This window comes from Arthrobacter sp. ISL-72 (genome assembly GCF_018613755.1).
Lineage (GTDB): Bacteria > Actinomycetota > Actinomycetes > Actinomycetales > Micrococcaceae > Arthrobacter.
The window spans coordinates 1-55963 of record NZ_JAGGPP010000016.1; the positions used below are offsets into that span (position 1 = coordinate 1).

57 protein-coding genes and 2 pseudogenes are annotated in these 55963 nt (G+C 66.3%); 36 read left to right on the forward strand and 23 right to left on the reverse strand.

Annotated features, from left to right (window positions below; translation table 11 throughout):
- The first annotated feature begins 4 nt into the window (after positions 1-4).
- From J7I92_RS14920 to J7I92_RS14940, 5 genes are all read left to right on the forward strand, one after another.
- Positions 5-1471: a rhamnulokinase family protein gene (locus J7I92_RS14920; RefSeq protein WP_214841863.1), complete on the forward strand. Its 1467-nt coding sequence runs from the start codon at positions 5-7 to the stop codon at positions 1469-1471.
- Positions 1472-1617: 146 nt separating this feature from the next.
- Complete coding sequence (locus tag J7I92_RS14925) at positions 1618-2625, forward strand: acetylxylan esterase (protein WP_214841708.1); 1008 nt, start codon at positions 1618-1620, stop codon at positions 2623-2625.
- 327 nt (positions 2626-2952) lie between these two features.
- Positions 2953-4107: a 3-deoxy-7-phosphoheptulonate synthase gene (locus J7I92_RS14930; protein ID WP_214841710.1), complete on the forward strand. Its 1155-nt coding sequence runs from the start codon at positions 2953-2955 to the stop codon at positions 4105-4107.
- Positions 4108-4275: 168 nt separating this feature from the next.
- Complete coding sequence (locus J7I92_RS14935) at positions 4276-4488, forward strand: helix-turn-helix domain-containing protein (RefSeq protein WP_214841713.1); 213 nt, start codon at positions 4276-4278, stop codon at positions 4486-4488.
- A 190-nt stretch (positions 4489-4678) separates the two neighbouring features.
- On the forward strand, positions 4679-4777 hold the full coding sequence (locus tag J7I92_RS14940) for a 30S ribosomal protein bS22 (RefSeq protein WP_003792170.1): 99 nt from the start codon (positions 4679-4681) through the stop codon (positions 4775-4777).
- A 93-nt stretch (positions 4778-4870) separates the two neighbouring features.
- On the opposite strand, the gene J7I92_RS14945 is transcribed toward J7I92_RS14940, so the two are convergent.
- Positions 4871-5689 carry an HAD family phosphatase gene (locus tag J7I92_RS14945; protein WP_214841715.1) on the reverse strand — a complete coding sequence of 273 codons (819 nt, stop codon included), beginning with the start codon at positions 5687-5689 and terminating at the stop codon, positions 4871-4873.
- 71 nt (positions 5690-5760) lie between these two features.
- Here J7I92_RS14945 and J7I92_RS14950 point away from each other — a divergent pair, with 71 nt between their 5' ends.
- Together J7I92_RS14950 and J7I92_RS14955 are read left to right on the forward strand one after the other, a co-directional pair.
- Positions 5761-6015, forward strand: coding sequence for a glutaredoxin family protein (locus J7I92_RS14950; protein ID WP_214841717.1), 255 nt, complete (start codon positions 5761-5763; stop codon positions 6013-6015).
- Between the two features lie 78 nt (positions 6016-6093).
- Positions 6094-6789 carry a redox-sensing transcriptional repressor Rex gene (locus J7I92_RS14955; protein WP_214841719.1) on the forward strand — a complete coding sequence of 232 codons (696 nt, stop codon included), beginning with the start codon at positions 6094-6096 and terminating at the stop codon, positions 6787-6789.
- Between the two features lie 30 nt (positions 6790-6819).
- On the opposite strand, the gene J7I92_RS14960 is transcribed toward J7I92_RS14955, so the two are convergent.
- The 3 genes from J7I92_RS14960 to J7I92_RS14970 form a co-directional block, all read right to left on the reverse strand.
- Complete coding sequence (locus J7I92_RS14960) at positions 6820-7488, reverse strand: hypothetical protein (protein WP_214841721.1); 669 nt, start codon at positions 7486-7488, stop codon at positions 6820-6822.
- 292 nt (positions 7489-7780) lie between these two features.
- Positions 7781-8641, reverse strand: coding sequence for a hypothetical protein (locus J7I92_RS14965; RefSeq protein WP_214841722.1), 861 nt, complete (start codon positions 8639-8641; stop codon positions 7781-7783).
- 248 nt (positions 8642-8889) lie between these two features.
- Positions 8890-9438: a YceI family protein gene (locus tag J7I92_RS14970; protein ID WP_214841724.1), complete on the reverse strand. Its 549-nt coding sequence runs from the start codon at positions 9436-9438 to the stop codon at positions 8890-8892.
- Between the two features lie 221 nt (positions 9439-9659).
- On the opposite strand from J7I92_RS14970, the gene J7I92_RS14975 reads away from it, so the two are divergent.
- Genes J7I92_RS14975 through ccsB form a run of 5 tightly spaced genes read left to right on the forward strand, consistent with a single transcriptional unit; the run spans position 9660 to position 14697 of the window.
- Positions 9660-10325: a histidine phosphatase family protein gene (locus J7I92_RS14975; RefSeq protein WP_214841726.1), complete on the forward strand. Its 666-nt coding sequence runs from the start codon at positions 9660-9662 to the stop codon at positions 10323-10325.
- A gap of 17 nt (positions 10326-10342) precedes the next feature.
- A complete protein-coding gene (locus J7I92_RS14980; protein WP_214841865.1) occupies positions 10343-10975 on the forward strand; it encodes a TlpA disulfide reductase family protein in 633 nt (210 codons plus the stop codon).
- A gap of 16 nt (positions 10976-10991) precedes the next feature.
- Entirely contained in the window at positions 10992-11747 is a 756-nt protein-coding gene (locus tag J7I92_RS14985) for a cytochrome c biogenesis CcdA family protein (RefSeq protein ID WP_214841728.1), read from the forward strand.
- Positions 11747-13579, forward strand: a complete 1833-nt coding sequence (locus tag J7I92_RS14990) for a cytochrome c biogenesis protein ResB (protein ID WP_251039976.1) — start codon at positions 11747-11749, stop codon at positions 13577-13579. The genes J7I92_RS14985 and J7I92_RS14990 overlap by 1 nt, the downstream gene beginning before the upstream one ends.
- Entirely contained in the window at positions 13579-14697 is a 1119-nt protein-coding gene (ccsB, locus tag J7I92_RS14995; protein ID WP_214841730.1) for a c-type cytochrome biogenesis protein CcsB, read from the forward strand. Before J7I92_RS14990 ends, ccsB begins: the two co-directional genes overlap by 1 nt.
- 61 nt (positions 14698-14758) lie before the next feature.
- Here ccsB and ykgO read toward each other — a convergent pair whose 3' ends face one another.
- The 6 genes and pseudogenes from ykgO to J7I92_RS15025 form a co-directional block, all read right to left on the reverse strand.
- Entirely contained in the window at positions 14759-14881 is a 123-nt protein-coding gene (gene ykgO, locus J7I92_RS15000) for a type B 50S ribosomal protein L36 (protein WP_011693081.1), read from the reverse strand.
- Between the two features lie 91 nt (positions 14882-14972).
- Positions 14973-16091, reverse strand: coding sequence for a GTP-binding protein (locus J7I92_RS15005; RefSeq protein WP_214841732.1), 1119 nt, complete (start codon positions 16089-16091; stop codon positions 14973-14975).
- Between the two features lie 44 nt (positions 16092-16135).
- The gene (locus J7I92_RS15010) at positions 16136-17512 is read right to left on the reverse strand and encodes an FAD-dependent oxidoreductase (RefSeq protein ID WP_214841734.1); all 1377 of its coding nucleotides are present in this window, start codon (positions 17510-17512) and stop codon (positions 16136-16138) included.
- 190 nt (positions 17513-17702) lie between these two features.
- Positions 17703-18680, reverse strand: a pseudogene (gene trxB, locus J7I92_RS15015) (thioredoxin-disulfide reductase).
- 21 nt (positions 18681-18701) lie between these two features.
- Positions 18702-19124, reverse strand: coding sequence for an arsenate reductase ArsC (locus tag J7I92_RS15020; RefSeq protein ID WP_214841736.1), 423 nt, complete (start codon positions 19122-19124; stop codon positions 18702-18704).
- A gap of 27 nt (positions 19125-19151) precedes the next feature.
- Complete coding sequence (locus tag J7I92_RS15025) at positions 19152-19319, reverse strand: hypothetical protein (RefSeq protein ID WP_214841737.1); 168 nt, start codon at positions 19317-19319, stop codon at positions 19152-19154.
- Positions 19320-19428: 109 nt separating this feature from the next.
- Here J7I92_RS15025 and J7I92_RS15030 point away from each other — a divergent pair, with 109 nt between their 5' ends.
- On the forward strand, positions 19429-19779 hold the full coding sequence (locus J7I92_RS15030) for a metalloregulator ArsR/SmtB family transcription factor (protein WP_214841738.1): 351 nt from the start codon (positions 19429-19431) through the stop codon (positions 19777-19779).
- Between the two features lie 67 nt (positions 19780-19846).
- Here the strand turns inward: J7I92_RS15030 and J7I92_RS15035 are convergent, their stop codons facing one another.
- On the reverse strand, positions 19847-20311 hold the full coding sequence (locus J7I92_RS15035; RefSeq protein WP_214841739.1) for a PLD nuclease N-terminal domain-containing protein: 465 nt from the start codon (positions 20309-20311) through the stop codon (positions 19847-19849).
- 60 nt (positions 20312-20371) lie between these two features.
- Between J7I92_RS15035 and J7I92_RS15040 the strand changes: the two are divergent.
- A pseudogene (locus J7I92_RS15040) lies at positions 20372-20650 on the forward strand (DUF4229 domain-containing protein); the annotation flags it as partial.
- Between the two features lie 101 nt (positions 20651-20751).
- Here J7I92_RS15040 and J7I92_RS15045 read toward each other — a convergent pair.
- The 6 genes from J7I92_RS15045 to J7I92_RS15070 form a co-directional block, all read right to left on the reverse strand.
- Complete coding sequence (locus J7I92_RS15045) at positions 20752-21633, reverse strand: 1,4-dihydroxy-2-naphthoate polyprenyltransferase (RefSeq protein ID WP_214841740.1); 882 nt, start codon at positions 21631-21633, stop codon at positions 20752-20754.
- A gap of 69 nt (positions 21634-21702) precedes the next feature.
- The gene (locus J7I92_RS15050; RefSeq protein WP_251039989.1) at positions 21703-22809 is read right to left on the reverse strand and encodes an AMP-binding protein; all 1107 of its coding nucleotides are present in this window, start codon (positions 22807-22809) and stop codon (positions 21703-21705) included.
- Between the two features lie 129 nt (positions 22810-22938).
- Positions 22939-23892, reverse strand: a complete 954-nt coding sequence (locus J7I92_RS15055; RefSeq protein ID WP_214841742.1) for a 1,4-dihydroxy-2-naphthoyl-CoA synthase — start codon at positions 23890-23892, stop codon at positions 22939-22941.
- A 22-nt stretch (positions 23893-23914) separates the two neighbouring features.
- Positions 23915-24355, reverse strand: coding sequence for a VOC family protein (locus tag J7I92_RS15060; protein ID WP_214841744.1), 441 nt, complete (start codon positions 24353-24355; stop codon positions 23915-23917).
- An 80-nt stretch (positions 24356-24435) separates the two neighbouring features.
- Entirely contained in the window at positions 24436-25053 is a 618-nt protein-coding gene (locus J7I92_RS15065; RefSeq protein WP_214841746.1) for a gamma carbonic anhydrase family protein, read from the reverse strand.
- Between the two features lie 32 nt (positions 25054-25085).
- Positions 25086-25847, reverse strand: coding sequence for a CPBP family intramembrane glutamic endopeptidase (locus J7I92_RS15070; RefSeq protein ID WP_214841748.1), 762 nt, complete (start codon positions 25845-25847; stop codon positions 25086-25088).
- Positions 25848-25964: 117 nt separating this feature from the next.
- Here J7I92_RS15070 and J7I92_RS15075 point away from each other — a divergent pair, with 117 nt between their 5' ends.
- The 11 genes from J7I92_RS15075 (at position 25965) to J7I92_RS15125 (ending at position 38613) form a co-directional block, all read left to right on the forward strand.
- Complete coding sequence (locus J7I92_RS15075) at positions 25965-26945, forward strand: metal ABC transporter substrate-binding protein (protein ID WP_214841750.1); 981 nt, start codon at positions 25965-25967, stop codon at positions 26943-26945.
- Positions 26942-27766: a metal ABC transporter ATP-binding protein gene (locus tag J7I92_RS15080; RefSeq protein WP_251039977.1), complete on the forward strand. Its 825-nt coding sequence runs from the start codon at positions 26942-26944 to the stop codon at positions 27764-27766. Before J7I92_RS15075 ends, J7I92_RS15080 begins: the two co-directional genes overlap by 4 nt.
- A gap of 2 nt (positions 27767-27768) precedes the next feature.
- A complete protein-coding gene (locus tag J7I92_RS15085; protein WP_214841752.1) occupies positions 27769-28644 on the forward strand; it encodes a metal ABC transporter permease in 876 nt (291 codons plus the stop codon).
- Between the two features lie 120 nt (positions 28645-28764).
- Entirely contained in the window at positions 28765-30501 is a 1737-nt protein-coding gene (locus tag J7I92_RS15090; RefSeq protein ID WP_214841754.1) for an ABC-F family ATP-binding cassette domain-containing protein, read from the forward strand.
- 210 nt (positions 30502-30711) lie between these two features.
- A complete protein-coding gene (locus J7I92_RS15095; protein WP_214841756.1) occupies positions 30712-31059 on the forward strand; it encodes a molybdopterin oxidoreductase in 348 nt (115 codons plus the stop codon).
- On the forward strand, positions 31059-33647 hold the full coding sequence (gene nirB / locus J7I92_RS15100; RefSeq protein ID WP_285290115.1) for a nitrite reductase large subunit NirB: 2589 nt from the start codon (positions 31059-31061) through the stop codon (positions 33645-33647). The genes J7I92_RS15095 and nirB overlap by 1 nt, the downstream gene beginning before the upstream one ends.
- Positions 33644-34006: a Rieske (2Fe-2S) protein gene (locus tag J7I92_RS15105; RefSeq protein ID WP_251039978.1), complete on the forward strand. Its 363-nt coding sequence runs from the start codon at positions 33644-33646 to the stop codon at positions 34004-34006. Before nirB ends, J7I92_RS15105 begins: the two co-directional genes overlap by 4 nt.
- A gap of 194 nt (positions 34007-34200) precedes the next feature.
- Positions 34201-35661 (forward strand): amino acid permease, encoded by a 1461-nt coding sequence (locus tag J7I92_RS15110; protein WP_214841758.1) that lies wholly within the window; start codon positions 34201-34203, stop codon positions 35659-35661.
- Between the two features lie 223 nt (positions 35662-35884).
- Complete coding sequence (locus tag J7I92_RS15115) at positions 35885-37534, forward strand: LuxR C-terminal-related transcriptional regulator (RefSeq protein ID WP_214841760.1); 1650 nt, start codon at positions 35885-35887, stop codon at positions 37532-37534.
- A gap of 85 nt (positions 37535-37619) precedes the next feature.
- Positions 37620-38168 (forward strand): hypothetical protein, encoded by a 549-nt coding sequence (locus J7I92_RS15120; protein ID WP_214841762.1) that lies wholly within the window; start codon positions 37620-37622, stop codon positions 38166-38168.
- A gap of 76 nt (positions 38169-38244) precedes the next feature.
- Positions 38245-38613: a hypothetical protein gene (locus J7I92_RS15125; protein ID WP_214841764.1), complete on the forward strand. Its 369-nt coding sequence runs from the start codon at positions 38245-38247 to the stop codon at positions 38611-38613.
- Between the two features lie 66 nt (positions 38614-38679).
- On the opposite strand, the gene J7I92_RS15130 is transcribed toward J7I92_RS15125, so the two are convergent.
- Complete coding sequence (locus J7I92_RS15130; protein WP_214841766.1) at positions 38680-39402, reverse strand: dienelactone hydrolase family protein; 723 nt, start codon at positions 39400-39402, stop codon at positions 38680-38682.
- 126 nt (positions 39403-39528) lie between these two features.
- Positions 39529-39705, reverse strand: a complete 177-nt coding sequence (locus J7I92_RS15135; RefSeq protein WP_214841768.1) for a CsbD family protein — start codon at positions 39703-39705, stop codon at positions 39529-39531.
- Between the two features lie 192 nt (positions 39706-39897).
- On the opposite strand from J7I92_RS15135, the gene J7I92_RS15140 reads away from it, so the two are divergent.
- The 6 genes from J7I92_RS15140 to J7I92_RS15165 all read left to right on the forward strand — a co-directional run bounded on the left by J7I92_RS15140 (position 39898) and on the right by J7I92_RS15165 (position 44999).
- Positions 39898-40371: an SRPBCC family protein gene (locus J7I92_RS15140; RefSeq protein ID WP_214841770.1), complete on the forward strand. Its 474-nt coding sequence runs from the start codon at positions 39898-39900 to the stop codon at positions 40369-40371.
- A complete protein-coding gene (locus J7I92_RS15145) occupies positions 40371-41078 on the forward strand; it encodes a pentapeptide repeat-containing protein (protein ID WP_214841772.1) in 708 nt (235 codons plus the stop codon). The genes J7I92_RS15140 and J7I92_RS15145 overlap by 1 nt, the downstream gene beginning before the upstream one ends.
- A 262-nt stretch (positions 41079-41340) precedes the next feature.
- Positions 41341-42567, forward strand: a complete 1227-nt coding sequence (locus tag J7I92_RS15150; RefSeq protein ID WP_214841773.1) for a thiolase family protein — start codon at positions 41341-41343, stop codon at positions 42565-42567.
- Positions 42567-43379, forward strand: a complete 813-nt coding sequence (locus tag J7I92_RS15155) for an enoyl-CoA hydratase/isomerase family protein (RefSeq protein ID WP_214841774.1) — start codon at positions 42567-42569, stop codon at positions 43377-43379. Before J7I92_RS15150 ends, J7I92_RS15155 begins: the two co-directional genes overlap by 1 nt.
- A 2-nt stretch (positions 43380-43381) precedes the next feature.
- Positions 43382-44308 carry a 3-hydroxyacyl-CoA dehydrogenase family protein gene (locus tag J7I92_RS15160; protein ID WP_285290116.1) on the forward strand — a complete coding sequence of 309 codons (927 nt, stop codon included), beginning with the start codon at positions 43382-43384 and terminating at the stop codon, positions 44306-44308.
- Positions 44309-44390: 82 nt separating this feature from the next.
- A complete protein-coding gene (locus tag J7I92_RS15165; RefSeq protein ID WP_214841775.1) occupies positions 44391-44999 on the forward strand; it encodes a GNAT family N-acetyltransferase in 609 nt (202 codons plus the stop codon).
- Here J7I92_RS15165 and J7I92_RS15170 read toward each other — a convergent pair.
- Positions 44996-45796, reverse strand: coding sequence for an SGNH/GDSL hydrolase family protein (locus tag J7I92_RS15170; RefSeq protein WP_214841776.1), 801 nt, complete (start codon positions 45794-45796; stop codon positions 44996-44998). The genes J7I92_RS15165 and J7I92_RS15170 overlap by 4 nt on opposite strands.
- A gap of 196 nt (positions 45797-45992) precedes the next feature.
- Between J7I92_RS15170 and J7I92_RS15175 the strand changes: the two genes are divergently transcribed.
- Positions 45993-46706 (forward strand): tyrosine-protein phosphatase, encoded by a 714-nt coding sequence (locus J7I92_RS15175; RefSeq protein ID WP_214841777.1) that lies wholly within the window; start codon positions 45993-45995, stop codon positions 46704-46706.
- A gap of 21 nt (positions 46707-46727) precedes the next feature.
- Positions 46728-49310 carry a trypsin-like serine protease gene (locus J7I92_RS15180; protein WP_214841779.1) on the forward strand — a complete coding sequence of 861 codons (2583 nt, stop codon included), beginning with the start codon at positions 46728-46730 and terminating at the stop codon, positions 49308-49310.
- A gap of 177 nt (positions 49311-49487) precedes the next feature.
- Here J7I92_RS15180 and J7I92_RS15185 read toward each other — a convergent pair whose 3' ends face one another.
- The gene (locus J7I92_RS15185) at positions 49488-50771 is read right to left on the reverse strand and encodes an RNA polymerase sigma factor (protein WP_396020396.1); all 1284 of its coding nucleotides are present in this window, start codon (positions 50769-50771) and stop codon (positions 49488-49490) included.
- A 233-nt stretch (positions 50772-51004) separates the two neighbouring features.
- On the opposite strand from J7I92_RS15185, the gene J7I92_RS15195 reads away from it, so the two are divergent.
- Positions 51005-51598 (forward strand): ferritin, encoded by a 594-nt coding sequence (locus J7I92_RS15195; protein WP_214841781.1) that lies wholly within the window; start codon positions 51005-51007, stop codon positions 51596-51598.
- Between the two features lie 166 nt (positions 51599-51764).
- Here the strand turns inward: J7I92_RS15195 and J7I92_RS15200 are convergent, their stop codons facing one another.
- Positions 51765-52472: a DUF4397 domain-containing protein gene (locus J7I92_RS15200; protein ID WP_214841783.1), complete on the reverse strand. Its 708-nt coding sequence runs from the start codon at positions 52470-52472 to the stop codon at positions 51765-51767.
- A 108-nt stretch (positions 52473-52580) separates the two neighbouring features.
- Positions 52581-52997, reverse strand: a complete 417-nt coding sequence (locus J7I92_RS15205) for a PaaI family thioesterase (RefSeq protein ID WP_214841878.1) — start codon at positions 52995-52997, stop codon at positions 52581-52583.
- Between the two features lie 234 nt (positions 52998-53231).
- Between J7I92_RS15205 and paaZ the strand changes: the two genes are divergently transcribed.
- A complete protein-coding gene (gene paaZ, locus J7I92_RS15210; RefSeq protein ID WP_214841785.1) occupies positions 53232-55343 on the forward strand; it encodes a phenylacetic acid degradation bifunctional protein PaaZ in 2112 nt (703 codons plus the stop codon).
- A 171-nt stretch (positions 55344-55514) separates the two neighbouring features.
- Positions 55515-55928, forward strand: coding sequence for a VOC family protein (locus J7I92_RS15215; protein WP_214841787.1), 414 nt, complete (start codon positions 55515-55517; stop codon positions 55926-55928).
- Positions 55929-55963 lie beyond the last annotated feature (35 nt).

Sequence of the window (55963 nt, forward strand, 5' to 3'; positions counted from 1 at the left end):
TCCGATGACAGCCAACAACACAGCAGCAAACACCGCACCGGCCATGGCCGGTGCGGTGTTCGCCGCAGTAGATATCGGCGCCTCCTCCGGCAGGCTCATCCTCGGCCGCGTCACGGCCGGCAGCGTCAAGCTCGAAACGATCCACCGGTTTCCGAACGGGGTGGTGGAGTCCGACGGCGGCCTGCGCTGGGATTTCGACGCGCTGTTCGCCGAGGTGCTCACCGGCCTCGCGGCCGCGGCCCGCGTCGCGGGGGAACGCGGCGAAACCATCAGAAGCATAGGGATCGACACCTGGGCCGTCGACTACGGCCTGGTCAACGCGGCCGGGGAGCTCACCGCCCAGCCTTTCAGCTACCGCGATGACCGGAGCCGCGCCGCCGTCGTCCGCGTCCACAGGAAGCTGGACCCGGCACGGCTCTATGCGACCACCGGGCTGCAGTTCCTGCAGTTCAACACGATTTACCAGTTGGCGAGCGAACGTGACCTCGACGGGCTGCAGGCGCTGCTCATCCCGGACCTGATCGCCTTCCTGCTCACGGGGCAGCGGCGCACTGAAGCCACCAACGCCTCCACCACCGGCCTCTTCGACGCCGTCGCGGGGGAGTGGGCCGCCGGGTTCCTGGCTGCCCTGGATTTGCCTACAAAGCTGTTCCCGCCGCTGATCCAGCCGGGCAGCACGGTCGGTACCGTGCTGCCCGGCATCGCCGCCCGCACCGGACTGGCCGAAACAGTCAGGGTGGTGGCCGTCGGCTCGCACGACACCGCGTCCGCCGTCGCCGCCGTCCCCGCCAGCAGCGGTAACTTCGCCTACATCTCCTCCGGCACATGGTCGCTGGTGGGAGTCGAACTCAATCAACCGGTGCTCACCGAGGCGAGCCGCCAGGCGAACTTTACCAATGAACGCGGGGTGGATGGCACCATCCGGTACCTCCGCAACGTCGGCGGGCTGTGGCTGCTCAGCGAGTGCCAGCGCACCTGGGCGGACCAGGGGTACCGGCCTTCGCTGGGCGGACTGCTCGAAGCCGCCGCGGCGCTCCCGGCGGGCGGACCCCAGATCAATGCCGACGATCCCTACTTCATTGCCCCGGACAACATGCCCGAGCGGATCCGCGCCGCGGTGGGGAGCACGGGAGCCATCCTGGCCGACGATCCCGCGGCGATCACCCGCTGCATCCTGGACAGCCTGGCGGCCGGCTACGCCCGGACCATCGCCGACGCCGAGCGGCTCGCGAATGTGCAGGTGGAGGTGGTGCACATCGTGGGCGGCGGCTCGCAAAACCGGCTCCTGTGCCAGCTCACGGCCGATGCCACCGGGAAGCGCGTCATTGCCGGGCCGGTGGAGGCCACGGCACTGGGCAACGTCCTGGTCCAGGCCCGGGCCGCGGGCGTCGTCAGCGGCGGGCTCGGCGAGCTGAGGGCCCTCGTGCGCGGCTCGCAGCCCTTGGAGAGCTACCAGGCCGCGCTGGTCTGAGTGGCGGACTGTGTCCAGGAACGTCATCTCCGGCCGCACTTCGACACAGTCCTCAACCTGGCGTCGCGGCGGCTGGAAGCCGCTGTGCCTGCCTGACAGGATCAGCACACCCGCACATCAGCCCGCCGTCAGAGAACTGGAATCCCATGCCTCTTTTCGACCTTCCGCTTGAGCAGCTCCGAAACTACACGTCCGGCGTCACCGCGCCGTCCGATCTTGATGCATTCTGGGACAGCACCATCGGTGAAGCCCGGAAGTACCCGCTGGGCGCCGTGTTCGAGCCCGTGGACAACTACCTCACCGTGATTGAGACCTTCGATGTCACATTCGCCGGCTTCGGCGGGTCCCCGGTAAAAGGCTGGCTGCACCTTCCGGCAAACCGCCCGGCGGATGAGCCGCTTCCCGTGGTCGTGCAGTACGCGGGCTATTCCGGCGGGCGCGCCCTGGCCAACCAGGACGCGAAGTGGGCGCAGGCCGGCTACGCGCATTTCATCATGGATACCCGCGGGCAGGGATACGGCGGCATCGTGGGGCACACCGCCGATCCGCATCCGTCCGCGGGCGATGTGGCGCATGCAGGGCTGATGACCCGGGGCGTCGGAAGCCGCGAGGACTACTATTACCGCCGGGTCTATGTGGACGCCTTCCGCGCCGTGGAGGCCGCGCAGGCGCATCCCGCCGTCGACGCCTCCCGGGTTGTGGTGGCGGGCATCAGCCAGGGCGGCGGCATCACGGTCGCCGTGGCGGGACTTGCTGCCGGAAGGCTCGACGGCGTGATCGCCGCGCTGCCGGATGTCCCCTTCCTCCAGGACTTCCCCCGCGCCATCGACATCACGCCGCGCGGGCCGTACCCCGAAATCGCCGCCTTCCTGGCCCGGCACCGCGACCGTTACGAGCCCATCCTCGCCGTGCTGAACTACTTCGACGGGGTCAACCTCGGCAGCGCGGCCACCGTTCCGGCGCTGTTCTCAGCTGCGCAGATGGACGATATCTGCCCGCCGTCGACGGTGTTCGCGAGCTTCAACGCCTACGGGACCAGGGCCGGCGGCGGAGTGTCCAAGGACATCGAGGTGTACCGCTTCAACAACCATGAGGGCGGCCAGGAGCACCAGTGGAACAGGCAGCTGGAGTTCCTGCGCAAGCTGCTCGGCTGACGCTGCTCGGCTGACGGCCGGGGGACTTTCCATCAGCCCCAAACCAGCGCGAACGGACAGTTGAGACCCCGCAGGAAGGGGCCTCAAGTGTCCGTTCGCGCAGGGACGATTTGCGGACCGGGCGATCCTGCGGTTATGGTCGTGGCTATGACTAACCGTTGGTATGCGTATTTTTCGTTGGCTCTGGAGGGGCCTGCGTCTAACTGACACGCATCCAACTTTCCTTCAGAGCCAACAGGGCAGAGATCATTCTCTGCCCTTCGCCATTTCTCCGGCGGGTTCTGATCTGGGCCCGCTCCGCACCCATCCGGAACAGGACCCGCACCCATGAGCACCGCAGCAGCCACCGAAACACAGCCTTCCGCTTCACTGGAAAACCCTGCCTCCACGCAGAAATCAACATCCAACCTGCGCGTCAGTGAATTCCAGGCGCTGCCGTCGCCCCAGGACATGATCGCGGAACTGCCGCTGGACGCCCGGGTGGCAGACGTCGTCGAACGCGGCAGGGACGAAGTCCGGGCCGTCATGGACGGCGTGGATGACCGGCTGCTGGTGATCGTGGGACCCTGCTCCATCCATGACCCCAAGGCCGGCCTGGAATACGCCCGCAGGCTGGTGAGCCAGGCGGAGAAGCACAAGGAAGACCTGCTGATCGTCATGCGGACCTACTTCGAAAAGCCCCGCACCACGGTGGGCTGGAAGGGCCTCATCAACGATCCGCACCTGGACGGCAGCCACGACATTGCCACCGGGCTGCGGGCAGCGCGCCACTTCCTGAAGCAGGTCACGTCGCTGGGCCTGCCCACCGCCACGGAATTCCTCGAACCCGTCAGCCCCCAGTACATGGCCGACCTCGTCTCGTGGGGTGCCATCGGCGCCCGCACCACCGAAAGCCAGATCCACCGCCAGCTGGCGTCCGGGCTGTCCATGCCCATCGGGTTCAAGAACGGGACCGACGGCGACCTCCAGGTTGCCGTTGACGCCTGCAGCGCCGCCGCGGCGTCCCAGGCATTCCTGGGGATCGACGGCGACGGCCGCGCCTCGCTCGTGGCCACGGCCGGCAACCCGGACACCCACGTGATCCTCCGCGGCGGACGCAAGGGCCCCAACTACTCCGCGGCCGACGTCGAAGCGGCCTCCGCAAAGCTCGCTGCCAAGCAGCTCAACCCCAGGCTGATTGTGGACGCGAGCCACGCCAACAGTGGCAAGAGCCACCACCGGCAGGCCGAGGTGGCCCTGGAGATCGGCGCCCAGCTGGAGGACGGCGGGACCGCTGCCTCGGCGATTGCCGGCGTCATGCTGGAGAGCTTCCTGGTGGGCGGGGCGCAGAACCTCGACGTGGCCGAACACGCTGCCGGCACCGCCCAGCTGGTGTACGGCCAGAGCGTGACGGATGCCTGCATGGAGTGGGACGTCACGGCATCCGTGCTGGCCCAGCTGGCAGCGTCCGCCCGGAAACGCCGGGGTGTCCTGGAAGGCTAGATCCGCAAGGACCAAGCCGAAACTGGTTACACGGAATCACTTTCACTGTGGCACCAGGAGCCACTAGAGTAACTAGCACAGGGTAGGTTGATGGCTCAGCATCGGCACACCCCAATGGGGTTTCAATGGGGTCGCCTTTATCAGCTGTTAACTAAAGGAATAAGGGAAATGTCCGCAGAGTCGAACTTCTCGAACGCTCAGTTCTTGACTGTGGCCGAAGTGGCCGAGCTCATGCGCGTTTCCAAGATGACCGTGTATCGCCTTGTCCATTCCGGAGAGATGCCGGCCGTCCGCTTCGGGCGGTCCTTCCGGGTGCCGGAGGCCGCCGTCGAACAGTACGTCAAGGGTGCTGTTGTGGAAGGCCAGTCGGACACCGCCTGAACTACCTCAAGGCCGCCGCTGAGGGGTCGCCTTCAGGCGGGCGGTCAGTGGGTGCGCCGGATAAGCGGTACCCTGTTAGGGAACGTTTTTCGTTATTGTAAGAATCTGTCAGTTAGTTGTTTAGTCTGTTGCTTAGTCCACGGACCTCTTCCATCAGACAGGTACTCCATCTAGTTTGTAAGGAACTTTCGTGGGTTCAGTTATTAAGAAGCGTCGCAAGCGTATGGCCAAGAAGAAGCACCGCAAGTTGCTTCGTAAGACCCGTCACCAGCGCCGTAACAAGAAGTAGAGATACTTCGCACAGCGTGAGATGCCCGTTGCCTTCCAGGCAGCGGGCATTTTCGTTTCCTGCTTGTGCGCGAAGGCTAGTTCCGACGCCGGCTTAGACGGTGGGGCCGCGGAAGCGGGTGAAACCGCGCCACAGGCCGTAGACAGCCCCGCCCACGGTGGCGGCTTTCAATCCAAGCGTGGCGGCGCGGCGTCCTGAGCGGAAGTCGTACACCGGCCAGTTGTTGTCCCGGGCGTGGCGGCGAAGCCGGGCGTCGGGGTTGATGGCCACGGGATGGCCCACCAGGCTGAGCAGCGGAATGTCATTGTGGGAGTCGCTGTAGGCCCAGCAGCGGCGAAGGTCGAGGTCCTCGGCGTCGGCGATGCCCTGGACCGCCACCGCCTTGGCCTGGCCGTGCAGGATGTCGCCCACCAGCCGGCCGGTGTAGGCGCCGTCCTGCACCTCGCCCACGGTTCCCAGCGCGCCGGTCAGGCCCAGACGGGTGGAAATCACGGTGGCCACCTCGATGGGGGTGGCCGTCACCAGCCACACCATGCGTCCGACGCGGAGGTGCTGCTGGGCCAATGCCTTGGCGCCGGGCCAGATCCTGGACTCGATCATTTCGTCAAAGACTTCTTCGCCGAGTGCTTTGATGTCCTCCACGGTAATGCCGGCGGCCAGCGTCAACGCCGAGTCCCGGACGGCGTGGACATCGTCCATGTTCTCGCCGCGGAGGATGAACTTGAACTGCTTCCAGGCCATCCCGGCTGCCTGCGGCAGGGTGAACGCACCCCGCTGGTGCATTTTCCGGGCCACATGGAAGAGGCTGGCGCCCTTCATGAGGGTGTTGTCGACGTCGAAGAAGGCGGCTTCGCCGTGCTGTGACACGCCGGCCGGATGCCGGACTACGGCGACGTACTTCTCCTCGGGCATGACTTGAGTCTAGTCAATGCCCGGCCGGGGTGCCGTCGCGGCGGGGCGGCGGCTCGGGCTACGGTTGAAGCATGGCAAAACCCGACGTCGTCCTCATCACCAAAGCTGACTGCCACCTCTGCGAGGCGGCCCGCGCCGCCGTCGGACGGGTGACGGCCGCACTGGGACTGGAGTGGACAGAACAACAGGTGGACGACCAGCCGGAGCTGCGTGAGCGCTACGCCGAAGAGATCCCCGTGGTGCTGGTGGACGGAATCCAGCGTGACTTCTGGAAGATCGACGAAACCCGCCTGGACCGGATCCTGCGCCAGGCCGTGGCCAAGTAGCCGCCGTGACTCACGCTTTGTTGGCAGTACGGACGGGGCTCTAGAGTGGACTCACAACGCGACGCAATGGAGCAGATAGTGACTTCGCTGGATTCATCCCCCGAGGCTGTCCATGGGGAAAGCGGAACTGCGGCCAAGCAGATTCCGCCCGCGGCCGTGGCACGGCTGACCATCTACTTGCGCGCCCTCACCACCATGCTGGCCGAAGGCGTTGAACGCGTTTCCTCCGAATCACTGGCTGAAGCCTCGGGCGTGAGTTCCTCCACGCTGCGGAAGGATCTCTCGCACGTCGGTTCGTACGGAACACGCGGTGTCGGGTACGAAGTGGCGTACCTCAGCCGCAACATTTCAGCGGCCCTCGGGCTCACCCGCGACTGGAAAGTGGCAATCGTAGGCGCCGGTAACCTGGGCAAGGCCCTCGCCCGGTATGGCGGCTTTGAATCCCGCGGGTTCGACGTCGTGGCCATTTTTGATGCGGACCAGATGGTGGTGGGCAACGAGGTCGGCTGGCTGCGGGTCAGCGACGTCGCGGACCTGGAACCGGTCCTGCAGCGCACCGGCGCCAACATGGTGGTTCTGGCCCTGCCGGCTGCGGTGGCGCAGGCTGTCTGCGACCGCGTCATCGCCGCCGGAGTCCACAGCATCCTCAGCTTTGCGCCCGTCATGCTGCAGGTGCCGCCGGACGTGAACCTGCGCAAGGTGGACATGGCCACCGAACTGCAGATCCTGGCCTACCACGCCCAGCGGACCCAACTGCCGGGCGCCGGCGAATAACCAGGGGCTTTGTAGTTAGCGGGCCCGGCTTTAGTGGGTGTACGGGAAGCCCGGCTGCGCGGAGGGGTTGCCGAACGGCCGGAACCTGCCGAAGTAGGGCGCTGCGCCGGGGAGGTACAGCAGCACCACCGCAGCCGCCCCCGCGAGGATGGATGGAGTGCCTAGGCCCATCTGGAAAATGCCCAGCAAGGAGAACGCGGCGAAGATGGTGCCAAGGATCCGCGCCCAGTTCCGGCCCTTCCTGATGTTGAAGGCGACCAGCGCGTAGAGCAGTACGCCGATGGCAGCGATCAGCATCACCATGCCCACCACGATGCCCTTGAGGGCCTCGAAATCAACGTCTGCCCCGCTGGTGGCCAGCCGGGCATCGAACTGGCTGCGCATGGCCGGGTCGTCGATTGAACCGATGGAGAGGAATACCGAGCCCACCCAGAGGAGACACGCGATGATCAACAGCCAGAAGGAGATGTTCACCAGCGGGGGAGCGGCGATACCGGCGGCCGAACTCCGCTGCTGGGGCAGTTCCGAGGGATAGACGAGGTACTGCGGCTGGCTGAACTGCTGCGGTTGGCTGAACTGCTGCGGTTGCGAATACTGCGGCTGGCCGAACTGGGACGTATGGCCGTAATGCGGTGCCTGTGCGTACTGGGGAGCCGGCGGCTCGTTGGGGGACGACGGCGGGACAGGCGGAGTGCTCATGGTGATCCTTTGCGAGTCGGCTACTGAGTAATCGGCTACCGGGATCAGCCACGTCATCCTGCCCCCAGTGTGATTGTGGTAACACGGTACCGTGCACACGGGCTTCCGGGGATGGTTTTGCGCCTCAATTTCGGCTCAAGAGAGGGGGGACAAAAGGAACGGAAAAAGCACTGCGGGAAACGTGCAGCGGGCGCGGACTCCGGAGGCCGGCGGCATGTTGCGCCGACGGCGTCCTGAGTCCACGCCCGCTGGCTGTGGAAAGGCTTGCTGTGGAACGTGAAGGGAGTAGGGCTTAACGGCCGTACGGGTTGCCCGGTTGGGGATACGGGTTCCCGAACGGCTGCTGCTTCCGGAAGTAGGGCGCGGATGCGGGGAGGTACAGCATGACGATGGCCGCGATGCCCAGCAATGCCGAGAGGGTGCCGATGCTGGGCGGGAACAGGCTGAAGACTGACAGGGCGGCAAAAACGGTGCCGAGGATACGCGCCCAGTTCTTGCCCTTGCGGACGTTGAAGGCAACCAGGGCGTACAGCCCGGCGCCGATCAAGCCAAACACCACCATCATGCCGATCACCAGGCCCTTGATCGACTCAAAGTCGATGCTCGCGCCCCCGCCGGCGGCTTCCATCTGTTCCTCGAAGCTGCGCCGCATCGCGGGATCGTCCAGGGCAGGGATGGCAACCAGGATGGAAATGAGGGACAGTACACCGGCGGCAATGATCATCCAGAACGCATTGTTGACCATCTTCGGGACCCCGCCGGCCGCCGCACCACCCTGAGGCTGCTCGGACGGGTACTGCGCATACGGGGACTGGCCGTACTGCTGCGGCGCCTGGCCGTAAGGCTGCTGCCCGTACTGCGGCGTGGCGGGGGACTGCTGCCCGTACTGCGGAGCAGCAGGAGGCTGCTGCCCGTATTGCTGCTGGCCGTACTGCGGCGTGGCGGGGGACTGCTGCCCGTACTGCGGAGCAGCAGGAGGCTGCTGCCCGTAATGCGGCTGCCCGTACTGCGGAGCGGCAGGGGGCTGCTGTCCGTACTGGGGCTGGCCGTACTGCGGGGCGCCGGGGGAGTGCTGTCCGTACTGGGGCTCGGGCCCGGGCTTGCCGTTTTCAGGTTCGTTCTGGTCAGCCGGGTTTACTGGAGGCGTGCTCATCGTTGGTCCTTTGTGCGTCGACTACTGACTAAACGGGTACCGGGATCAGTAGCGGTTCCCTGCCCCCAGCATGGTTTGATTCCACCGTACCGCGCCCCGGGCGCCCGGTGGATCATTCTGCGGACGTATTCTGGGCGCTCCGGTTTAAACACAGCGCCCCGCTCCGTCGCGGGGACGGGCGGGGCGCTGTGATGGTGGGAAAACCTGCGTCCGGCAGGCAACCAGGGATGGCTGACCCGGGGAAGAGCCTATGCGGCCGGTGCGATGAACGCGAGCTCGAGGTTGATGCCAACCTTGTCGCTGACCAGGACGCCGCCGGCTTCGAGAACGGCGTTCCAGGTCAGGCCGAAGTCCTTGCGGCTGATGGTGGTCTCGGCGGTCAGGCCGGCGCGGGTGTTGCCGAAGGGGTCCACGGCCACACCGTGAAGCTCGGTCTCGAGGGCCACGGGGCGGGTGACGCCCTTGATGGTCAGATCGCCCTGGAGCTCGTAGGCATCGCCCTTGGGAACGATCGCGTTGGACACGAACGAGATCTCCGGGAACTTCTCGACGTCGAAGAAATCCTCACCGCGGACGTGGCCGTCGCGGTTCACGTCGCCCGAGTCGAAGCTGGCCGTCTGGATAGTGGCGTTGACCTTGGAGTCGGCAACGTTCTCGGCGAGGTCCAGCGTGGCGGCGGCGTCCTTGAACTGGCCGCGTACCTTGCTGATCCCTGCGTGGCGGACCGTGAAGCCGATTTCGCTGTGCGAGTTGTCGAGGGTCCAGGTGCCGGTGGTGATGTTGGTGGGCAGTGCCATGGTGTTGCTCCTTGTGTTCTGTGGTGGAAAGACTCTTGGGACGGACATCTGATCGCCAGCCGAGATTCTTCTTGGTTGAAGTCTCAACTAACTCCTGCATCCAGTATAAACATGCATTTGCATGTTTTATTCCAACTCCAGGGAACATTTCTCCAAACTTCCCAGTTCTACTTCCTGTAGAAGATTTCAGATCGCCCGACATCTTTGAGAAACTGGTAAACATGCCCCAAGCAACCGTTCATCTCCTGCGCCACGGCGAGGTCCACAATCCGGACGGCATCCTCTACGGACGCCTGCCCGAATTCCACCTCTCCGAACTCGGCCAGCGGATGGCTAAGACGCTCGCGGTCCACTTCAGCGACCGCGTTGCCGACGGCGCGAATATTGCCTACCTGGTGGCGTCGCCGTTGACGCGTGCCCAGGAAACCGCCATGCCCATCGCGGAAGCGCTCAAGCTGGAGATCCACACCGAGGCGCGCATTATCGAAGCCCGCAACCACTTCGAGGGCCTCCGGGTCAACAAAGCTGAACTCCGTAAGCCCAAGCACTGGCCGTACCTGCGCAACCCGTTCGTCCCGTCCTGGGGCGAGCCCTACAAGGACCAGGCGGCCCGTGTCATCGCCGCCGTCCAGGACGCGCGCCTGCGTGCCATTGAGCTGGGCGGTGACCGCGCCGAAGCCATCCTGGTCAGCCACCAGCTTCCGATCTGGTCGACAAAGCTGAGTGCCGAGGGCAAGCCCCTCTGGCACGATCCGCGCAAGCGCGAATGCACGCTGACGTCCATTACCTCGCTGGTGTTCGACGACGACGGCGGCCTGTTACGCGTTGAGTACAGCGAGCCCGCTGCCGCGCTCCTGCCCGGCGCCTCGAGCACTCCGGGGGCCTGAGCGTGGGCGGTTCCGAGATCAACAACACAAACGGCGCAGCCAACAAAGGGCGCGCAGCTTCCCGCCGCAGCGTCCTCGCCGCCGGAGGCCTGGGGCTGGCCGCCCTGACCCTGGGCCTTTCCGCGTGCGCCCAGGAGGACGCCCTGGCCAAGCAGGCAAGGGCCGGCGACAACAAGAACTACGTGGCCGGCGACGGCTCCGTCACCGAGTTCGCCGCTGCGGACCGCAAGTCACCTGTCAGCATCAAAGGCACCCTGTTCGACGGCACCACCGTGGAGCCGGCGGACTTCGTCGGGAAAGTCACCGTGCTTAACTTCTGGTTTGCGGCCTGCGCGCCGTGCCGGGTTGAAGCACCCTCCCTGGAGGCACTGCACCAGGAGTTCAAGGCGCAGGGCGTGCAGTTCTACGGAGTAAACCTCCGGGATGAAAAAGCCGCCGCCGAAGCCTTCGACAAGACCTTCAACCTGACCTACCCCAGCTTCCACGACAAGGACGGCGGCGTGCTCCTGGCGGTCTCCGGCCTGGTTCCTCCGGGGGCTGTGCCCACCACGCTGGTGCTGGACAAGCAGGGCCGGGTTGCCTCCCGTGTCCTGGGCGAAATCCAAAAGGGCACGCTCAAGGCCCTCATCACCGCCGCAGTGGCAGAGTAACGGCGGCGCCTCCACCGTGAACAGCCCCTTCGCCGAAGCCATCCTGAACGGTTCGCTGCTGCTTGCCATTCCGGTGGCACTGCTCGCCGGACTCGTCTCCTTCCTCTCACCCTGCGTCCTCCCGCTGGTGCCGGGGTACCTGGGCTATGTCACCGGACTGACCGGCGTTGACCTGCAGAAGCAGAAGCGCGGCCGGATGCTGGCCGGAATCGGACTGTTCGTCCTGGGCTTCTCGGTGATTTTTGTCCTGCTGGGCGGTGCGTTCGGCCAGCTGGGATCCCTGATCAGCGGCGGCCAGAATGCCTGGATAACCCAGGTGCTGGGTGTCCTGGTGATCATCATGGGCGTGGTGTTCATGGGCGGCTTCGGCTGGCTGCAGCGGGATGCCAAGATCCACGCCAAGCCGCCCGCCGGTCTGTGGGGTGCACCGCTGCTGGGCATCACCTTCGGCCTCGGATGGGCGCCGTGCATCGGTCCCACCTACTCGGCCGTTCAGCTGCTGAGCATGTCCGGAGGATCCTCGGCGGCCAAGGGCGCGTTCCTGGCCTTTGTGTACAGCCTGGGGCTTGGCATACCGTTCCTGCTGATCGCCCTGGCCGTCCGCCGCGGCGTCGGAGTGATGTCCTTCTTCCGCAAGCACCGCCTGGCGATCCAGCGGATCGGCGGGGGAATCCTGGTGGTGCTCGGGCTCCTGATGGCCAGCGGGGTGTGGGGCGCCTGGGTTTCCGGCCTGCAGTACTGGTTCCAAACCGATGTGAAACTGCCGATCTGATGAGCGAGCGAGTGAACGAAAAAAACAACCCTGCGCCGGAGAACACAGCGCACAAAACAGGTGCGGACAAAGCGGGCGCGGACAAAACTGCGGCGACTCCCGTGGCCAAGGCCAAGGCTGAAGCGGCCCTGCCGACACTGGGGATCAAGGGCATGCTGCGCTGGGCCTGGACCCAGCTGACCAGCATGCGCACCGCGCTGTTCCTGCTGCTCCTGCTGGCGGTTGCCGCCGTGCCCGGGTCGTTGTTCCCGCAGCGTCCGGCGAACCCGTCGATCGTGACGCAGTACATCGCGGACCACCCTGACTACGGCAAGATCCTGGATTCCCTCCAGCTCTACGACGTGTACTCCTCGGCGTGGTTCTCCGCCATCTACATTCTGCTGTTCATCTCGCTGATCGGCTGCGTGGTCCCCCGCGCGATTGCGCACTACAAAGCGATGCGGTCGCAGCCTCCTCGGACTCCGGCAAGGCTCTCCCGCCTGCCCGAGTACGGCACACTGGTGATCCCCGCGGACGCCGGGATCCCGGCGTCGCGCGCTATTGCGGACGCTGCCGCGAAGCTGAAGAAGCGCGGTTACCGCGTTGACGTGAGGAACGACGACGCCGCGCGGCCGTCTTTGGGGGCCGAGCGCGGCTTCCTGAAGGAAGTCGGCAACCTGGTCTTCCACACCTCGCTGATCGGCGTGCTCGTGTCCGTGGCGGCCGGCGGCCTGTTCGGCTACAGCGGGCAGCGGATCCTGGTGGAGGGCGACACCTTCGTGAACACCCTGGTGGGCTATGACCAGTTCACCCCGGGCACCAACTTCGAGAGCAGCCAGCTCCAGCCGTACTCCATCCAGCTGGACAAGTTCCAGATCACGTTCGACCGTGAATCGAAGGGCAAGTTCGGCCAGCCCATCGACTTCAAGGCCGATGTGACTACCAAGGAAAACCCGGACGCGCCCGCCGAGAAGCAGGTTTTGAAGGTCAACGATCCCGTCAGCCTGGGCGGGACCAGCATCTACCTCACCGGCAACGGCTACGCTCCCGTGGTGACTATCCGCGACGGTGCCGGGAATGTGGCGATGCAGGGCCCCGTGGTCGCCAAGCTGCAGGGGGACAACTACTACTCCTCCGTGGTGATCAAGGTCCCCGACGCCCGGCCTGACCAGCTTGGCTTCGCCGGCTTCTTCCTTCCCACCGCGTTCGTCACCGAAGAGGGCGTCTCCTTTAGCGGGGACCCCGAGCTGATCAACCCGCAGCTCACCCTGAACTCGTACTTCGGCGACCTGGGCCTCGATGCAGGCTCGCCGCAGAACGTCTTCGAGCTCGACGTTAAGAAGCTGACGCCGCTCAACGCCCGGAACCTCGACGCCGGCGGCATCACGCTGGCGCCCGGCAGCAGCTACACGCTCCCGGACGGCAAAGGCTCCATCAGCTTCGACGGCGTGAAGCGCTACATCGGTGTGGACATCCACCACAACCCGGGCCAGCTCTACGCCCTCATCTTCGCGCTGCTGGCCGTGGCCGGGCTGGTGACCTCCCTCTACGTGAACCGCCGCAGGGTCTGGGTCCGGACGGGAACGCACCAGGACGGCCGCACCATGGTGGAATACGGGCTCCTGGCCCGCGGCGAAGACCACCGGCTTGCGGCAGAGGCGGAGACCATCCGCGGGCTGCTGGCCGATGAATGGGGCCTGGAATCCGGGCAGAACAACTCCCAGAATGCTCCCAGCACCCAAGGGGATAATGGGCCGGCGGACAGGAGCGGGAACCCGGTCTCCGCCGAACCGCCCACAGAAGACTTCATCCAGTCAACAGCAGGCTCGCACGAGTCGAAGAAGGACCAGTAATGTTCCCCATCAACGAAACCATGGGCCAGTACAGCGAGCTCTTTATGCTGCTGGCCGCCGGCACCTACACCGTTGCCTTCATCGCCTTCGCGTGGGACCTGGCCAAGAGCAGCAAGGCACTCCGTGCCGTGGACCTCAAGGCTGCAGCGGCCGCCGAAGCCATGGCCAAGGTTCCGGTCACCGCAGGAGCGGGGGCAGGTGCAGCCGTCGACCGTGCCGCCGTCGACCGCGCTGAATCGGATGTCAGCGGACCGGCCGGCCGGGCCGAGCGCCCGTCGTCGGCAATCGGGCGGGTGTCCCCCGGCGGTGCAGGCGCCGCCGGGCAGACAGCCGATGCCGGGATGCGCTACGCTGCCGAACGCCGCGTTCCCGCCCGTGTGGCGGTCGCCCTGACCGTGCTGGGTGCGGCGATCCACGGCGCAGGTGTGGTCACCCGTGCCGTCGGCGCCGGTCGCGTGCCGTGGGGCAACATGTACGAGTTCCTCACCACCGGCGCCTTCGTGGCGGTGGCTGTCTTCCTGCTGGTCCTGGTCCGCCGCGACCTGCGGTTCCTCGGCACGTTTGTGATCGGACTCGCCATCATCATGCTGGTGGCGGCTTCCGTGGCGTACTGGACGCCCGTGGGCCACTTGGTGCCGGCGCTGCAGAGCTACTGGCTGATCATCCACGTCTCCATCGCCGTTATTTCCTCCGCGCTCTTCACCCTGACTTTCGCGATGTCCGCCCTGCAGCTTGTGCAGGCCCACCGGCAGAAGACGATTGCTGCCGGTGGAGCGGACAAGCTGGGCTTCATGCGCCTGGTGCCTTCGGCGCTGAGCCTGGAAAACCTGTCCTACCGCATCAATGCCGTTGCATTCGTGGGCTGGACCTTCACCCTGATGTTCGGTGCCATCTGGGCCGAGAAGGCCTGGGGCCGGTTCTGGGGCTGGGACACCAAGGAAGTCTGGACCTTCGTGATCTGGGTGGTTTACGCCGGCTACCTGCATGCGCGTGCCACGCGCGGCTGGACCGGCACGCGCGCCGCGTGGCTGTCGATCGTGGGCTACCTCTGCGTGATCTTCAACTTCACCATCGTCAACCAGTTCTTCAACGGGCTGCACTCCTACTCGGGGCTGTAACCAAACGTTAAACGCCAAACGGCCGTCAAGCTTCGCGCTTGGCGGCCGTTTGCATGTGGACTTAGCCCTGCCGTGCCTTCATGCGGGGGTTTTTCTTATTGATGACAAAGGTCCGTCCGCGGCGCCGGACAATTTGTGCGCCGGGGATTTTTTTCAGGGCTCGCAGCGAATTTCGTACTTTCATGGGTGCTCCTCGGTGTTGTGGTTGAGGTGTTGTGGTGGCGGTGGTTGGTCAAGGTGCGGTGGCTGGCGGGTTGCGGCTCGGAGCGGTTTGTTCAGGGGAGGTCGGCTGCACTGAGGTGGAAGGGATCATGCAGTCCGGCAAAACCGGCTGCCATTTCCGCGTCCGTGAGTTCGCAGTCCTTGAGGAGCCGGGCGATTTCGGCCGGGTCCACGTCTTCTCCGGTTGCGGCAATCACGGTGCCGCGGTCCCCGAACTCGGGATGCCAGTCCAGATGCGCGTCGGTGTCCCTGGCCGGGAGCGGCGGAAGCGGGGGCTCTGCCTGGTCTGCCAGCCACGGTCCGGTATTTTCGAGCCAGACCCGCGGTCCGATGTCCTGGATGGCGATCCGGCAGCCCGGGGCGGCGGCAATCCACAGCCTGCCGCGCAGCCAGCAGCAGCCCTCAGCCAGCGTGGCCAGCGCGTGCTTGAACCGTTCCGGGTGCAGCGGGCGCTCAGCGCGGTGGGTGACGGTGGTAAACGGTGACGCGGACGCGGCCGGAATGCGGACCGTGCCCAGTGCCGTCCGGCCCACGGCAGCGGTGTAGTCGTGGTGCCCCGGGCGGAATTCTTCAGCCGCTTCGGATACCTCGGCGTGCGGCGCCAGCTCCCGGAGAAGCTTCACACCCCGTGCCCGGACCTGCGGATCCACCGGTACCAGCTCAGGGTCCGCCAGCAGCAGCGTGTCGTTGAACGAGAGCTCGCCGATCAGGAATTCGCCCGCCGTCCGCTGGTCTTCCGGGATCGGTGTGAAGCCGGATTCAAACAAGGTGCGGTGGTCCCAGATATGGTCCTCCACGGCGTCCGGCGAGCAAGCCAGCACCGCGGAATCAACGGTGAACTTGCGGGACAGGCCTTTGCTGAGGCCATGGAGCGCCACCGACACGGGCACCACCGGGGGCAGGCCCACAATGACCTGGGCGTGCCCGGCCGCGGCGAGCCGTTCAACCGTGGGAACGACGTCGAGCCGCACGGTGCAGCTCAGGCAGCCGTGCTCCAACAGCGCTTCACGGCGTTCCAGCAGCCCGGCGCGGTTGAAGATGCGCCGGATGACCAGGCCGTTTTCCATCAGGTCATGGAAAACCACGACGGCGGCGGGGTACTTTTTCGCGATTGCTTCACAGGCCTGCTGGCGGCAGGAAGCGTCGAGGGAGCTGACAAGGGTGAGATGCATACCGACACTCGAATGAGAATCGTTCGCATTTACAACCGTGCCCTTCAGTCCTTTGCGGAGCGGCCGTGAGCCAGGCCGGTGGAAAAGCCGATCAGTTCGGGTTCCGGAACGCTGCAGCATCCTGCGTCCGTTGCGAGCGCGGTGGCCGCGCCGGGAACATCACAGCTGGTGCCGGCGTCCGTGGAACAGACCCCGGTCTCGGGAAGTTGGAGCCGGACCGTATCTGCGGCTTCCCGGTCTCCCGCCAGGGCGGCTGCGACGGACCGGACCTGCTCGTAGCCGGTGGCCAGAAGGAACGTCGGTGCCCGCCCGTAGGACTTCATGCCCACAATGTAGAAGTCCTCGTCGGGGTGGGCCAGGAGCGTGGCGCCGTGCGGCGGGACCGTGCCGCAGGAGTGGAATTCCGGGTCGATCAGCGGGCCGAGCTGGCGTGGCGCTTCTACGGCGGGGTCCAGTTCCAGCCGGAGTTCGCGAAGGAAGTCCAGGTCCGGGCGGAAGCCGGTGCAGGGCACCACGATGTCAGCGTCCACGGTGCGTCCGTCAGCCGCTGTCACGGTGACCCCGGAGTCCAGGGACTTGAAGGAGGCGATGCCGAAGCCGGTGTGCAGTTCGATGGTGCCGGCGTCGACCAGCCGGCGGAGCCGGCTGCCGAGCTGGCCACGGGCGGGCAGCCCGTCGGCGTCGCCGCCGCCGTAGACTTTCTCGGCGGAAGCGCCGCGGACGGCCCACTGGATGCTGGTGTCCGGGGCACCTTTGGCGAGGTCGGCGAGGCTGATGAGGGTGTTGGCGGCGGAGTGGCCGGCGCCCACCACCAGTACGCGGCGGCCGGCGAAGTCCTTGCGGTCCCGGCCGGTGACATCGGGCAGGGGCGAGGAGATGCGCTCTGCTGTCGCGTCTTCACCGATGGCAGGAAGGCCTGAGGTGCCCAGCGGGTTGCGGTTTGGCCAGGTGCCGGACGCGTCGATGACGCCCGCCACCGTATGGTCGCGGATGTCGCCGTCCTGGTACTCGATCCGGACGACGAATGGGGTGGCCCTGCGCTGCAGGGTGTGGGTCTTGTCCAGGCCTGTCCGGGTTACGGCGATGACGCGGGCGCCGGTCTTCAGCCGGGAGCTGACGGCCGGAACGGCGACGAGCGGCGCGAGGTAGTTGTCAACAAGTTCGCCGCCGTAGGGCAGTGCGGTGAGGCGGGGCTGCTGCCAGCCGGAGGCCTCGAGCAGGCGGACGGCGGCGGAGTCGAGGTTGAACCGCCAGGGTGAGAACAGCCGGATGTGGCGCCACTGCGCGACGGCGGCGCCCGCCGTCGGTCCTGCCTCGAAGATCATCGGTTCCAGGCCGCGTTCGAGGAGGTGTGCCGCGGCGGCCAGGCCAGCTGGTCCGGCGCCGATCACTGCAACGGGAAGGTTCGTCGTTGGATTCAAGGCGTCCTCTGTTTTCGTCCGGGTTTATGCAGGCTGTAACCGCCCGCCCAACTACTCAGTTAGGCGGGCGGGCGGGAGGGTGCTTAGCAGCAGTCCTGGTCGGTGCAGGTTTCGTCCTCGCAGCAGCCGGAACTGGTGCAGTAATCGGTATCCATTCAGCTCACCCCCTTCCTTGCTCGGGTGCCTGGTTTCAGGCGTGGGTGGGTTCTTCCACCAGCGCGGTGGCAATGCTGTCGGCATCGTCCAGCGCGGCGAGGTACCGTTCGGCGTCGAGGGCCGCCGCGCACCCGGTGCCGGCCGCTGTGATGGCCTGGCGGTAGCGGTGGTCCACGGCATCGCCGCAGGCGAAGACGCCGGAAAGGTTCGTGACCGTGGTGGGGGAGTCCACTTTGATGTAGCCCTCGGTATCCAGGTCCACCTGGCCTTCGACAAGTTCCGTCCGCGGAACATGTCCGATCGCCACGAATATGCCGGTTGCTGCGTGTTCCCGGGCTTCGCCGGTGCGGGTGTCGGTCAGGGTGACGCCGCTGACCTTGCCGTCGCCGTGGATGGCTGTAACGGCCGAGTGCCAGGCAAAGCTGATCTTGGGGTTGTCCTTGGCGCGCTGGGCCATGATGCGGGAGGCCCGGAGCTCGCCCTTGCGGACCACCACGGTGACGGTCCGGCCAAAGCGGGTCAGGAACATGGCTTCCTCCATGGCGGAATCGCCGCCTCCCACCACAATGATGTCCTGGTCGCGGAAGAAGAATCCGTCGCAGGTGGCGCACTATGAGACGCCGTGGCCGCTGAGTTTCTTCTCCTCCGGCAGGCCAAGTTCCTTGTAGGCGGAGCCGGTGGCGAGGATGACGGCGGGTGCCTCGTGCGTCTCGCCGGCGCCGGTGACTACGCGCTTGAGGTGCCCGGAGAGCCGGACCTCAGTAACGTCGTCGAACACCACGTTGGCGCCAAACCGCTGCGCCTGCTCCTGGAGGCCGTCCATGAGTTCGGGGCCCTGGATGCCGGCCGGGAAGCCGGGGAAGTTCTCCACTTCGGTGGTGTTCATCAGTGCTCCGCCCGCGGTGACGGAACCGGCGAGAACGAGGGGCTTCAGGCCTGCCCGGGCCGCGTAGATGGCCGCGGTGTATCCCGCAGGGCCGGACCCTATGATGATCAGCTGTTCGTTGCTCATGGTGTCTCCTGGGTCGGGCGGTTACTTGGCGGCGGGGATGAGGGATTCGATCAGGCCCTCGATGCGGGTCTTGATCTCGTCGCGGATGGGGCGGACGGCGTCAACGCCCTGCCCGGCGGGATCCTCCAGGACCCAGTCCTCGTAGCGCTTCCCGGGAAAGTAGGGGCACTCGTCGCCGCAGCCCATGGTGATCACTACATCGGATTCCTTGACCGCCTCAGTGGTGAGGATCTTCGGGATTTCAGCGGACATGTCGATGCCGACTTCTGCCATGGCTTCGACGGCGGCCGGATTGACCTTGTCACCGGGTTGGGATCCTGCGGACCGGACCTCGATCTCGCCTTTCGCCAGGGTAGTCAGGAAGGCTGCGGCCATCTGGGAGCGGCCGGCGTTGTGGACGCAGACGAACAGGACGGACGGTTTCTTGGCGGTTTCGGTGCTCATGAAGTTCTCCGGGAAAGGTAGCGGCTGTTAGCGGGACGACGACGGGGCTGAAGTAACGCTTGCGGGCCGTAGGGCCGCGTACACAAGTGCAACAAGGACGGGGACTTCAATCAAGGGCCCGACGACGAAGGGCCCGACGACGGCCGCCAGCGCGGCATCCAATGCGTTCGCCGATGGTTGGGTCTGGGTGTTCACGGGACTCCTGTACTGCTCAGCTCGTCAGCGTCCATAAATTGATGAAGATCGATATAGGCAGTATCACCAGCCATATCGATGAATGTCAATATGTGTGCATAATGGGTTCATGGAGTCTCTGCAAATTCTTGAACCCGCGGTGGATGCGTCGTGCTGCACGCCGTGCGGCAACCCTGCAATGGATGCCGACGAGGCCCAACGGAGAGCTCTCGTCTTCAAGGCCCTCGCTGATCCCAACCGGCTTCGCCTGCTGTCCATCGTCAAGGCAGGCGAGTCGGGCGAGGCTTGCGTGTGCGACCTGACGGAACCCATGGACCTGGGTCAGCCTACGGTGTCGCACCACCTGAAAGTCCTGGTGGAGGCCGGGCTGCTAAACCGCGAGAAGCGCGGCACCTGGGCCTACTACTCCCTCGTGCCCGGCGCGCTTGAAGAAACTGCGGGGCTGCTTACGAGCCTCTGAGGAATGCGGCCAGTGCTACCTGAGCCGGCGCTACCTGAGCCGGCTAGGCCTTCTTGACCTGGAAGGCCTACTTCACCTCATCAGTGCCGTGGGCGTCGTTCTCAGGGTGGTGTGATTCCTTCGGGTGCTTGTCCCCGCGGTGGTTCCCGTCCGGCTTTCCCTTGCCGTCCGCACCGCCCGTACCGGAGGTGCCGCCGTCGAGCTTGCGCTCCTTGGCCTGGAGTTCGTCCTTGAGCTTCTTGAGGCGGTCCGCCTCGGCCTGGTTGCGGCGGCGGAGTTCCAGGTTGCGCAGGAAGTCGGGGTCGTCGTCCGGGGCCGTGGTGTGGCTGTAGGACTGAGGTGCGGGGCTGCCTGCGCGCGGCCGGCCGATAATGAACCAGAGTGCCGCTCCCACCACCGGGAGGATCAGCACCACAATGATCCACGACGTCTTGGAGATACCCCTGGTGAGGTGCTTGTCAGTCCGAATCACGTCCACGAGGCCATAGACGTATATGGCGAGAACGATAACGGCGACCAATACGCGGGGCATACCACCAGTCTAGCGTCCGGACGCCTGGTGCCGGACGGCTAAACTTGGACTGTGGCCTTTATGAGATACTCCCTGATCCGTCTGGCACTGTTTGTGCCGCTGTTCGTGCTGTTCAGCTTCCTGCAACTCGGCATACTGCTCGCCGCAGTCTGCGCCGGCCTCATCGCCTTCGCCATCAGCTACCTGTTCTTCCAGAAGCAGCGCGACGCTGCCACCGCCAACCTGCAGGAGCGCTTCTCCGGCCGGGCCAAGCCCATCCGCAGCGCCGGCGAGGTTGAAGACGCCAACGCCGAGGACACCCTGGTGGATGCCAACCCGGACATCACCGTCCGCTCCGAAGTGCCCCGGACCGAAGCGCCCCGCAGCGAGATTCCCCGCAAGCAAGCGCCCCGCACGGAAGAGCCGCGCAAGGAAGAGCCGCGCAAGGAAGCCTGAGTACCCTACAGCCCGTGGCTCAGCACGAGGCCCAGGGAGAACAGCACGCTGTAGCCCAGGTTGATCAGGCCCGTCTGCTTGAGGACAGGGATGAGGCTCTTGCGCTTCCGGCCGTTGATCATCAGCCATGACGGCATCAGGCTGGCGGGGATGAGCAACAGCACCAGGAGAATCCAGGGGCGTCCCGGCGCCAGGACAACCACCAGCAGGATGGCGACTGCCAGCATCAGCACGTAGCTTTCACGGGCGTGCTTGTCGCCCAGCCGCACCGCCAGCGTCTTTTTGCCGGCCTGGATGTCGGTGGGAATGTCCCGGACGTTGTTGGCCATCAGGAGAGCGCACGCGATCAGTCCGGTGCCGATTGCACCGATGATGGCGGCCAGGCTCAGTTGCCCGGCCTGCGTGTATGTGGTGCCGAGGGTGGCAACCAGTCCGAAGAACACAAAGACGAACACGTCGCCCAGGCCCATGTAACCGTAGGGGTTCTTGCCGCCGGTGTACCCCCAGGCGGCAAAGACGCAGCCGAGGCCCACGAGGATCAGCCACCACGCCTGCGTCATGACCACCAGGACCAGGCCGAAAAGCATGGCCAGCCCGAACGCGGTAAACGCAGCGCGCTTCACCAGCTCCGGCTGAGCGGCGCCGGAGCCCACCAGGCGGAGCGGGCCAACCCGGTCCTCGTCCGTGCCGCGGATGCCGTCCGAGTAGTCGTTGGCATAGTTCACGCCGACCTGAAGCAGCAGGGCCACGAACGCGGCCAGGATGGCGTTGACCGGCTTGAACGCGTCCATCTCGAAGGCCGCAGCCGTGCCGATCAGGACTGGTGCGATGGCAGCCGGCAGGGTGCGTGGGCGGGCGCCTTGGATCCATTGTGCGGCTGTGGCCACGTTGAGTACTCCGATTGCTTCGATGTTTGCTTCTACGTTTGCTTGGATGTTTCGTGCGGTAGGGCTTCTCTATTTTCCCTGATGCAGGGCGTCCAGCCGAACCGTCATGCCCAGCCGGTCCGGTTTGCCGTTGGGCAGCATCATCAGCTCGCCGGCGGCCAGGACGGTTTTGGGAGCCAGCGGTCCCAGTGCATCGTGCCGTCGGGCGGTGAAGCCCTGGATTCCCGCGGGTGAGCTGTCCGCCACAGCAACATACGCGGCCACGGCCTGGCCCCACTCCTCCGAGGGGACGCCGGCCACAAAGGCCGCCAGCACGCCGTCGAGCTTTTCCAGCTCGGCCTGCACGTGCGCGGCCGAAACCTTCACGCCTCCGGTGATGATCACGTCGTCGGCCCGGCCCAGCACGGTGAGCTTTCCAGCGGAGTCGATGGAGCCGAGGTCGCTGGTGCGGTACCAGCGGATGCCGTCTTCTTCGAAGAAGGCGTCCTTGGTCAGGCCGGGTTCGTCGAGGTAGCCCGCGGCCAGGGTGGCGCCGCCCAGCAGGATCCGGCCGTCCCCGTCCACGCGGGCCAGCACGTCCTCGAGCGGGAAGCCGTCGTACACGCAGCCGCCGCACGTTTCCGCCGAACCGTAGGTGGTCACCACCCGGACGCCTGCCTCGCGGGCCGCCTCCAGCAGGTCGGAGGAGGCGGGCCCGCCGCCGAGCAGGATTCCGTTGAACCGGCGTAGGACCGCCAGTGTCTCCGCCGACGGCGCCTCCAGCAGCCGCTGCAGCTGCGTGGGGACCAGCGAGGTGAAGCGGATCTTGTCAGTGAGCTCCTGCGCGGCAGCGGTGAAGGCTTCCGGGGTGAAGCCATCGGACAGGTCCATGGCCCACGGCCGGGTGCCGGCGAAGAGGGAGCGGACCAGGACCTGCACCCCGGCGACGTACTGCAGGGGGAGGGCAAGGAGCCACTGGCCTTCGCCCTTGAGCGCGAACGCGGTTGCCATCGATGAGGCCGCCAGTGCCTCCACCGTGAGCACCGTCGCCTTGGGCGCTCCCGTGGAACCGGAGGTTCGCACCACCACGGCGGCATCCTCGAAGCCCGGCGTCTCCACCGTGGAAACCACAACATTCGCGTCGGCGTTCGCGGAAAGTTCGACGGCGGGGCCCTCACCGTGGAGGGCGTCCGCCAGCGCCCGAAGGGCGGAGTCGAGCGGGGCAGAATCGACCGGGGCGGGTTCGACCGGGGCGGGTTCGACCGGGGCGGGTTCGATGTTCGGGGGCTGGGAAGTCACAGGGGCTGCCTTCGGGGTAGGGCGGGCTCAGAAGTAGTACGGGAACTGGGACCAGTCGGGATCGCGCTTTTCGAGGAAGGCTTCCTTGCCCTCCACGGCCTCGTCGGTCATGTATGCCAGCCGGGTCGCTTCACCGGCAAACACCTGCTGGCCGGCCAGGCCGTCGTCGGCCAGGTTGAAGGCGAACTTCAGCATGCGGATGGCCTGGGGCGACTGCCGGGCGATGTCCGCGGCGTATTCCAGGGCCACTTCTTCCAGCAGTTCGTGGTCCACGGCTTCGTTCACGGCGCCCATCCGGACCATGTCGTCTGCCGAGTACTCGCGGGCGAGGAAGAAGATCTCGCGGGCGGCCTTCTGGCCGATCTGGCGGGCCAGGAGCGCCGAACCGTACCCGGCGTCGAAGCTTCCCACCGTGGCGTCCGTCTGCTTGAACTTGCCGTACTGCCGGGAGGCGATGGTCAGGTCCGAGACCACGTGCAGCGAGTGCCCGCCGCCGGCCGCCCAGCCGTTCACGACGGCAATGACCACCTTGGGCATGGTCCGCATGAGCCGCTGGACTTCGAGGATGTGAAGCCGGCCCGCCCGGGCAGGGTCGATCGTCTCCTTGGTCTCGCCGTCGGCATAGCGGTAGCCGTCCCGGCCCCTGATCCGCTGGTCCCCGCCGGAGCAGAACGAGTGCCCGCCGTCCTTGGGCGACGGCCCGTTTCCGGTGAGCAGCACGGTGGCCACGTTGGGGGTCATGCGGGCGTGGTCCATGGCGCGGTAGAGCTCGTCCACGGTGCCGGGACGGAACGCGTTGCGGACTTCGGGGCGGTTGAAGGCGATGCGAACGGTGGGCAGGTCCCGCAGCACGGCGCCGTCGGAATCCCGTTCCACCTGCCGGTGGTAGGTCATGTCCTGGAAGTCGTCGAAGCCGGCCACGGTGCGCCACCGGGAAGGGTCAAAGACGTCGGATACCTTGGCTGGGAATTCGTTGCTCACAGACCGAGTCTAGTAATCAGCCTCAGCTGATGCAGAACTCGTTGCCTTCGGGGTCCGCCATGGTGTGCCATTCGTGGGGCCCCTGGTTGGCGGTCCACAGGAATGTTGCGCCGCGTGCCTCCAGCTCCGCGCGGACCACGTCCTTGTCCCTGCCGTCCAGCCGCACATCCCAGTGCACCCGGTTCTTGATGGTCTTTTCCTCGGGCACGGTCTGGAACAGCAGGCGGCGCGCGGGTGCCTTGGCCTCGAGTTCTTCGACCGGGCGGATCGCCGCTCCGTCGCGCCAGACCAGGTTTCCCTTGTGCAATTTTGTTTGGTCCTCAGTGGCGAAGCCCCGCTCGATCATGGACCGGATGAAGCCCGCGTCCTGGGGCTCCACGGCCCAGTCCAGGGTTTCGGCCCACCAGTCGGCCAGCTCGTGCGGATTCCTGCAGTCGATCGCTATCTGAATGTTGAGTCCCATGGGTCAAAACTACGACGGCGGCGTCCCCGCCGAAAGGGGGCCGCGTCCGGCTGTCATGCTCCATCCTTGGAACATTGCATCTACGCGTCTCCGGAACGTGTTGAGGGCTCGATGACCGTGTCACCCCGGTGCGTGCCGTAGTACTTCGACTGGAGGCCCATCAGCTCACCCATCGGCACGGTACGGTCGACACCGTACACCGTGCCTGGAAAGTCGAGCTCCCGCTGGATTGCCCAAATCTCGTCATGGCGCTCCGGGGACAGGATGCGCGCAGTGTCACCGACTGCTACCCAACCGATGGGGATCATGGCGCCAGGCGCGAGCCGGGTGTTGACCTGGACGACAGGGTTGATTCGCACCTCGGCTCCCGCACCAACGCGGCTTCCAGGGAACAGGGAGGCGCCGGTGGCAATGAATGCCTCATCCTCGACCACGGTTCCGTTGAGATGGGCATGCGGACCGACCATCACGCTGTTGCCAACGAATACGCCGTGGCGCGACCGGCCGCGAACCACTGTGTTCTCCATGATGACGGTGTTCCGCCCGATCCGAACCTGTCCGTCCTCGGCGTTCAGCACTGCCCCGTGCATTATGCGGGCCCCGCTTGCTATGGCGACGTCACCGATGATGACTGCTGTGGTGGCCACATATGCGTCCGGGTGGAGGGACGGCTGAATGCCGCGGTGTTCAATGAGCACTGGCTGACCTCTTTCACGGGGTGCGTCAACGCCTAGGACTGGACTTGCTGCAGCTGGTCCAGTAGTTCCGGCGGGATCGCGTAAATGAACACCACGGCCAGCAGGTTCTTGGCGCCGTGCACGAAGTAGGAGAACATCAGGTTCTTCCCGGTCCAGACGTACACGAAAACCAGCGTCGCACCCATGGCGAGGTACGGCATCAGCACTGGCAGGGTCAGGGTCTCCTGGCCAACGATGTGCAGCGCCGCGAAGAGGATCGAGGACAGGATGCAGCACACCCAGATGTTGACGCGGCGGCTCAGCTTGCCGATGAGCAGGTGGCGGAAAATGTACTCCTCCACGAACGGGCCCACGATGACCAGCAGGGGCACAATCAGCCACGGCGGCACCTGTTGGACGAGTGCCTGGACGTTGGCCTGGTTGGCCGAGCCCTGCACCGGTCCCGTGAGAGCCACCAGGATGGCGGTCAGGATCAGCATGGCCACCACCGCAACCGGAACCATGACCAGCGTGAACCAGGGCCTGGTGCCGAGCACGCGGAGGTCGCGGGACGCCACCCGGCGGGCAGCTGCAACGGCCAGGATGCCCACGCCGCCGTAGAACAGCAGGTTCACCGAGTACACAGCCACCGTGGGATCAGGGGAGAGCTGCAGCAGCAGCGGCTGCAGCAGGGATCCGGCCACCGCAAAGAGCGCCGCGACGGCTACATAGAGCCCGACAGTGGTGTAATCGAGCGGGGAAAACCGGTAGAGCTCCGGCTGTGGCGCCGGGGGAGTGCGGAGAGCTGTACCCATGAGACCAGCCTAGCCGTGCAGGACCAGGCGATGTGCCGGCTGGGAGTCACCGCGGCCAATCGATGGAGGGGCGCCGAACATTGCAGCGGCGTAATTGCGCCCGGTACAATATTCGGTATGCCTAAATTCCTGTTTCGGTGCGCCAAAGTAGTCCGCCGAACCGGGGGACTTCGCCCTGCCGGAGCCGCCGTCGTCGCCCTTTTTCTCTGTCTTTCCCTGTCCGCGTGCGGGGGTGCCGCTCCCGGCCAGGGCCCCGGGGGTGAGAAGCCCGTGGTGCTGACCACTTTCACCGTGCTCGCGGACGTGGCGCAAAACGTGGCCGGAGACAAGCTGCAGGTCGAATCGATCACCAAGCCCGGCGCTGAAATCCACGGCTACGAGCCCACCCCCGGGGACATCCGCAAGGCATCCAAGGCCGACCTGATCCTGGACAATGGCCTGAATCTCGAAGCCTGGTTCGCCCAGTTCGTCGAAGGCCTGGACGTTCCGCACGCCGTGGTGTCCGAAGGCGTCCAGCCAATGCCCATCAGCGAGGACTCCTACCAGGGCAAGCCGAACCCGCACGCATGGATGTCCCCGGTCAATGTCCAGATTTATGTGGACAACATGGTGAAGGCCTTCTCGAAGCTTGATCCGGACAACGCGTCCACCTTCGAGGCGAACGGGGCCGCGTACAAGGCCAAGTTGCAGGCCGTGAAGGACGAAATGACGCAGAAGCTCGCGGCCGTCCCCGAGGCCCAGCGCGCCCTGGTGACCTGCGAGGGTGCCTTCTCCTACCTGGCGCGGGACGCCGGCCTCCGCGAGGTCTACATCTGGGCCGTCAACGCCGAGCAGCAGGCCACGCCTCAGCAGATCGCCCGGGCCATCGAATTCGTCAAGGCCAACAAGGTTCCGGCAGTCTTCTGCGAATCAACGGTCTCGGATGCCCCGATGCGCCAGGTGGTGGGAGCCACGGGTGCGAAGTTCGGCGGCGTGCTTTACGTGGATTCGCTGTCCGAAGCCGACGGTCCCGTCCCGACCTACCTGGACCTCATCCGGCACGACTCCAAGCTCATCACCGAGGCGCTGGTTGGTGCCTCGGCGGGGGCGGCATCATGAGCACCCCGGCCATCCTGGTAGAAAACGTCACCGTCCACTACGGCGAGGTGCTGGCGCTGGACGCCGCCTCGCTGAGCCTGGACACGGCCCGGATCTGCGGCCTGATCGGCATGAACGGCTCCGGCAAGTCCACCCTGTTCAAGGCGATCATGGGGATGATCAAACCCGACGCCGGTCGCGTCCTCATCAACGGCGCACCTCCCGCCAAGGCACGCAGGGAAGGCGGGATCGGCTACGTCCCGCAAAGCGAAGACGTGGACTGGCAGTTCCCGCTGTCCGTCCGCGACGTGGTGATGATGGGCCGCTACGGCCACCAGGGCTTCACCCGCCGCCCTTCCAAGGCGGACCGCGCCGCCGTCGACCTGGCGCTGGACCGGGTGGAGCTGTCCGAGTTCGCGAACCGGCAGATCGGCCAGCTCTCCGGCGGCCAGAAAAAGCGGGCGTTCGTGGCCCGCGGCATCGCCCAGGGGGCCACGATGATGCTCCTGGACGAGCCGTTCGCCGGGGTGGACAAGCGATCCGAAGCCACCATCACCCGCCTGCTGCGCGAACTCGCGTCGGACGGGTGCACGATCCTCATTTCCACGCACGATCTGCACGCCCTGCCGCAGCTTTGCGACGAGGCCGTGCTGCTGATGCGCAAGGTCCTCATGCACGGCCCGCCCGAAGTGGTCCTGCAGCCCGAGCATTTGGCCATGGCCTTCGGCCTGGACGTCCTCAACCGCGACCTCCCGGTCCGCGATGTGCCGGCGCCGGATGCGGTGCAGGACGTGGTGCGGAACGAGCCCTTGCGGAACGAGCCGGCACAGGACAGGAGCTAGGCATGGATCTCTTCGACATCATCCTGGAACCGCTGAGCTACGACTTCATGGTGCGCGCCATCGTCACCACCGCACTCGCCGCCGTTGTCTGCGCGGTCCTGAGCTGCTGGCTCGTGCTGATCGGCTGGTCGCTCATGGGCGACGCCGTCTCCCACGCGGTGCTGCCGGGCGTGGTCCTCGCCTACATCGTGGGCGCACCGTTCGCCCTGGGGGCACTGGTGTTCGCGTTGATCGCCGTCACACTGATCGGGGTGGTGCGGAATACGAGCCGGGTGAAGGAGGACGCGGCGATAGGCATCGTCTTCAGCTCGCTGTTCGCCCTGGGCCTGGTGCTGATCTCCGTGACGCCGAGCCAGACGGACCTCAACCACATCATCTTCGGCAACCTGCTGGGCGTCAGCATTCCGGACCTCATCCAGGTGCTGGTGCTGGGAGTGGTGGCCTTCGCCATCCTCATCCTCAAGCGTCGGGACCTGACGCTGTACGCTTTCGACCCCACCCACGCCCACGCCATCGGGCTGTCCCCGCGCAGGCTCGGGGCGCTGCTGCTGGGACTGCTGGCACTGACGTCGGTGGTGGCACTGCAGACCGTTGGTGTGGTGCTGGTGGTGGCGATGCTGATCATCCCCGGAGCCACCGCCTACCTGCTGACAGACCGCTTCTCCCGCATGCTGGTGATCGCCCCGGTGATCTCAAGCGTGTGCTCCATCGCCGGCATCTACCTCAGCTACTACCTGGACACGGCCTCCGGGGCCATGGTGGTGCTCACTCAGGGCGCCGTCTTCGCCGCCGTCTATCTGTTCAGCCCCCGCCAGGGCCTGATCGGCACCCGCCTGGCTAAGGCCCGCCGTCGGAAAGCGGTGGCGCTCGCCGTCTGACGCTGCCGCCGCCCCGCGCACGACGGCGGGCGCTTGACGTTGCGGGTCCTGTCCGGGCAGGCTGGGTGGATGAAGTCCTAACAAGCACCGCCTTACTTCGGACCCCCGTTAGGACTCCCCTTGACTGAACATCTTTCCCTGACCGGCGTCGCCCACGCCTACGGCGACCGCCAGCTTTTCAGTGCCGTCCACCTCGTCATCGGCGCCGGTGAGCACACGGCCGTCGTCGGCGAAAACGGAGCCGGAAAATCGACGCTGCTGCGGATCCTTGCCGGGCTCGAGGCGCCGGACGAAGGCACAGCGGCGAGCCACGGGCGTGTGGGGTACCTGGCCCAAACCACCGGGCTGCCGGCGTCGTTCACGGTGCGCAACGCGATCGACGACGCCCTGGCCTCCCTCCGCGCCCTCGAGGCGGAACTGGACCACCTGGAATCCGACCTGGCCGACGCGGACGAGGAGCAGCTGGAACGCTACGGCAGCCTGCAGACCCAGTACCAGCTCCGGGAAGGCTATGCCGCCGAATCCCGCGTCGAAGCGGCGCTGGACCGCCTCGGCCTCGGCGGCCTCGACCGGCAGCGGACGCTCGGTTCACTTTCCGGCGGCGAGCAGCACCGGGTGGCGCTGGCCTGCGTGCTGGCGGATCCCGCGGACATCCTCCTGCTGGACGAGCCCACCAACCATCTGGACGCCAGCGGAACGGCGTGGCTCGAGGCGCGGCTGGCAGCCCACCCGGGCACCGTCGTCGTCGTTTCCCACGACCGGGCGCTGCTGCGCAAGGTGGCGACGTCCGTCGTCGAAGTGGACGCCGAGCGGTGCACGGTCAACCGCTACGGCAACGGCTATGAGGGGTATCTGCGGGAGAAGGCGGCCGAGCGTGAACGCTGGGTGCAGCAGTACCGGGGATGGGTGGACGCCATGGCCGCCGAACGGCTCCAGGCGGACACGGTGGCCGGAACGATGGGCTATGGCCGCCGGCGCGACGGCGACAAAATGGGCTTCGACTTCAAGGGCGGCACCTGGCAAAAGGCCGTCACCAGCAAGGTCCGCAACGCCCAGGAACGGCTGCGGCGGCTCGAGGCCAACCCCGTGGACCGCCCGCCTGTTCCCTTGAAACTGGCGGTGGACCTCCGGCCCGGGGCCGCTGATCCGGACTCCGCTGACCCGGACGCCGCTAATCCGGACGCCGCTAATGATAACGGCGCGGGATGCGTCACGGGAGCTGGTGCGGGCCCGGCGTTGGACGCCCGCGGTGTGCGGGTTGCCGGCCGCCTGGAACGGACGGATTTCCGGGTGGAGACAGGCCAGAAGATCCTGATCACCGGACCCAACGGTGCGGGTAAGTCGACGCTGCTGTCCGTCCTGGCCGGCACCCTGGAACCGGACGCCGGGACAGTCGTGCGGAGCGGCCGGGTGGGCTATCTGCAGCAGGAACTGGAGCCGCCGCGCAGGCCCCAGCTGCGCCTTCTCCCGGCCTTCGTGGAGGGCCTGGGCGGCAACATCGACGAGCATGCGGAGGCGCTGCTGCGGCTGGGCCTCTTCCGGACCACCGAGTTCCACGTTCCCGTCGGCAGCCTCTCCGCCGGGCAGCAGCGCCGGCTGGCCCTGGCCCGGCTCCTGCTCGGCGGCTACGGGACCATGCTCGTGGACGAACCCACCAACCACCTGGCCCCCGTGCTGGTGGAGCAGCTGGAAGAGGTGCTCTCCGAGTTCGGCGGAACACTGATCATGGTGAGCCACGACCGCGCGCTGGGGGAGTGGTTCAGCAGATGCACCGCCCGCGCGGAACAGAGTGGCGGCGGTGCGCGGGGCGGCGGGGACTGGCTGCGGTACAGCATGCGGGAGGGCTGGCTGGTCTAGTTTCGGCCTACGGCGTGATCCAGGGTGCTCCAGGGTGGTACGGGGCAGCCCAAAAAACGGTGAGTTTTGCGTTAAAGGATCGTTACGCCCTGCCTGCAGGGCCGAAACAACTCCGGCGCAGGATGGAGGGGAGCCCGTGATTCCCACGCTCAAGTAGCGTCCGCGCGGTCCGCCGCCGGGCCTGCTCAGCCGGCCGAAAGGATCTGTCCCGTGATCACCAAGAACCTTTTCCTGCAGGGCGTCTTCCCGTTCCAGGGAGCCGGGCTCGAGAAGCCCGTCCCCATCCACCGGGAGCTCGCCCACTTCGTTCCGGACGGAATTATCAACCAGACACTCTACTTCCGCGGCGGCAACTCCAGTTCGGAACTGGTCACCGTGGTCCTGATGCGCGACGGCGTGCCCATGCGGTACTTTCCCATCGGCGCCAAGAGCGACGTCCACGTGCCGCTCCGGGTGGTGGAGGACATTGAAGGCGGATCGGTGGTGGAGCTGTTCCTCCTGGCGGCCGACGGCGTTGCCGGGTTCGTGGTGGTGGACCTGGGGATGGTGGAGCACTGATGACCTCGATCTTGGATAGGGATCAGCCCAAGTCCCAGCACCGGCACCCGGGCCGGCAGGGGCGGCCCCAGCCCAAGCAGCAGGCGCGGCAGGGGAAGCCTGCCGCCCGCCGTCGGCTGGTGGTGATCGGCAACGGCATGGCCGGCGCCCGGGCGGTGGAGGAGATCCTTGCCCGCGGCGGCGCCGAGCAGTTCACCATCACCATGTTCGGCGACGAGCCCTACGGCAACTACAACCGGATCATGCTCAGCCACGTCCTCGCCGGCGAGGAGAACGACGCGGACATCTTCCTGAACTCCCTGCACTGGTACCAGGACAACAACATCACCCTGCACGCCGGCGTCCGGGTGGAACGGATCGACCGGTTCACCAAGTACGTGTTTGCCAGCAACGGCCATGTGGTCCCGTACGACGTGCTGATTATCGCCACGGGCAGCCAGTCCTTTATGCCGCCAATGGACGGCCTCTACACCCCGAGCGGCTCGGTCAAACCCGGGGTCTTCACCTTCCGCACCATCGATGACACCCGGAACATGGTCCGGCACGCCCGGCTCGAGGATCACCTTCCGGAGAGGCAACGCAGGGCAGTGGTGATCGGCGGCGGCCTCCTGGGGCTGGAAGCGGCACGCGGGCTGCAAAGCCACGGCATCGACGTCGACGTGGTCCACTCCGGCGGGCACCTCATGAACGCCCAGCTGGGGCCCGACGGCGGGGCCATCCTGCGCCGGAGCGTCGAAGCCCTGGGCATCACGGTGCACACCGGAAGCCGGACCACCGCCGTCCTCGGCACGGATAAGGTCACCGGCGTCCGGCTGCGGGATCAGCCGGACATCGGCTGCGACATGGTGGTGGTGGCCGCGGGCATCCGCCCCAATGTGGACCTCGCCGTCCTCAGCGGCCTGCATGTGGAACGCGCAATTGTGGTGGATGACCAGCTCCGCGTGGTGGACGAGGACGACATCTACGCGGTGGGGGAATGCGTTCAGCACCGCGGGGAGGTGTACGGGCTCGTGGCGCCGCTGTGGGAGCAGGCCGCGGTGCTCGCCGACCACGTCACCGGCGCGGATACTTCCTCGGCCTACCTCGGCTCCCGGATCGCCACGAAACTGAAGGTGGCCGGCGTCGAAGTCGCCTCCATGGGACTGAAGGGCCCGGAGCGGGCGACGGACGAACACATCGTCTTCTCCGAGCCCAGCCGCGGTGTATTCAAGTCCATCGTTATCCGGGACAACAAAATGGTGGGCGCCACCCTGCTGGGGGACAGCCGCAAGGTGGCCTACCTGACCCAGGCCTTCGACAAGGGGCTGCCCCTGCCCGAGGAGCGGATCTCGCTCATGTTCGACCTGGGCACTCCCGGGGAGGAGCAGGGCGTAGCCGAGCTCGACGACGACGCCCAGGTCTGCAACTGCAATGGTGTCAGCAAGAAATCCCTGGTGGATGCGGTCAAGGGAGGCTGCAACACAGTGGCGGGAGCCATGGATGCTACCCGCGCGGGCAAGGGCTGCGGTTCCTGCAAGCTGCTGGTGAAGCAGGTGGTGGAATGGGCGGCCGACGGCGCGGTGGAGGAGGACCCGGCCGCCAGCTACTACGTGCCGGGGATTCCGCTGGACAAGCCGTCGCTGATGGCAGCGATCCGGAAGCAGGGGCTCCGCTCGGTGTCCCAGGTGTTCGCCGCGCTGGCGCCGGGCAGCGTGGAGGATGCGAAGTCGAAGATGGGCCTCGCGTCGCTGATGAAGATGATGCTCGCGGACCGGTACATCGACGAACGGGACGCGCGGTTCATCAATGACCGCGTCCACGCCAACATCCAGCGGGATGGCACGTTCTCGGTGGTTCCTCAGATGAAGGGCGGTGTGACGTCGGTGCAGCAGCTGCGCCGCATTGCCGACGTCGCCGAAAAGCACAACATTCCGCTGATCAAGCTGACCGGCGGGCAGCGCATCGACCTGCTCGGGGTGCCCAAGGAGGACCTGCCGCAGGTGTGGGCGGACCTCGACATGCCGTCGGGCTATGCCTACGGCAAGAGTTTCCGCACGGTGAAAACCTGTGTGGGCAAGGACTTCTGCCGGTACGGTACTGGTGATTCCACCAAGCTGGGCATCGAGATCGAGTCCCGGTTCCAGGGGATCGAGTCGCCAGCCAAGCTGAAGCTGGCCGTGTCCGGCTGTCCGCGGAACTGCGCGGAGTCTCTGGTCAAGGACGTGGGCGTCGTGGCGGTGGAAGGCGGACGCTGGGAGATCTATGTCGGGGGAGCGGCCGGCGCCCATATCCGCAAGGGCGACCTGCTGGCCACCGTCGACGACCCCGAGCAGGTCAAGGTGCTGGCCGGCCGGTTCATGCAGTACTACCGGGAGAACGCCAACTGGCTGGAACGGACGTACGCCTTCGTGCCGCGGGTGGGTATCGAGCACATCCACGCCGTGGTGGTTGATGATGCGGAAGGCATCGCCGCCGATCTGGACGCCGCCATGCAGGCCTCCGTGGACAGCTACGTCGACCCCTGGACGGAGCGCGACGATCCGCTCACGCCCGGGCAGTTCCGCACGTCGCTTCCGCTCACGGTGCTTCCCCAGGTGCCGGTCCGATGAGCGCGGGTCCGATGAGCGCCCATCCGAAGCGGGAGCTCCCGCACAACCTCGGCTCGGTCGACCAGGTGCCCGTCGGGGAGGGCCGGGCGTTCGGCGTCGAGGGTGAACAGGTGGCGGTCTTCCGTCTCCGCGACGGGAGCCTGCGGGCGCTGTCCGCCGTGTGTCCGCACAAAGGAGGGCCGATCGCCGACGGCACCATCGACCAGCAGGTGGTGATGTGCCCGCTGCACCAGAACGCTTTCGAGCTGGACACGGGATGCTCCACCACCGGCGCCGAACCTCTGCAGGCCTACAACGTCGAAATCGATGCTGAGCGGAACATAATTCTGCAGATGACGGAAAGAAGCGTCGGAAATTAGGCATATGCGCGCATGACTGTTGTCCGCGTCACGATCACCCGCTGGGGCCTTGTAAACTGGGGTGGCCGCGCGAACTTCGACGCCCTGTGAGTTTTTGTCCAGATAATTCCCCCAAACGCGGGATAAAGCCGAATTATCTGGACAAAAACTCCGCGTTTCGGTGCCGGCCATCCCCCGACCCACAAGGAACAGTTGTGCCACAAAGTACTTCAGAACTTCAGAGCGCGCCGGTGCAAACCGCCGTCGTCGACTCAACTCTCAGCGCCGAGGGTTACAAAAAGACCCTGAGCCGGCGCCACGTCACCATGATCGCCATGGGCGGCGCGATCGGCGTCGGCCTTTTCATGGGTGCTGGAGGCCGTCTGGCCTCCACCGGCCCGGCGCTGATCTTTTCCTACGCCATCGCCGGCGTCATCGCTTACCTGCTGATGCGCGCACTCGGCGAACTCATCATGTACCGCCAGACCTCGGGCTCCTTCGTCAGCTACGCCGGCGAAATGTTCGGCAAAAAGGGCGCCTACCTGTCCGGCTGGATGTACTTCATCAACTGGGCCATGACCGGCATCGCGGAGCTCATCGCGATCGGCCTGTACTTCCAGTTCTTCTTCCCCAACGTGCCCGTGGAGCTCTCCGCCATCGCGGCGCTGGTGCTGCTGGTGGCCGTGAACCTGCTCAGCGTGAAGGCCTTCGGCGAATTCGAATTCTGGGCCTCCTGCCTTAAAGTCGCCGCCATTCTGATCTTCCTGGCGGTGGGCACGTTCATGGTGGTCACCAACGCCAAGGTGGGCGCGGGCCACGCGTCCGTCAACAACCTTTTCGCCGACGACGGCGGAATGTTCCCCAAGGGCGCCCTGGTGATGATCCTGGTGCTTAACGCCGTGATCTTCGCCTACAACGCCATCGAACTCGTGGGCATCACTGCCGGCGAAATGGAGAACCCGGAACGCGAAGTGCCCAAGGCGATCCGCGCCGTCGTACTCCGCATTGTGGTGTTCTACGTCGGTTCCGTCACCCTGCTGGCCATGCTGCTGCCGTCGGACCAGTACAAGGCCGGCGAATCCCCGTTCGTTACTGTGTTCGGCCAGATGGGCCTGCCGTGGATGGGCGACGTCATGAACATGATCGTCATCACCGCCGCGCTGTCCTCCTGCAACTCCGGCCTGTACTCGATCGGCCGCATCTTCCGCACCATGGCCAACAACGGTCACGCCCCGCAGTGGCTCACCAAGATGTCCACCCGCCACGTGCCGTACGCGGCGATCCTGGCCATCGCCGGCGTTTACCTCGTGGGCATCCTGCTGAACGTCTGGCTGGGCGGCTCGCACGCGTTCGACCTCGCGCTGAACTCGGCCTCCATCGGCGTGATCTTCACGTGGGGCTCCATCTTCGCCAGCCAGATCGCGCTGCGCAAGAAGAAGGGCAACGTCTCCAGCCTGCCCATGCCCGGCGCCCCTTGGACCAGCTGGGCCGGGCTCATCGCGCTGCTCGCCATCACGGTGCTGATCGGCTTCGACACGATGACGGACAAGGCCACCGGCGACGTCTTCCTGCTGGGCCTGTGGACCCTCGCCACCATCCCGTTCTTCGCTCTGGTGCTGTGGCTCGGCTGGCAGAAGGTCAAGAACAACGAACCGAAGAGCGAGCTCTTCAGCTAGTTCCGGGCTAGTTTCCGTACAAGGATGTACGACGACGGCGGCGGTCACCTTGCGAAGGTGGCCGCCGTCGTCGTTCCTCCCGTGGCAGGAGCGCGAACGGGCACTTGTGGCCCCTCTGGGGGAGCGCGAACGGGCACTTGTGGCCCGACGCGTGGTGGCCACAAGTGTCCGTTCGCGCTTAAAGGGCTATGGGTCCGGCTGGCACCAGGAGGAGAATGAACTCATGGTCGACAGCACCGTGTCCACAGGCCTTGCAGAGGGCAGGCGCCTCCTGGCAGCAAACAACTGGGCAGACGCCGCCGGGGCGTTCGAGCAGGTTCTGGCTAACAGCGACGACCCCGCGGCCCATGACGGTTTGAGCAATGCCTCATGGTGGCTACGCGACGTCGACAGGGCCATCACCGAGAGAACTGCGGCCTACCGGGGTTTTCGCGGCCTGGGAGAAGACGCACAGGCCTTCCGGGCCGCCATATGGCTTGCTCGAGAATATTCCGAGGCCGTGGGCAATGAACCCGCCAGCCGCGGCTGGCTTGCCCGGGCGGAAGGCCTTGCCGCGAACCTTCCCTCCGGCGTCGAACGCAGCTGGCTCGCCGTCATCCGGGGCCTCCTCGAAGCCAACCCGGCTGCGGCGGGCGATGACGCGCAGGGGGCGCTGGCCGTTGCACGCAGCTCCGCCGACCGCGATCTTGAGGCAACGGCGCTGGCGCTCCTCGGTCTCGCGACAATCGCCGGCGGCAACGTGCCGGACGGGATGACGCTCCTGGATGAGGCAATGGTGGTGGTAACGGCCAGCGAACTTCAGGACGCCATGGTTTTTGGTGACGTGTGCTGCATGGTCACGCGGGCCAGTGAAGAAGCGTGCGACACGTCGCGGCTAAGCCAGTGGAACAAGGTCGTCATGCACTTCATGCAAAACACGGGCCATCCCGCGCTCCTTGAATCGTGCGGCACATGCTGCGCCGAGGTCTTCCTCTCCACGGGCGACATCGCAAGTGCCGAGTCATGGCTTACCAATACTTTGAATGAACTGGATCAGGGCGGCCATCGGTCACGGTGCGTCCACCCTGCCGCCAAGCTCGCCGAACTCCGGCTGCTTCAGGGGCGAGTGGAGGAAGCAGGACGGCTGCTCTCGGGTTTCGAGGGACGTCCCGATGCGTTAAGGGCGACGGCGGCAGTGCGGCTGGCGTCGGGCGATACGGCCGTGGCGGCGGCGCTCCTTCACAGACGGATCCGCCAAATTGGCGGAGGACTCCTCGCGGTTCCGCTGCTGTCCCTGCTGGCCGAGGTTCAACTGGCTCAAGGAACTCCCGACCAGGCCATGGCCACGGCCGCACGCCTGGATGAAGTCGCGTCGGCCACACGCTGGCCACGGGCAATTGCTGCGTCACACCTCACGGCTGGCCGCGCCGCGGCCACCGCCGGAAGCATTACGTTGGCGCAAGAACGCCTGGACGCGGCGATAGCGAGCTACGACGAGCTGAACATGCCCCTCGAGGCCGCTCAAGCGCGGCTGTCCCTGGCAGAAGCCCTGAATGAATCAAATCGGGACGTTGCGGTACACGAGGCCGGAACAGCCTTGGCAGTTTTTGACAAGGCCGGCGCGGCGGGAATGGCGGACCGGGCTGCCGCGCTCCTCCGCTCCCTCGGCGGGCCGGCGCGTACGGGACCCAAGGCCCTCGGGCTCCTGTCCCGACGCGAATCCGAGGTACTGACGCTGCTGGCGGAAGCTTTTACAAACGCAGAAATTGCAGACCGGCTGTTCATCAGCGCCAAGACCGCCGAACACCATGTGAGCAACATTCTGGCCAAGCTACAGCTCCGCAGTCGCGCCGAAGCTGCAGCCTTCGCCCTGCGCCACTCCCGGCCGGAATAGGGCAGTAAGTAGGGGAAGCTCCCCATCCTTTCCCGCCTGCGGCGGCGCATCCTTGCGGTATCGGGTAATCCGCAGGAGGTGCGACATGGCACGGCAAATGGCTTCGGCAAATGTCCTCAAACATGAGCTGGCGGTGACAGTTCGGAAGAAGTCCACGGCCACGACATACAAGGTCTTCGATGTCCTTGCCGATTTGTCCGGCCATCGGGGCTGGGGAGGCGCCGAAGCATCACGGCTCGTGTCCATGGATGCTCCGGGGGGACCGGCCAGGACAGGAACGGAGTTCACCTCGACGTCAGAGGACGCCATCTGCCGGATTTGGGATTCTTCGGTGGTTACGGAAGCCGCCCGGCCAGCCACCTTCGAGAAAGTCACAGAATCCAGGCTGGAGACGAAGCGGAAAGGGACTCCGGCGCAATGGCTTCTGGTGCACCGCTACGAAATCGAACCGGACGGCGTCGGGAGCCAGATCACTTACACGTGCCGGCTGGTCCGCGCGGACGCGCTGCCGGGACCCTTGGCTCTCTTCGGAATTCCGGTCCTGCGCTCGTTCGCATCCCACGAGTGGGCGCACGCCAGCCGGGCAGGCCTGCTACGGCTCGTGGCGACGGCAGAAACCAACCCGCGGGCCTGACCCGCACTCAGCCCTGACCCGCACTCAGCCCTGACCCGCACCCACCAAGGCACAAATTCAAGGAAGGAACAGGACGATGGCAAAGCTAGCACGAGACGATTCGACAGCACGCACGGAAAGCATGACAGGCTACGAGGGCCGCTTCCGGGAGGCGGACGGCTATACGCTCGCCTTCGAAAATTTCGAAGAGGGCGGCGACTTCACTCCGTTCTACCGTGGCCTGCCGGATGATCTGTGCCAGAGCCACCACTGGGGCTACGTCATCCGCGGGCGGCTCATCATGCACACGCCCGCAGGAGACGAGATCGTCGAGGCCGGCGAAGCGTACTACGCCGCACCCGGACACACGGATGAGCTCGATCCCGGGACGGAATTGGTGGAGTTCAGTCCCACCGACGAGCTCGCCCGCACACTCGAGGTAGTGGCGAAAAACCTCGCGGCTTAAGGAAGGAGCGCGAACGGACACTTGTGGCCCCCGGGGGCGGGCCGCAAGTGTCCGTTCGCGCCGGGTTCAGTCCTTCAGGTGGCGGGCGAAGTGGTCTTCGATCCGCTGCCACGCTTCGGCGGCGGCGTCCGGATCCGGTTTGATGCCCATGACGCGGAACAGCGGGCGCAGCGGCCGCGGCCCTTCCTCGGCGTCGTTCATGAAGGCATGGCCGGCGCCGTCGAACTCCTTGATGTCGTGCTCGACGCCGAGCGTTTGCAGCGCGGCCCCGAGTTTGGCTGCGCCGCCGGGAAGGGTGCGGTCCGCCTTGCCGAAGTTGCCCACTACGGGACACGCGCCCCGCAGCGCCTCTTCCGGGTTCCTGGGCAGCCTGCCGTAGTTGACGGCGGCGGCGTCGAAGCCGTCGTTGGCGATCAGCAGGGCAAAGCCGCCGCCCATGCAAAATCCGATCACGCCGATCTTGTCGTTGATGCGGCCCGACTGCTTCAGCCAGGCCCGCCCGGCGGCCAGATCCGCGAAGGCCTTGCCGGAGCCCGAGCGCAGCGACCTCATGGTGGCGACGAGGCAGCGGCGGGTCCCGCCGTCGCTGAACAGATCCACCGCCAGCGTGAGGTAGCCCGCAGCGGCCAGCCGGTCTGCCTGGCGCCGGGCAATGTCGTTCAGGCCGAACGCCTCGTGGATCATCAGGGCGGCGGGAAACGGGCCGGTTCCCGCAGGTTCCGCGAGGTATCCGCGCAGGTTGCGGGAGCGGGCGGCCACGCCGGTGTTCCCGAGGTCGATGATCGTCATCGTGCGGACCTTCCGCTGGCGGTTGCTGTCCAGCCGAGAATGTCACACAAATAAAGACGGCGGGCACCCCCAAGGAATACCCGCCGCCATTTCCCGGACGGGAGCACGGCCCCCGCCTCAGACGCTTTAGTCTCTCTTGAACTCATCCTTCACGTTTTCGCCAACTTTCTTGGCGTCGGCAACAACCTGGTCCTTCTGGCCCTCTGCGCGCAGACGGTCATTATCGGTGGCGTTGCCGGCCGCTTCCTTGGCCTTGCCGCCAAGGTGCGCTGCCTCGTTCTGAATTTTGTCCCCGATACCCATGGTGTCTTCCACCTCTCGTCGCCGGAAAAACTAAGCACTTTCACCCTAACACAAAGCATGCTTACTATTTCAAGGGTGAAGGCGCATCAATCGTCACTGGACCGGCGCCGTCGAGCCCGTCTTTCACTCCCGGCGCCGCCACTCCCGCGCCGTGACTGACGGCTGTTTGTGCTCCCGGCTAGGCTCGAGGGCATGGAGCACCAGACCATCATCACGCAGCATGTAAACGCCAGCCCGGACAAGGTCTGGGCCGTGATCTCGGACATCCCGGGCTCCGCCGCCACGCTTTCCGGCGTCGACTCTATCCAGATGCTCAGCGAAGGCGGGTACGGCGAAGGCACCCGCTGGAAGGAAACCCGCAGGATGATGGGCCGTGCCGAAACCGTGGAAATGTGGGTGTCCCAGGCCGAACCGCCGTCGCCGACGCAGCCTGGCAGCACCACCGTCAAAGCACTCCAGGGCGCCGCGGACTACACCACGCGGTTCCGCCTTGCCGAGCGCGACGGCGGGACGGACCTCACGCTGACCTTCGGCGCGGAGATGGTCAAACCCACCCTTGCGGGCAGGATCCTGATGGCACTCTTCGGCAGGATCGGCATGAGCATCACCAGGAAGGCGCTGGCCAAAGATCTCGCTGAGATTGCGGCGAAGGCCGAGTCGCTCTGATGACGGGAAATACGGCCGCGGGAAAGGCTGCCGCTGGCAAAGCTGCCCGGGGAAAAACGCCGAAGGTAACAGCCCCCAGGCTTTCTCCGGTCAGGCTTGAGGAGCTTCACGATCAGCCGTCGCCGGATTTCCGGCGAGGCGAAAAGTACGACGGCGAGCGGTTCAGCCGCGCCGATGCCGACGGTCTCGAACTCAGCGGCACGGGCTTCGCCGAGTGTGAGTTCAACGGGGTCTCCTTCAATGAGACGCAGCTGCGCGGCGCCACGTTCCGGGACTGCATCCTCGCTGAGCTCTATGCCCCGGTGCTAACTGCGGCGAGGGCCACCCTCCGGGATATCGAGATCAGCAATCCCCGGTGGGGGTCGGCCGAGCTGTACGAGAACGGCTGGACCTCGGTGCGGATCGACGGCGGCAAGCTGGACTACGTGAACCTGCGCGGTTCAAGGCTGACCGACGTGCAGATCAGCGACTGCATCATCAACGAGCTGGACCTTGGCTCCGTCACAGGCACACGCGTGGCGCTCAAGAACTGCACCATCGGCACGCTCGACCTGGCCGGCGCCAAACTCAAGGACTTCGACCTGCGCGGCACGGACTTCCGCACCATCAGCGGGCTCGGGAACCTGGCCGGCGTGGTCATCGACGACTACCAGCTGAGTCTGCTCGCGCCGCTCCTGGCAGCCCACCTCGGCGTAGTGGTCCTGTAGCCCAACCCCTCTCCTGGTTGGAGTTTTTGTCCACTTATCGCGAGATAGAGCGGCTTTATCTCGCGATAAGTGGACAAAAACTCCAAGGGAAGGGCCAAGGGGAGGGGCCCGCGCGGGACGGCTCGGGAGCCGGGTGCGGTTGACCCCTTGCGGTCGCCGTGTAATCTTTATAGAACGAACGGTCGGTAAATTAGCGCTCGGAGTTCGAACGCTGGTTGCCGCCGCAGATGACATTGTCGTTTATCGCGTGAAGGGTGTTTCCATGGCCGCAGTAGCAGGACCGCAGGCATTTTTGGTGGGCGGTGCCCGGACGCCGGTAGGCCGCTACGGTGGCGCCCTTTCCGCCGTCCGTCCCGACGACCTTGCCGCCCTGGTGGTCCGCGAGGCCGTCTCCCGGGAGGGCCTTGACCCGGACTCCATCGAGGAAGTGATCCTCGGCAACGCCAACGGCGCGGGCGAGGAAAACCGCAACGTGGCCCGCATGGCCACCCTTCTGGCCGGGCTTCCCCTCCACATCCCCGGCATCACCGTCAACCGGCTGTGCGCCTCCGGCCTGAGCGCCATCATCATGGCCAGCCAGATGATCAAGGCGGGCGCTGCGGACATCGTGATCGCCGGCGGCGTGGAGTCCATGAGCCGCGCCCCCTGGGTGCAGGAAAAGCCGCAGACGGCCTTTGCCAAACCCGGTGCCATCTTCGACACCTCCATCGGCTGGCGGTTCGCCAATCCGCAGTTCCAGAAGGGCGAGCTGTCCCGCGACGGAAAAATGACCTACTCCATGCCGGAGACGGCCGAGGAAGTGGGCCGGGTTGACAACATCTCCCGCGAAGACGCCGATGCCTTTGCCGTCCGTTCCCACGAACGCTCCCTCGCGGCCATCGCCGCGGGCCGGTTCAAGGACGAGATCGTTCCGGTGACGGTCAGGAACCGCAAGGGCGAAACTGTTGTGGACACCGACGAAGGCCCCCGCGAAGGCACCACAATGGACGTCCTCGCCGGGCTCCGGCCCGTGGTCAAGGGCGGCTCCATCGTGACAGCCGGCAACTCCTCAACCCTGAACGACGGCGCCTCCGCCATCATCGTGGCCTCCGAAGCGGCCATCCAGAAGCTCGGCCTCACCCCGCGCGCACGCATCATCGACGGCGCCTCGGCGGGCTGCGAACCCGAGATTATGGGCATCGGCCCCGTCCCCGCCACCCAGAAAGTGCTGGGCCGCAGCGGCTACAACGCCGGTGACCTCGGCGCCGTCGAACTTAACGAAGCGTTTGCCACCCAGTCGCTTGCCTGCATGCGGCGGCTCCGGCTGGACCCGGACATTGTGAACAACGACGGCGGCGCCATCAGCCTGGGGCACCCGCTCGGTTCCAGCGGCTCACGGATCGCCATCACCCTGCTGGGGCGGATGGAACGCGAAGACGCCAAGTTGGGTCTCGCCACCATGTGCATCGGCGTCGGCCAGGGCACCGCGATGCTGCTGGAGCGCGTGTAGTGGCGGCCCCGGAAAGCGCGAACGGACACTTAAGCACCCTGGCCTTCCGCACCCTCCTGGTCGAGGAGCGCGACGACCGGGTTGTCGTGCTCCTCAACCGTCCGGAGGTCCGCAACGCCATCGACCAGCAGATGGTGGACGAACTCCACCTCGTCTGCGCGGCGCTGGAACAGAACCCGAAAGTGCTGATCATCGCGGGTGTCGACGGCGTGTTCGCCTCCGGTGCGGACATCGCCCAGCTGCGCGAACGGCGCCGGGACGACGCCCTGCAGGGCATCAACTCCACGATCTTCGTCCGGATCGCCAAGCTGCCGATGCCCGTCATCGCGGCGCTGGACGGCTACTGCCTGGGCGGCGGAGCGGAGCTCGCCTACGCTGCCGACTTCAGGATCGGCACGCCCAGCGTACGGATCGGCAACCCCGAAACCGGCCTTGGCATCCTGGCCGCCGCCGGCGCCAGCTGGCGGCTGAAGGAGCTGGTGGGCGAACCGGTCGCCAAGCAGATCCTGCTGGCCGGCCTGGTGCTCCGCGCCGAGCAGGCCCTCGCCGTCAACCTCATCACCGAGATCCACGAGGCCCCCGTTCTGATGGACGGCGCCCACGCACTCGCCGACAGGATTGCCCGGCAGGACCCGCTGGCCGTCCGGATCACCAAGTCAGTGTTCCACGCACCCGCGGAGGCACACCCGCTGATCGACCAGCTGGCGCAGGGGATCCTGTTTGAATCCCAGGCGAAGTTCGACCGCATGCAGACATTTTTAGACAAGAAGTCCGCCAATAAGACAGACGAGAAGTCAGACGGGACGAAGTAACCATGAGCAATTCCGTACATCCGGCGTACGTTCCCGCGGACCTTTCGGGCAGTGACGCCGCAGGTAACCTTCCCGGCGGCACCCTTCCCACTCGCGTGGGGGTCCTCGGCGGCGGCCGGATGGGGGCCGGCATCGCGCACGCGTTCCTGATCAACGGCGCCGACGTCCTGGTGGTCGAGCGCGACGAAGCCTCGGCCGAAGCCGCGCGGGGGCGCGTGGAGTCCGCAGCCGCGAAGAGCATCGAGCGCGGCGCGACGGACGGCAACCTGGACGAGATGGCGTCCCGCCTTTCCGTAACCGTGGACTACGACGACTTCAAGGACCGCCAGCTGGTGGTCGAAGCCGTTCCGGAGGACTGGGACCTGAAGGTCGCCTCCCTGCGCGGAATCGAAGAGCGGCTGTCCGAGGCCGCATATCTCGCCTCCAACACGTCCTCGCTGTCCGTCAACGGGCTGGCCCGCGAACTGAAGCGTCCGGAGAACTTCCTGGGCCTGCACTTCTTCAACCCGGTGCCCGCATCCACCCTGATTGAAGTGGTGCTCGGCGAACAGACCTCCAGCGACCTGGCCGCCGCGGCGAAAAGGTGGGTCGAGGCACTCGGCAAGACCGCCGTCGTCGTCAATGACGCCCCCGGTTTTGCCTCCTCGCGGCTGGGCGTGGCGATTGCCCTGGAGGCCATGCGCATGGTGGAGGAAGGGATCGCTTCCGCCGAGGACATCGACAACGCGATGGTGCTGGGCTACAAGCACCCCACCGGTCCGCTGCGCACCACGGACATCGTGGGCCTGGACGTCCGGCTGGGGATTGCCGAGTACCTGCAGTCAACGCTGGGGGAGCGCTTCGCGCCGCCGCAGATCCTGCGCGACAAGGTGGCCCGCGGCGAACTCGGGCGGAAGACGGGCAAAGGCTTCTTCGACTGGCCCGCTTAGTGCGCAGGGGCTTAGCGCCCGCGCAGCGTCCTGGAATCCGATTCGGCGGTGAGCAGCCTAGTGGTGACCCTAGGATGATGCGATGACTTCCCTGGAACCCATCATTCTCACCGGTCAGCACGTCGTCCTCGAGCCGCTCAGCCACGCGCACCACGACGGCCTGGTTGAGGCTGCCCGCGACGGTGAGCTTTGGAAGCTTTGGTACACCAGCGTGCCCGCGCCGGAGAACATGGCCGCAGAGATCGACCGCCGCCTCGGGCTCCAGCAGGCGGGTTCCATGCTGCCGTTCACCACACGCCTGCTGGACCCCGCCACCGGCGGTCCCGGCCGGGTCATCGGGATGACCACCTACATGAATATCGACGCCGCCACTCCCCGCGTGGAGATCGGCTCCACATGGAATGCGGCTTCTACGCATGGCAGCGGCAGCAACCCGGATTCGAAGCTGCTGCTGCTGCGGCACGCCTTCGAAACGCTGGGGTGCCCCGCCGTCGAGTTCCGCACGCACTGGCTCAACCACCAGTCCCGGGAAGCCATTGCGCGGCTGGGAGCCAAACAGGACGGCGTGCTGCGCAGCCACTCCCGGACGGTAGATGGCCTGCTCCGGGACACCGTGGTGTTTTCAATCCTCGAGCACGAGTGGCCCATGGTCCGCGCCGGCCTGGAGTTCAGGCTCGCGAAGCAGCGCTAGTTCGTCGAATAGACACCCTCGGCTGCAAGGGCTTCGTAGTAAGCCTGGTACCCGGCCGCATTAGGGTGGAAGCTGTCCGGCCCCGCCGGATTGATCCAGGGATCGATGCTGTTCGCGGCGTGTCCCGCAAATTCATCCGTCACGTCCACATACTCGGCGCCGGAGGTGTACGCGGCTCTGGCGATCGCTGCGTTCAGAGCGGTCGTCGCATTGTTGGCGGCCGTCATGAACGCAGCTTCTTCCGGCGTCCTGGCATTAGCGGGGTCGAACAGGTACGGATAGCCCGTGAGGACGATCCGTGCCTTGGGGGATTCCTCCCGGACGGCTTCGACCAGGGCGACCAGCCGGCCTTCCACCTGGCTGATCATGCCCGTGGCGAGCGCGAGGGCGTTGGCGCATTCCACGCTCGACGGCGCCGTGGAGCAGGCCACGAGCACAGCCGTTGAATTGATGTCGTTTCCGCCGGCGGTGATGGTCACGAGCGTGATGCCATGGTTCAACCGGTCCAGCTGGTTTGCGGCGACATCAAGCGTGGTGGCCCCGCTGCAGGCCGCATTCTCGGCCAGTCGGACCGCCTTGCTTGCGTCTGCATCTGCTGCATAGCTGTTGCTGCTGAGGAGACACTCCGTGTCCAGGTACGACCCCCCTCCCTGCCCCGCGGCGTAGGAATCACCCAAAGCAACGTACGCGATCGGCCGGGCGGCTTCCGCCGGTGCCGCCAGTCCCAGGGCCAGCGCCAGCGTAGCCAGGCCGGCCGCGAATGCCGCGCGCCGACGTCGTAATATCCGGTCACTCATCAGTTTCCCCTTTGCTCTGAACTGTGCCCCGGGCTGCGTGGCCATGGGCCAGCGGCTTAGCCGCAAGTACGCCTTACAGTACGCCCGCGTCGGCTAGGACGACACGGGCCGGAGTACCCGTATGTTTGCCGGCCGCCACCCCATTTTTCGGCCGGTACCCGTGCCGGATGTCGGGGGTCTGTGATTAGCTGTCTGGATGGAACAGCCTGGAGAGCCCGTGCACTGGGACGGAGCCGTAAATGCGTGGCGCATTTCCGGCAGCGTTTTCCGCATGGGCCGCCGGGAATGGCTCACCGAAGCCGGCTGGCAACAGGCGTACGACGACGGCGTCCGCACCGTGATCGACCTGCGGAACCCTTCCGAACACGGGCTCAGGGTAACCGATCCGGCGGTGAGTTCGGAGGTGCTGGCGGCGTTCGACGTCGTTCACGCTCCCACCGAAGACCCGGACCACCCGGAGTTCAAAGAATTGTGTTCCCCGTACCTGAATGATCCGGCGTGCTACGCGGCCAACGCCCGGCTGTTTCCGGACAAGCTTGTGGCAGTCTTCAAGGCTGTCGCGGCCGCCCCTGCCGGTGTGGTGATCCACTGCTCGGCGGGGCGGGACCGCAGCGGAATGGTGGCGGCCATGCTCCAGGACCTCACGGGTGCCCCCGACCACGAGATCGTCTCCGGCTATCAGGCCGCCATGCGGGCCATCAACGAGCGCCACCGGATGCTCGGTCCGCCGCACAAACACGAGCGGTATCTTGATGAGGACGCCCTGCTTCCCCTGCTGGAGAGGCGCGGCGGCGGAGCACTGGAATTTGTCCGACGGCTGGATACGACAAACTATCTTTTGCAGCACGGGCTGACCGCAGCCGAACTGGCTTCCATCCGGTCCGGGCTGGCCAGCAGGATGACGATGTAAACGAAAATCTGGGGGGACACTTTGACGCATCATTCGGGGCGGAAGCGGATCAACCGCGCCCTGGGGCTGGCTGCCACGGCCGCGCTGGCACTCGGCTCCACTTTTCTCGCGGTTCCCGCCCTCGCGGAGTCGGGCTCGCCGGTTACTGATCCTTCCGTCTCGGTGCCGGCTGCGGGGGCCCCACCTGCTGCTGGTGCCGCACCTGCTGGTGCGGCACAGGCTCCGGGCGGTTCCGCCCCCGCCATCAGCGATGCCGGACTGACGGAAGCCGTCCTCCGGGATCTGGGCATGACGCTGGAACAGTTCAACGCCGCCGGTGACCAGGGCAAACGCGTGGCCGACGCCGTTGCCTCCTTGCGCTCACTGCCCGGCTATGTGGGAATCAGTTTGAAGGACGGCCGGATCGTAGTCGAAGGCGCCGGCCCGGAGCTTGGGGCCCGCGTCGCTGAACTAAATGCTGCGGGCCCTCGTAAGGCGGGCGGGGCGGGTGAGTTTGTCCTGGTGGCACCGGCCACGATCCCCGCCGCCGCGACGGCTGCCGCCACTGCCGGCCCCTCTGCCGCGCCGTCCGCCACTCCCACGGCGACAGTGGCGGGAGCGCCGCCCGAAGCGGAAGAACCGGAACGCGTCGCAGCCAGCACGGACCAGCTGTTCAAGGACTATGTCCGGGAGGTAGGCGCAGCAGGCCTCCAGGCTGTTGCCTACGCCAACGGCAGCTTCGTGATCCGCACCGGCGGCACCAACCAGCCGGAGGCCGGCGGGGCCCGCGCAACCGTATCGGAAACGCCGGCAGGCGGGGCCCGCCCAACCGTATCGGAAACGCCAGCCGGCGGCGCTTCCGGATCCCCGGCGTCGGCCTCGCCGTCCGAATTCGTGGCGCGTTACTCGAACGTCCGTCTTGAACATGGCAAACCGCTTGCCCCGGAGGAGGACTTCTTCGGCGGGGAGGGCTACTTCTTCAACAACGGCGTTATATGTTCTGCGGGGTACGGCGCGTACAGCCCGGCCGGGGAGCCCCTGGTGCTTACCGCCGGGCACTGCACCGAGGACGGAACGCTCTCAACGGCAAACGTGGAGCGTCCGGACTCGCCGTCGGAGAACCTGCTCGGCACCCTGGGCTTCAGCCAGTTCGGCGGTCCGGGCAATTCCTGGATTACCGGCGACGAACTCAACCCCGGAAACGTCGGCACGGACATCGCCGTTATTCAGGACATCCGGCCCGGCCTTGAACTTCAGCCCGCAGCTTCGCGCTGGGATGCCCCCTCCGATCCCGGAGCCACGGCAGTGAAGATCATCGGGGCCACCTCGCCGTCGGTGGGGCAGCCCGTCTGCCGGTCAGGCCGCAGCGCCCGCTGGTCCTGCGGCACCGTGGACGAAGTGGGAATCTACGTCGTCGGCGGCATCACCGCGGACGCGGCCGACCTCCGGGCCTTCCGCGGCTTCCTGTCCTACTCCGTCCAGTCCAGCGGCGGCGACTCCGGCGGTCCCTGGATCAGCGGAAACTTCGCCGTCGGTACACATTCCGCGGGTGACGCCGTCGTTCCCGGCGAACCGGTCAACAACTTCGCCGTGGCCACCACGCTGGAGGACGCCTTGACCCGCCTGCCCGGCGTTCAGCTTCAGCTGTTCCTCAACAAACCCGCACTCACGTCACCTGCTAACGGCGGCGGGGTGGCAGTCGGCCGGTCCATCACAGGACAGGTGCCGGCGGCCCCGGCATCGGCCGTCGCAGCCGGTTCGGCCGTCCGCATCACGGTCCCCGGACAGGATCCGGTGGACGTCCCCGTGGACGCTACCGGACAGTGGCAGTTCACGGCTCCGTCCCAGACCGGCCGGCTGCAGTTTGCGGCCGAAACCATCAACGGCTTCAGCCGCTCCGGGGCCAGCTCCTTCGACGTCACCGTGCTGCCGTCGGAGCTGCCGGCCCCTGCCATTGCCAGCCCGGGGGAAGGCGCATCCCTTACCGCCCTTGAGAGGATTGAAGGAACCGGAACACCAGGGGCAACCGTGGAGCTCTCCGGCGGCGCCACGGGGCAGGGCGTGGTAGGGCTCGACGGCAAATGGGCGGTGCCCGTCACCGGAAACGCGGCGTACGGGACCTTCGCGGTCCGGGCAATCCAAACCGCACCGGGAGTCGCTGACAGCCCGGCGGCGATCCGTAGCTTCACGGTGGTCCCGCCGGCGCCCTCGGTCACCGGCATTCAAAACGGCCAGCATTTTGCCCATGATGCTGTTCCCCAGCGCATCTCGGGTTCCGCGCTGAACGGTGCAACGGTCAGTGTCACGCTCGACGACGTCGAGGCAGCACAGGCCGCTTCCGACGGTTCGTGGAACTCGCCGCTGCCGGCAGGGCTGGGAGCGGGGACCCACACCGCGGTGGCCAGCCAAACGGTCGACGGCGCCACCTCGGCACCGGTGACCGTCACCTTCGTCATCGACCCCGCCCCGGTCCTGGTGGCCGCCGCGGTTACGTCTCCGCGGAGCTCGGGCCAGTTGCCGGCCACGGGCGCGGACGGTCTTCTCACCGCGGCGGGATTCGGGGCCGGCGTGCTGCTCGTGGGCGCTATTGCCCTCCTACTGGTCCGACGCCGTTCGCGCCGCTGAAACTCGCCCACAGAAGCCCCCGAGTTTTTGTCCACTTATCGCGTCCAAAAGCGCCTATATCTCGCGATAGGTGGACAAAAACTCCAGGCCAGGCCAGGCCGGCTATTGCAAGTCGGCCAGCCGGAGGTCCGGGCCGAACACCTCGGTGTCTGGAGCATGGCTGGTCTTTCCGGTTCTTTAGTCTTCCGCCACCAGTTCACCTCGGGCCAGGCTGTCCGATGAGTGCCCGAGGTTTCCGTCGAATGGTTCGTTGGAGACATCGACGATGGGATATTCCGCGAGGTTGAGCCCCTCGGGCAGCGCGAAGACGCCCGGATCGCCGTCCAGGACACCGAGGCTGATGAGTTTGGAGAGGTCCGGCGCGATCACCCAGACTTCCCGGAAGCCGCTCACCTGGCCGTTGGCAAGGCGGACCACCAGTTGGCGGGTTCCATTCGGAAGCTGCTCCACCACGGCCGTACCGCTGGCCGTGTAGGGCTTGAGCGGTTCCAGGGGCGCCTCCGCCAGAAGCACGGCCTGCGGAGCGGTCTGGGTGGGCGAAGGCTCCGCTTCCGGTCCCCGCCCGAGCAGGCTGTAGGCGGCCCAGACAGCGACCGCGCCGACCACGATTCCGGCCGCTGCAGCGGCCGGTGCAACCCAGGGCCGGGCAACCGCGCCCGTCCTCGGAGGACCTGTCCTCCCGCCCCGGGCGGGCGGCCCGAGCGGCGCCGGCCGCTTCGCCGTCGAACGCCCGGCGGAACCCACCGCCGACGTCGCGCTTCCCAAACCGCCCACCACCGCCGACGTCGCGCTTCCCAAACCGCCCACCACCGCCGTCGTCGCGCTTCCCGCCGAAGGCCGCCGGCTCAACGGATCCTGCGCCTGGTCGGGGGAAAGGCCCAAAGCCTGATGGATGGCCGCCCAGTTGTGCGGGCCCGGCGTCGCCAGTTCCACTTCGGCGGGGTCCACCGTGGCGGCACGGACGGTGCGTTCCAGGGCTGCGAGCGTGCCGGCGCATTCGCCGCAGGCCGCCAGGTGTTCGGCGTCGGCCGGGCTCCCGGCTGGCTCGCCCAGGGCCAGCAGGCTCAGCAGTTCGGCGTCAAGATGTTCCACGGCTTCCACGTCGGCTACGGGCGGCCCGGCGATATGGTCATCGCCCACGAGCTGCCCGACGGCTTGTTCCAGCTCTTGCCGGCGCATGCGGACGGACAGCGCGTCGGCCACGGCATTGCGGGTTATGCCAACCACCCAGGCAGGCAGCCGGGCTGCCTGGGGCCGGTAGCTGGCGCGCGATTTCCAGGCCTGGATGAAGACTTCCTGGGTGACGTCGCCGGCCGCTGCGCGTTCCCCCAACGATCGCAGCGCGAGCGTATACACCAGCGGGCTCAGCCGCCTGTAGGCCTCCGCGAGGGCCGCTTCCTGGCCGGCTGCGAACGCATGATCGAGAGCGACGTCCCAATCGTGCGGGCCGGCAGGCGTCATCAATGGCTCCTTCGAGCGGCAGTGAGACCTGTGGAACCACATTCTGCCGTTCCCGCTGGCAGTCCGCCAGGCACAGCGGCCAGCCTGAAGCGAGACCCAGGCCGAAGCGTTAGGGTCTTGACCCTCCACCCCGCCGGGAGCAAGCTCGATGCAGACCCTCCGGCAACTCCGGGCCCAGTTGAGCCGCCGTGCCGCGGGGCCTCAGCCTTGAACCCCGACTGGAGGAGAGCCCAATGAGCACGGAAAAATTCAATGATCTGCTCGCCAAACAGGTGGGCATTGAGTTCGCGGCGTCGCAGCAGTACATCGCCGTTGCCGCCTGGTTCGACGGACAGGATTTGCCCAGGCTTGCCAAGCACTTCTACCGGCAGTCGTTGGAGGAGCGGAACCACGCGATGATGATGGTCCGGTACATCGTGGATCGCGGAATCAGGATTTCCATTCCGGGGATCGACCCAGTCCGGAACGACTTCACCTCCGCGGAGGAACCCCTGGTTCTGGCCCTCGCCCAGGAGGTGGACGTCACGGAACGCATCAAGGAGCTTTTCGCTGCGGCCCGGGCGGAAAACGATGCCCTCGGTGAGCAGTTCATGCTCTGGTTCCTCAAGGAGCAGGTGGAGGAGGTTGCGTCCATGTCCACGCTCCTGAACGTCGCACGCCGGGCGGACAACCTGTTCGACGTCGAGATGTTCCTTGCCCGCGAGAGGGTTGGCGACGCCGGCGGCGGAGGCGGCGGGCACGGCCACGGCGGTGGCCACCACCACGGTCACGGGGGACATGGCGGCGGCGGCTCCTCGACGCCGGAAGCGGCAGGCGGGGCGCTCTAACGCACGACGGATGCCTAACGCACGACGACGGGCTAACGCACGACGACGGGACGTCGGGTGTGGGGGTTCAGCGCGTCCGCGGCCCCGCACGTTTGTGGGGCGCCCGTCAGACGGCCCCACCGGGAACGGCCGCCAGTGATGGCGGAACCGTTCCCCAGGAACGGGGTCAGCGGCGTCCGCACCACCTGTCTTCGGAGTCAACAACCTGGACGGCCACGGCCAGGTTGCCGTCGGCCAGGCTTCCCCAGGCGTAGACGATCGTGTTCTTGCCGGCCTCGACCGTGACGTCAGCGGGCCCGATCACCGGGGCTGTGGTTCCGGCCGCAGACACCGAGGCGGAGATGGTCCCGGCCTCGAGCTTCAGGGTAGCTTCGTCGGGATTGCTGAGTCCCTCGATCACTGCCGCTCCGCCGGCCAGGACGTCGACGGCGGGAGCTGCGGCCACGTGCCGGACGGTCAGCTTGCCCTTGTTGTCGTTGCGGAGAGCCTTCGTGTCGTTGGTGAAGAGCGTGGCCGTCGGGGCGCCGTCGGCGGTGAGGTGGGCCACCGCTGTGTAATTTCCGCCGTCGTTGAGTTCAACATTCACCGGCCCGATCACCGGGTTGTCGGCGCTGGTGGCGTCCGAGGCGGTGATGGCGATGTCGTAGTCGCCGGCCGCGAGCTCCAGCGGACCGGCGAGGGTGCACGGAGCAAAGTCGTCAAGGGTGAGGTTGCCGTCCACCCAGACGTCCACGGTCAGGCCGGGCACGCCGTGCAGGACGGAGAGCTTCGCGGGGGCATCGTCGTGCTGCCAGCCGCCGGCCTGTGCCGGGGTTGCGAAGGTCAGTGCAACCACGAGCGACAGTGCTCCGGCGGCGTAGCTTGTTTTGCGCATTTCAAACTCCTCAGAGGGACGCCCGGTGTCGGGCTGTGTTTGTGCTTACGCCCCTTACTACCGGCGGGAGCTCCTCTTTGGATGCAAAGTAATGAAAGTTTTTGGGCGTCAGTTCTTCCGGTCCAGCAGCAGGTTGGTGATCCGGAGGGTGCACAGGCGCTCGCCGGCCTCGTTCGTGAGCAGTACCTCGTGCGTGGTCAGCGTGCCGCCCAGGTGGATGGGCGTGGCCGTGATGGTGATCCGGCCTTCCCGCGCCGATTTGTGGTGGGTGGCGGAGACGTCCACGCCGACAGCGGTCTTGCCCATGGTGCTGGCGTGGATCACGGCCGCCCACGACCCCACGGCCTCACCCACGGCCAGCGAGGCACCGCCGTGAAGCAGCCCGAACGACTGCCGGTTGCCCTCCACCGGCATCGTGGCGACAACGCGTTCCACGGATTCCTCGACGATTTTCACGCCCATCTTCTCGTCGAGTTCACCGAGCGTGATTTTCCACAGCTCGGCGTTGCGGGTTTCGGACTGCATGGCCACTTCTCTTTCCTCGGGGTTACGGCGGGCTTCGGGCTACGGCGGGGGATGTGCCGGACGTGCCGGCTGGACCGGCATGACTGGCCGGCGGTCTCACCGGCCGGGGAACCGGTCCGCATTCTCTAGTGTGCAGCACGGGACATTCATGTACTGTAGACATATTACCGAACGGACGGTCAGTAATGCACTGACCGTGATGATCTTGCCCCGCGCAGGAAGGACCCGTCAACGATGACCACCACTGCAACTGCTCCGACATCCTCACTCGACACCGTGGAGACCGTCCCCAGTTTCGTCCGGGACGCCTGGTGGACGCCCGACGCCGACGCCGCGGCTTCCGCTGTTCCCGTCCTGGACGCCAGCACCGGCGAGCTCCTGGCTAAGGTGAGCACCGAGGGACTGGACCTTGCCGGCGTCGTGGATTACGGACGCACCACCGGCCAGACGGAACTCGGCGCGCTGACCTTCCACCAGCGGGCCCTGAAGCTGAAGGAACTGGCGCAGTACCTGAACGCCCGCCGCGAACACTTCTACGAACTGTCCGCGCAGACCGGTGCCACAAAAATCGACTCCATGGTGGACATCGACGGCGGCATCGGCGTGCTCTTCACCTTCGGATCCAAGGGCCGGCGCGAGCTGCCCAATTCGCAGGTTGTGATTGACGGTCCCATGGAGGTCCTGTCCCGGGACGGCTCCTTCGTCGGCGAGCATATCTACACCCGCATCCCCGGCGTCGCTGTGCAGATCAACGCCTTCAACTTCCCGGTCTGGGGCATGCTGGAGAAGTTAGCGCCCGCGTTCATCGCCGGCGTTCCCACCATCGTCAAGCCCGCCACTCCCACCGGGTATGTGGCTGCGGCCGTGGTCAAGGCCATCGTAGAGTCCAACATCCTGCCGAAGGGTTCCCTGCAGCTCATCTCAGGCTCGGCCCGGACGCTCCTGGACCACCTTGACTACCGCGACCTCGTCGCCTTCACCGGCTCAGCTTCCACGGCAAACTCGCTCAAGTCGCACGACAATGTCGTGCACGGCGGCATCCGGTTCTCGTCCGAGACGGACTCGCTCAACGCCGCCATCCTGGGTCCGGACGCGGTTCCCGGGACGCCCGAGTTCGATGCCTTCATCAAGTCCGTGGTCACTGAAATGACCGTCAAGGCCGGCCAGAAGTGCACCTCCATCCGGCGCACCATTGTGCCGCAGGAGCTGGTGTCCGACGTCGTTGCCGCCGTGGGTGCCCGCATCGACGAACGCGTGGTGCTGGGTGACCCCCGCGCAGAAGGCGTCACCATGGGTGCCCTCGCTTCACTTGAGCAGCTCGCCGGCGTCCGTGCCGCCGTGCAGTCCATGATCGACGCCGGCGGCGAGCTGGCGTACGGCACGCTCGATTCACCCAAGGTGACGAAGGCTGACGGGGGAGTCGGTGTCGTCGAAAGCGGCGCCTTTATGTCCCCGGTGCTGCTGAGCTGGGCGGACGCCGAGGCTGAGGAAGTCCACTCGCTGGAGGCCTTCGGCCCGGTTTCGTCCGTGCTCGGCTACACCGACCTGGCCGACGCCGTCCGCCTCGCCGCCCGCGGTGGCGGCTCCCTGGTGGCTTCGGTGTGCACCAACGATCCATCCGTGGCGCAGGAACTGGTTACCGGGATCGCTGCGCACCACGGCCGCGTCCTGATGCTCAACCGCGAGGACGCCCGCAGCTCCACGGGCCACGGTTCGCCGGTCCCGCACCTGGTCCACGGCGGCCCGGGCCGTGCCGGCGGCAGCGAGGAACTGGGCGGCATCCGCTCGGTGATGCACCACATGCAGCGCACCGCCATCCAGGGCTCGCCCAACATGCTCACGGCCGTCACAGGTGTCTGGCACACCGGCGCCGACCGGAACTTCACTGTGGAGACTGAGTCTACCCACCCGTTCCGGAAGTCGCTCGAGACCCTGCGGATCGGCGACGCCGTCCGTTCCGAACTCCGCCAGGTCACGTTGGAGGACATCACCGCGTTCGCCAACTCGACCGGCGACACCTTCTACGCGCACACCAACCAGGAAGCCGCGGAAGCCAATCCGTTCTTCCCGGGCATCGTTGCGCACGGCTACCTGCTGCTGGCTTGGGCTGCGGGGCTGTTCGTTGAGCCGGCTCCGGGCCCGGTCCTGGCGAACTACGGCCTCGAGAACCTGCGCTTCATCACGCCTGTTGCCGCAGGCGACTCCATCCGCGTCACGCTGACGGCGAAGAAGATCACCCCGCGCGAGACGGACGAGTACGGCGAGGTGGCCTGGGACGCAGTCCTGACGAACCAGAACGAGGACATCGTAGCCACCTACGACGTCCTCACGTTGGTCGAAAAGTAACCTCCGCCCACCGACTCCCCCACCCGACGCTCTCTCACTTCCTGCGGGTTTTCCCCAAACGCTCTCTCACCCAGGTGAGAGAGCAGGAAGTGAGAGGGCGTTTGGGCCTATGTTTCGTAAGATCTTTCTCCCACCCTCGGGCGTAAAATTTTCAGCGTAGGAGGTGGCGAAATGACCCTAGTACTGAACACAGCCACAACCGTTTTGCCCGTGGATGACAAAGAGCGTGCCCGTCGTTTCTACGCGGAAACTCTCGGACTTCCCCATCGCGGCGTGGCGGACGACGGAAGCGAATTGTTCGGCACTGACGGCGGCGCAATGCTGCAGTTGATGCCCGTGACGGATGGCAAGCACTCCGAGCACACCACCCTGAGCTTTGAGGTCAGGGACATCGAACGGACAGTCGACGAGATGGAGTCACGCGGCGTCCGATTCCAGGATTACGATCGTCCTGATGTGAAAACTGGCGAACACCACGTTTGTACTACCGATTCCGAGAAGTGCGCCTGGTTCATGGACACCGAGAACAACATTCTTTGCGTTCACGAAAGCCTCGGTATGCAGCAGGCCGAATACCAGCTCTAGACTGCTGGCAGGGCCAAGAAGACGGGCGTTCCGGC

Coding starts and splice junctions, on each gene's coding strand:
- J7I92_RS14920 (WP_214841863.1), top strand. CDS start 5: ATGACAGCCAACAACACAGCAGCAAACACCGCACCGGCCATGGCCGGT.
- J7I92_RS14925 (WP_214841708.1), top strand. CDS start 1,618: ATGCCTCTTTTCGACCTTCCGCTTGAGCAGCTCCGAAACTACACGTCC.
- J7I92_RS14930 (WP_214841710.1), top strand. CDS start 2,953: ATGAGCACCGCAGCAGCCACCGAAACACAGCCTTCCGCTTCACTGGAA.
- J7I92_RS14935 (WP_214841713.1), top strand. CDS start 4,276: ATGTCCGCAGAGTCGAACTTCTCGAACGCTCAGTTCTTGACTGTGGCC.
- J7I92_RS14945 (WP_214841715.1), bottom strand. CDS start 5,689: ATGCCCGAGGAGAAGTACGTCGCCGTAGTCCGGCATCCGGCCGGCGTG.
- J7I92_RS14950 (WP_214841717.1), top strand. CDS start 5,761: ATGGCAAAACCCGACGTCGTCCTCATCACCAAAGCTGACTGCCACCTC.
- J7I92_RS14960 (WP_214841721.1), bottom strand. CDS start 7,488: ATGAGCACTCCGCCTGTCCCGCCGTCGTCCCCCAACGAGCCGCCGGCT.
- J7I92_RS14965 (WP_214841722.1), bottom strand. CDS start 8,641: ATGAGCACGCCTCCAGTAAACCCGGCTGACCAGAACGAACCTGAAAAC.
- J7I92_RS14970 (WP_214841724.1), bottom strand. CDS start 9,438: ATGGCACTGCCCACCAACATCACCACCGGCACCTGGACCCTCGACAAC.
- J7I92_RS14975 (WP_214841726.1), top strand. CDS start 9,660: ATGCCCCAAGCAACCGTTCATCTCCTGCGCCACGGCGAGGTCCACAAT.
- J7I92_RS14990 (WP_251039976.1), top strand. CDS start 11,747: ATGAGCGAGCGAGTGAACGAAAAAAACAACCCTGCGCCGGAGAACACA.
- ccsB (WP_214841730.1), top strand. CDS start 13,579: ATGTTCCCCATCAACGAAACCATGGGCCAGTACAGCGAGCTCTTTATG.
- ykgO (WP_011693081.1), bottom strand. CDS start 14,881: ATGAAAGTACGAAATTCGCTGCGAGCCCTGAAAAAAATCCCCGGCGCA.
- J7I92_RS15005 (WP_214841732.1), bottom strand. CDS start 16,091: ATGCATCTCACCCTTGTCAGCTCCCTCGACGCTTCCTGCCGCCAGCAG.
- J7I92_RS15020 (WP_214841736.1), bottom strand. CDS start 19,124: ATGAGCACCGAAACCGCCAAGAAACCGTCCGTCCTGTTCGTCTGCGTC.
- J7I92_RS15030 (WP_214841738.1), top strand. CDS start 19,429: ATGGAGTCTCTGCAAATTCTTGAACCCGCGGTGGATGCGTCGTGCTGC.
- J7I92_RS15035 (WP_214841739.1), bottom strand. CDS start 20,311: ATGCCCCGCGTATTGGTCGCCGTTATCGTTCTCGCCATATACGTCTAT.
- J7I92_RS15060 (WP_214841744.1), bottom strand. CDS start 24,355: ATGGGACTCAACATTCAGATAGCGATCGACTGCAGGAATCCGCACGAG.
- J7I92_RS15070 (WP_214841748.1), bottom strand. CDS start 25,847: ATGGGTACAGCTCTCCGCACTCCCCCGGCGCCACAGCCGGAGCTCTAC.
- J7I92_RS15075 (WP_214841750.1), top strand. CDS start 25,965: ATGCCTAAATTCCTGTTTCGGTGCGCCAAAGTAGTCCGCCGAACCGGG.
- J7I92_RS15080 (WP_251039977.1), top strand. CDS start 26,942: ATGAGCACCCCGGCCATCCTGGTAGAAAACGTCACCGTCCACTACGGC.
- J7I92_RS15085 (WP_214841752.1), top strand. CDS start 27,769: ATGGATCTCTTCGACATCATCCTGGAACCGCTGAGCTACGACTTCATG.
- nirB (WP_285290115.1), top strand. CDS start 31,059: ATGACCTCGATCTTGGATAGGGATCAGCCCAAGTCCCAGCACCGGCAC.
- J7I92_RS15105 (WP_251039978.1), top strand. CDS start 33,644: ATGAGCGCGGGTCCGATGAGCGCCCATCCGAAGCGGGAGCTCCCGCAC.
- J7I92_RS15115 (WP_214841760.1), top strand. CDS start 35,885: ATGGTCGACAGCACCGTGTCCACAGGCCTTGCAGAGGGCAGGCGCCTC.
- J7I92_RS15120 (WP_214841762.1), top strand. CDS start 37,620: ATGGCACGGCAAATGGCTTCGGCAAATGTCCTCAAACATGAGCTGGCG.
- J7I92_RS15125 (WP_214841764.1), top strand. CDS start 38,245: ATGGCAAAGCTAGCACGAGACGATTCGACAGCACGCACGGAAAGCATG.
- J7I92_RS15130 (WP_214841766.1), bottom strand. CDS start 39,402: ATGACGATCATCGACCTCGGGAACACCGGCGTGGCCGCCCGCTCCCGC.
- J7I92_RS15135 (WP_214841768.1), bottom strand. CDS start 39,705: ATGGGTATCGGGGACAAAATTCAGAACGAGGCAGCGCACCTTGGCGGC.
- J7I92_RS15140 (WP_214841770.1), top strand. CDS start 39,898: ATGGAGCACCAGACCATCATCACGCAGCATGTAAACGCCAGCCCGGAC.
- J7I92_RS15145 (WP_214841772.1), top strand. CDS start 40,371: ATGACGGGAAATACGGCCGCGGGAAAGGCTGCCGCTGGCAAAGCTGCC.
- J7I92_RS15150 (WP_214841773.1), top strand. CDS start 41,341: ATGGCCGCAGTAGCAGGACCGCAGGCATTTTTGGTGGGCGGTGCCCGG.
- J7I92_RS15160 (WP_285290116.1), top strand. CDS start 43,382: ATGAGCAATTCCGTACATCCGGCGTACGTTCCCGCGGACCTTTCGGGC.
- J7I92_RS15165 (WP_214841775.1), top strand. CDS start 44,391: ATGACTTCCCTGGAACCCATCATTCTCACCGGTCAGCACGTCGTCCTC.
- J7I92_RS15170 (WP_214841776.1), bottom strand. CDS start 45,796: ATGAGTGACCGGATATTACGACGTCGGCGCGCGGCATTCGCGGCCGGC.
- J7I92_RS15175 (WP_214841777.1), top strand. CDS start 45,993: ATGGAACAGCCTGGAGAGCCCGTGCACTGGGACGGAGCCGTAAATGCG.
- J7I92_RS15185 (WP_396020396.1), bottom strand. CDS start 50,771: ATGACGCCTGCCGGCCCGCACGATTGGGACGTCGCTCTCGATCATGCG.
- J7I92_RS15195 (WP_214841781.1), top strand. CDS start 51,005: ATGAGCACGGAAAAATTCAATGATCTGCTCGCCAAACAGGTGGGCATT.
- J7I92_RS15200 (WP_214841783.1), bottom strand. CDS start 52,472: ATGCGCAAAACAAGCTACGCCGCCGGAGCACTGTCGCTCGTGGTTGCA.
- J7I92_RS15205 (WP_214841878.1), bottom strand. CDS start 52,997: ATGCAGTCCGAAACCCGCAACGCCGAGCTGTGGAAAATCACGCTCGGT.
- paaZ (WP_214841785.1), top strand. CDS start 53,232: ATGACCACCACTGCAACTGCTCCGACATCCTCACTCGACACCGTGGAG.
- J7I92_RS15215 (WP_214841787.1), top strand. CDS start 55,515: ATGACCCTAGTACTGAACACAGCCACAACCGTTTTGCCCGTGGATGAC.